At 70.9% G+C, this 56,348-nt stretch carries 54 protein-coding genes (1 of these 54 only partly in view); 24 read left to right on the plus strand and 30 right to left on the minus strand.

The window, feature by feature from the left end; all coding sequences use genetic code 11:
* On the plus strand, window positions 1-731 hold the 3' portion of the coding sequence (locus ABGA98_RS10820) for an ATP-binding cassette domain-containing protein (RefSeq protein WP_347618068.1). It extends 148 nt beyond the left edge of the window; the window shows 731 of its 879 coding nt (coding positions 149-879); its start codon lies beyond the left edge, outside the window; its stop codon occupies window positions 729-731.
* A 30-nt stretch (window positions 732-761) separates the two neighbouring features.
* On the opposite strand, the gene ABGA98_RS10825 is transcribed toward ABGA98_RS10820, so the two are convergent.
* From ABGA98_RS10825 to ABGA98_RS10835, 3 genes are all read right to left on the minus strand, one after another.
* On the minus strand, window positions 762-1,703 hold the full coding sequence (locus tag ABGA98_RS10825; protein ID WP_347618069.1) for an NAD(P)-dependent oxidoreductase: 942 nt from the start codon (window positions 1,701-1,703) through the stop codon (window positions 762-764).
* A 192-nt stretch (window positions 1,704-1,895) separates the two neighbouring features.
* Complete coding sequence (locus tag ABGA98_RS10830; RefSeq protein ID WP_347618070.1) at window positions 1,896-2,372, minus strand: DUF1707 domain-containing protein; 477 nt, start codon at window positions 2,370-2,372, stop codon at window positions 1,896-1,898.
* Window positions 2,373-2,428: 56 nt separating this feature from the next.
* A complete protein-coding gene (locus tag ABGA98_RS10835; RefSeq protein ID WP_347618071.1) occupies window positions 2,429-3,154 on the minus strand; it encodes a PadR family transcriptional regulator in 726 nt (241 codons plus the stop codon).
* A gap of 310 nt (window positions 3,155-3,464) precedes the next feature.
* Here ABGA98_RS10835 and ABGA98_RS10840 point away from each other — a divergent pair, with 310 nt between their 5' ends.
* From ABGA98_RS10840 to ABGA98_RS10850, 3 genes are all read left to right on the plus strand, one after another.
* On the plus strand, window positions 3,465-4,193 hold the full coding sequence (locus ABGA98_RS10840) for a metal-dependent hydrolase (RefSeq protein WP_347618072.1): 729 nt from the start codon (window positions 3,465-3,467) through the stop codon (window positions 4,191-4,193).
* A 409-nt stretch (window positions 4,194-4,602) separates the two neighbouring features.
* The gene (gene acnA / locus ABGA98_RS10845) at window positions 4,603-7,344 is read left to right on the plus strand and encodes an aconitate hydratase AcnA (protein WP_347618073.1); all 2,742 of its coding nucleotides are present in this window, start codon (window positions 4,603-4,605) and stop codon (window positions 7,342-7,344) included.
* Between the two features lie 294 nt (window positions 7,345-7,638).
* On the plus strand, window positions 7,639-8,670 hold the full coding sequence (locus ABGA98_RS10850) for a hypothetical protein (protein ID WP_347618074.1): 1,032 nt from the start codon (window positions 7,639-7,641) through the stop codon (window positions 8,668-8,670).
* Between the two features lie 28 nt (window positions 8,671-8,698).
* Here the strand turns inward: ABGA98_RS10850 and ABGA98_RS10855 are convergent, their stop codons facing one another.
* The 3 genes from ABGA98_RS10855 to ABGA98_RS10865 form a co-directional block, all read right to left on the minus strand.
* Complete coding sequence (locus ABGA98_RS10855; RefSeq protein ID WP_347618075.1) at window positions 8,699-9,430, minus strand: hypothetical protein; 732 nt, start codon at window positions 9,428-9,430, stop codon at window positions 8,699-8,701.
* 324 nt (window positions 9,431-9,754) lie between these two features.
* Window positions 9,755-10,078, minus strand: a complete 324-nt coding sequence (locus tag ABGA98_RS10860) for a type II toxin-antitoxin system PemK/MazF family toxin (protein ID WP_347618076.1) — start codon at window positions 10,076-10,078, stop codon at window positions 9,755-9,757.
* The gene (locus tag ABGA98_RS10865; RefSeq protein ID WP_347618077.1) at window positions 10,050-10,385 is read right to left on the minus strand and encodes a hypothetical protein; all 336 of its coding nucleotides are present in this window, start codon (window positions 10,383-10,385) and stop codon (window positions 10,050-10,052) included. The genes ABGA98_RS10860 and ABGA98_RS10865 overlap by 29 nt, the downstream gene beginning before the upstream one ends.
* A gap of 137 nt (window positions 10,386-10,522) precedes the next feature.
* Here ABGA98_RS10865 and ABGA98_RS10870 point away from each other — a divergent pair, with 137 nt between their 5' ends.
* The gene (locus ABGA98_RS10870; protein WP_347618078.1) at window positions 10,523-11,221 is read left to right on the plus strand and encodes a sulfite exporter TauE/SafE family protein; all 699 of its coding nucleotides are present in this window, start codon (window positions 10,523-10,525) and stop codon (window positions 11,219-11,221) included.
* 200 nt (window positions 11,222-11,421) lie between these two features.
* Here ABGA98_RS10870 and ABGA98_RS10875 read toward each other — a convergent pair whose 3' ends face one another.
* Window positions 11,422-11,967 carry a GrpB family protein gene (locus tag ABGA98_RS10875; RefSeq protein WP_347618079.1) on the minus strand — a complete coding sequence of 182 codons (546 nt, stop codon included), beginning with the start codon at window positions 11,965-11,967 and terminating at the stop codon, window positions 11,422-11,424.
* Window positions 11,968-12,142: 175 nt separating this feature from the next.
* Here ABGA98_RS10875 and ABGA98_RS10880 point away from each other — a divergent pair, with 175 nt between their 5' ends.
* The 4 genes from ABGA98_RS10880 to ABGA98_RS10895 are packed head-to-tail and all read left to right on the plus strand — an operon-like array spanning window position 12,143 to window position 16,574.
* Window positions 12,143-13,255 carry a substrate-binding domain-containing protein gene (locus ABGA98_RS10880; RefSeq protein WP_347618080.1) on the plus strand — a complete coding sequence of 371 codons (1,113 nt, stop codon included), beginning with the start codon at window positions 12,143-12,145 and terminating at the stop codon, window positions 13,253-13,255.
* A 57-nt stretch (window positions 13,256-13,312) separates the two neighbouring features.
* On the plus strand, window positions 13,313-14,077 hold the full coding sequence (locus tag ABGA98_RS10885; protein WP_347618081.1) for an ATP-binding cassette domain-containing protein: 765 nt from the start codon (window positions 13,313-13,315) through the stop codon (window positions 14,075-14,077).
* Complete coding sequence (locus ABGA98_RS10890; RefSeq protein WP_347618082.1) at window positions 14,074-15,336, plus strand: ABC transporter permease; 1,263 nt, start codon at window positions 14,074-14,076, stop codon at window positions 15,334-15,336. The genes ABGA98_RS10885 and ABGA98_RS10890 overlap by 4 nt, the downstream gene beginning before the upstream one ends.
* A 35-nt stretch (window positions 15,337-15,371) precedes the next feature.
* Window positions 15,372-16,574, plus strand: coding sequence for an ROK family transcriptional regulator (locus tag ABGA98_RS10895; protein ID WP_347618083.1), 1,203 nt, complete (start codon window positions 15,372-15,374; stop codon window positions 16,572-16,574).
* A 20-nt stretch (window positions 16,575-16,594) separates the two neighbouring features.
* Here ABGA98_RS10895 and ABGA98_RS10900 read toward each other — a convergent pair whose 3' ends face one another.
* Both ABGA98_RS10900 and ABGA98_RS10905 read right to left on the minus strand, forming a co-directional pair.
* Entirely contained in the window at window positions 16,595-17,317 is a 723-nt protein-coding gene (locus ABGA98_RS10900) for a neutral zinc metallopeptidase (RefSeq protein ID WP_347618084.1), read from the minus strand.
* Between the two features lie 43 nt (window positions 17,318-17,360).
* Entirely contained in the window at window positions 17,361-18,170 is an 810-nt protein-coding gene (locus ABGA98_RS10905) for a neutral zinc metallopeptidase (protein WP_347618085.1), read from the minus strand.
* 210 nt (window positions 18,171-18,380) lie between these two features.
* Between ABGA98_RS10905 and dxs the strand changes: the two genes are divergently transcribed.
* Window positions 18,381-20,285, plus strand: a complete 1,905-nt coding sequence (dxs, locus tag ABGA98_RS10910; RefSeq protein ID WP_347618343.1) for a 1-deoxy-D-xylulose-5-phosphate synthase — start codon at window positions 18,381-18,383, stop codon at window positions 20,283-20,285.
* A 62-nt stretch (window positions 20,286-20,347) separates the two neighbouring features.
* Window positions 20,348-21,820 carry an amino acid permease gene (locus tag ABGA98_RS10915; protein ID WP_347618086.1) on the plus strand — a complete coding sequence of 491 codons (1,473 nt, stop codon included), beginning with the start codon at window positions 20,348-20,350 and terminating at the stop codon, window positions 21,818-21,820.
* 36 nt (window positions 21,821-21,856) lie between these two features.
* On the opposite strand, the gene ABGA98_RS10920 is transcribed toward ABGA98_RS10915, so the two are convergent.
* The 5 genes from ABGA98_RS10920 to ABGA98_RS10940 form a co-directional block, all read right to left on the minus strand.
* On the minus strand, window positions 21,857-22,240 hold the full coding sequence (locus ABGA98_RS10920; RefSeq protein WP_347618087.1) for an SSI family serine proteinase inhibitor: 384 nt from the start codon (window positions 22,238-22,240) through the stop codon (window positions 21,857-21,859).
* 88 nt (window positions 22,241-22,328) lie between these two features.
* Window positions 22,329-24,428 (minus strand): 3-hydroxyacyl-CoA dehydrogenase NAD-binding domain-containing protein, encoded by a 2,100-nt coding sequence (locus ABGA98_RS10925; RefSeq protein WP_347618088.1) that lies wholly within the window; start codon window positions 24,426-24,428, stop codon window positions 22,329-22,331.
* A complete protein-coding gene (locus tag ABGA98_RS10930) occupies window positions 24,425-25,588 on the minus strand; it encodes a thiolase family protein (protein ID WP_347618344.1) in 1,164 nt (387 codons plus the stop codon). The genes ABGA98_RS10925 and ABGA98_RS10930 overlap by 4 nt, the downstream gene beginning before the upstream one ends.
* A 61-nt stretch (window positions 25,589-25,649) precedes the next feature.
* Window positions 25,650-26,390 carry a hypothetical protein gene (locus tag ABGA98_RS10935; protein ID WP_347618089.1) on the minus strand — a complete coding sequence of 247 codons (741 nt, stop codon included), beginning with the start codon at window positions 26,388-26,390 and terminating at the stop codon, window positions 25,650-25,652.
* Between the two features lie 177 nt (window positions 26,391-26,567).
* Window positions 26,568-27,299, minus strand: coding sequence for an SDR family oxidoreductase (locus ABGA98_RS10940; protein ID WP_347618090.1), 732 nt, complete (start codon window positions 27,297-27,299; stop codon window positions 26,568-26,570).
* An 84-nt stretch (window positions 27,300-27,383) separates the two neighbouring features.
* Between ABGA98_RS10940 and ABGA98_RS10945 the strand changes: the two genes are divergently transcribed.
* The 6 genes from ABGA98_RS10945 to ABGA98_RS10970 all read left to right on the plus strand — a co-directional run bounded on the left by ABGA98_RS10945 (window position 27,384) and on the right by ABGA98_RS10970 (window position 34,916).
* Window positions 27,384-27,947: a TetR/AcrR family transcriptional regulator gene (locus tag ABGA98_RS10945; RefSeq protein ID WP_347618091.1), complete on the plus strand. Its 564-nt coding sequence runs from the start codon at window positions 27,384-27,386 to the stop codon at window positions 27,945-27,947.
* 228 nt (window positions 27,948-28,175) lie between these two features.
* Window positions 28,176-29,426 carry a hypothetical protein gene (locus ABGA98_RS10950; RefSeq protein WP_347618092.1) on the plus strand — a complete coding sequence of 417 codons (1,251 nt, stop codon included), beginning with the start codon at window positions 28,176-28,178 and terminating at the stop codon, window positions 29,424-29,426.
* A 117-nt stretch (window positions 29,427-29,543) separates the two neighbouring features.
* A complete protein-coding gene (locus ABGA98_RS10955; RefSeq protein ID WP_347618093.1) occupies window positions 29,544-30,536 on the plus strand; it encodes a LacI family DNA-binding transcriptional regulator in 993 nt (330 codons plus the stop codon).
* Window positions 30,533-31,306 (plus strand): TIM barrel protein, encoded by a 774-nt coding sequence (locus ABGA98_RS10960; RefSeq protein WP_347618094.1) that lies wholly within the window; start codon window positions 30,533-30,535, stop codon window positions 31,304-31,306. Before ABGA98_RS10955 ends, ABGA98_RS10960 begins: the two co-directional genes overlap by 4 nt.
* Window positions 31,307-31,314: 8 nt before the next feature.
* Window positions 31,315-32,235, plus strand: coding sequence for an alkaline phosphatase family protein (locus tag ABGA98_RS10965; RefSeq protein ID WP_347618095.1), 921 nt, complete (start codon window positions 31,315-31,317; stop codon window positions 32,233-32,235).
* A gap of 80 nt (window positions 32,236-32,315) precedes the next feature.
* The gene (locus tag ABGA98_RS10970) at window positions 32,316-34,916 is read left to right on the plus strand and encodes a PEP/pyruvate-binding domain-containing protein (protein WP_347618096.1); all 2,601 of its coding nucleotides are present in this window, start codon (window positions 32,316-32,318) and stop codon (window positions 34,914-34,916) included.
* Window positions 34,917-34,936: 20 nt separating this feature from the next.
* Here ABGA98_RS10970 and ABGA98_RS10975 read toward each other — a convergent pair whose 3' ends face one another.
* The 5 genes from ABGA98_RS10975 to ABGA98_RS10995 form a co-directional block, all read right to left on the minus strand.
* Entirely contained in the window at window positions 34,937-35,872 is a 936-nt protein-coding gene (locus ABGA98_RS10975; protein ID WP_347618097.1) for a sugar phosphate isomerase/epimerase family protein, read from the minus strand.
* On the minus strand, window positions 35,869-37,044 hold the full coding sequence (locus ABGA98_RS10980) for a dihydrodipicolinate synthase family protein (RefSeq protein ID WP_347618098.1): 1,176 nt from the start codon (window positions 37,042-37,044) through the stop codon (window positions 35,869-35,871). The genes ABGA98_RS10975 and ABGA98_RS10980 overlap by 4 nt, the downstream gene beginning before the upstream one ends.
* A complete protein-coding gene (locus ABGA98_RS10985; RefSeq protein WP_347618099.1) occupies window positions 37,041-38,186 on the minus strand; it encodes a Gfo/Idh/MocA family oxidoreductase in 1,146 nt (381 codons plus the stop codon). Before ABGA98_RS10985 ends, ABGA98_RS10980 begins: the two co-directional genes overlap by 4 nt.
* A 133-nt stretch (window positions 38,187-38,319) precedes the next feature.
* Window positions 38,320-39,546 (minus strand): HRDC domain-containing protein, encoded by a 1,227-nt coding sequence (locus ABGA98_RS10990; RefSeq protein WP_347618100.1) that lies wholly within the window; start codon window positions 39,544-39,546, stop codon window positions 38,320-38,322.
* A gap of 111 nt (window positions 39,547-39,657) precedes the next feature.
* On the minus strand, window positions 39,658-40,239 hold the full coding sequence (locus ABGA98_RS10995; protein ID WP_132597519.1) for a DUF3000 domain-containing protein: 582 nt from the start codon (window positions 40,237-40,239) through the stop codon (window positions 39,658-39,660).
* A gap of 742 nt (window positions 40,240-40,981) precedes the next feature.
* Between ABGA98_RS10995 and hemE the strand changes: the two genes are divergently transcribed.
* Window positions 40,982-42,010 carry a uroporphyrinogen decarboxylase gene (gene hemE / locus ABGA98_RS11000; RefSeq protein WP_347618101.1) on the plus strand — a complete coding sequence of 343 codons (1,029 nt, stop codon included), beginning with the start codon at window positions 40,982-40,984 and terminating at the stop codon, window positions 42,008-42,010.
* A gap of 33 nt (window positions 42,011-42,043) precedes the next feature.
* Here the strand turns inward: hemE and ABGA98_RS11005 are convergent, their stop codons facing one another.
* A complete protein-coding gene (locus tag ABGA98_RS11005; RefSeq protein ID WP_347618102.1) occupies window positions 42,044-43,033 on the minus strand; it encodes a DUF4349 domain-containing protein in 990 nt (329 codons plus the stop codon).
* 157 nt (window positions 43,034-43,190) lie between these two features.
* On the opposite strand from ABGA98_RS11005, the gene hemG reads away from it, so the two are divergent.
* The 3 genes from hemG (at window position 43,191) to ABGA98_RS11020 (ending at window position 46,369) form a co-directional block, all read left to right on the plus strand.
* A complete protein-coding gene (hemG, locus tag ABGA98_RS11010; RefSeq protein WP_347618103.1) occupies window positions 43,191-44,594 on the plus strand; it encodes a protoporphyrinogen oxidase in 1,404 nt (467 codons plus the stop codon).
* Window positions 44,591-45,301 carry a hydrogen peroxide-dependent heme synthase gene (gene hemQ, locus ABGA98_RS11015; RefSeq protein ID WP_347618104.1) on the plus strand — a complete coding sequence of 237 codons (711 nt, stop codon included), beginning with the start codon at window positions 44,591-44,593 and terminating at the stop codon, window positions 45,299-45,301. The genes hemG and hemQ overlap by 4 nt, the downstream gene beginning before the upstream one ends.
* A 258-nt stretch (window positions 45,302-45,559) precedes the next feature.
* Window positions 45,560-46,369 (plus strand): hypothetical protein, encoded by an 810-nt coding sequence (locus ABGA98_RS11020; protein ID WP_347618105.1) that lies wholly within the window; start codon window positions 45,560-45,562, stop codon window positions 46,367-46,369.
* A gap of 180 nt (window positions 46,370-46,549) precedes the next feature.
* On the opposite strand, the gene msrB is transcribed toward ABGA98_RS11020, so the two are convergent.
* Together msrB and ABGA98_RS11030 are read right to left on the minus strand one after the other, a co-directional pair.
* Window positions 46,550-46,951 (minus strand): peptide-methionine (R)-S-oxide reductase MsrB, encoded by a 402-nt coding sequence (msrB, locus tag ABGA98_RS11025; RefSeq protein WP_132520334.1) that lies wholly within the window; start codon window positions 46,949-46,951, stop codon window positions 46,550-46,552.
* 362 nt (window positions 46,952-47,313) lie between these two features.
* Window positions 47,314-48,498 carry a transposase gene (locus ABGA98_RS11030; protein ID WP_347618106.1) on the minus strand — a complete coding sequence of 395 codons (1,185 nt, stop codon included), beginning with the start codon at window positions 48,496-48,498 and terminating at the stop codon, window positions 47,314-47,316.
* Between the two features lie 181 nt (window positions 48,499-48,679).
* On the opposite strand from ABGA98_RS11030, the gene ligD reads away from it, so the two are divergent.
* The 3 genes from ligD (at window position 48,680) to ABGA98_RS11045 (ending at window position 50,748) form a co-directional block, all read left to right on the plus strand.
* Window positions 48,680-49,699: a non-homologous end-joining DNA ligase gene (ligD, locus tag ABGA98_RS11035; RefSeq protein ID WP_347618107.1), complete on the plus strand. Its 1,020-nt coding sequence runs from the start codon at window positions 48,680-48,682 to the stop codon at window positions 49,697-49,699.
* 210 nt (window positions 49,700-49,909) lie between these two features.
* Window positions 49,910-50,542, plus strand: coding sequence for a tyrosine-type recombinase/integrase (locus tag ABGA98_RS11040; protein ID WP_347618108.1), 633 nt, complete (start codon window positions 49,910-49,912; stop codon window positions 50,540-50,542).
* On the plus strand, window positions 50,539-50,748 hold the full coding sequence (locus tag ABGA98_RS11045; RefSeq protein ID WP_347618109.1) for a GntR family transcriptional regulator: 210 nt from the start codon (window positions 50,539-50,541) through the stop codon (window positions 50,746-50,748). The genes ABGA98_RS11040 and ABGA98_RS11045 overlap by 4 nt, the downstream gene beginning before the upstream one ends.
* Before the next feature lie 5 nt (window positions 50,749-50,753).
* Here the strand turns inward: ABGA98_RS11045 and ABGA98_RS11050 are convergent, their stop codons facing one another.
* The 8 genes from ABGA98_RS11050 to ABGA98_RS11085 form a co-directional block, all read right to left on the minus strand.
* The gene (locus ABGA98_RS11050; RefSeq protein WP_347618110.1) at window positions 50,754-51,068 is read right to left on the minus strand and encodes an ASCH domain-containing protein; all 315 of its coding nucleotides are present in this window, start codon (window positions 51,066-51,068) and stop codon (window positions 50,754-50,756) included.
* A 76-nt stretch (window positions 51,069-51,144) separates the two neighbouring features.
* On the minus strand, window positions 51,145-52,317 hold the full coding sequence (locus ABGA98_RS11055) for a methyltransferase domain-containing protein (protein WP_347618111.1): 1,173 nt from the start codon (window positions 52,315-52,317) through the stop codon (window positions 51,145-51,147).
* A gap of 4 nt (window positions 52,318-52,321) precedes the next feature.
* A complete protein-coding gene (locus tag ABGA98_RS11060) occupies window positions 52,322-53,254 on the minus strand; it encodes a radical SAM/SPASM domain-containing protein (RefSeq protein WP_347618112.1) in 933 nt (310 codons plus the stop codon).
* Between the two features lie 44 nt (window positions 53,255-53,298).
* The gene (locus ABGA98_RS11065; RefSeq protein ID WP_347618113.1) at window positions 53,299-53,946 is read right to left on the minus strand and encodes a hypothetical protein; all 648 of its coding nucleotides are present in this window, start codon (window positions 53,944-53,946) and stop codon (window positions 53,299-53,301) included.
* Window positions 53,943-54,389, minus strand: a complete 447-nt coding sequence (locus ABGA98_RS11070) for a hypothetical protein (protein ID WP_347618114.1) — start codon at window positions 54,387-54,389, stop codon at window positions 53,943-53,945. The genes ABGA98_RS11065 and ABGA98_RS11070 overlap by 4 nt, the downstream gene beginning before the upstream one ends.
* 57 nt (window positions 54,390-54,446) lie before the next feature.
* Complete coding sequence (locus ABGA98_RS11075) at window positions 54,447-55,289, minus strand: helix-turn-helix transcriptional regulator (protein WP_347618115.1); 843 nt, start codon at window positions 55,287-55,289, stop codon at window positions 54,447-54,449.
* A gap of 2 nt (window positions 55,290-55,291) precedes the next feature.
* Window positions 55,292-55,816, minus strand: a complete 525-nt coding sequence (locus ABGA98_RS11080) for a DUF6879 family protein (RefSeq protein ID WP_347618116.1) — start codon at window positions 55,814-55,816, stop codon at window positions 55,292-55,294.
* Entirely contained in the window at window positions 55,797-56,195 is a 399-nt protein-coding gene (locus ABGA98_RS11085; protein ID WP_347618117.1) for a hypothetical protein, read from the minus strand. Before ABGA98_RS11085 ends, ABGA98_RS11080 begins: the two co-directional genes overlap by 20 nt.
* Window positions 56,196-56,348: the final 153 nt, after the last annotated feature.

The following is a 56,348-nucleotide window of genomic DNA, read 5'->3' on the forward strand; positions in this document are numbered from 1 at the left end:
TCGGCCGGATGATCCTCGGGCTGAACCCGGTCACCCGCGGCTCGATCAGCTTCGACGGGCGGCCCGTCCGGGCGGGCAAGGAGTACTACCGCCACATCCAGGGCATCTTCCAGGACCCGTTCAGCTCGTTCAACCCGGTGTTCAAGGCCGACCGCGTCTACAGCATGATCAAGGAGGCGTACTACCCGGCCGTCCCCCAGGCCGAGTGGGCGGAGCGCGTCGAGGCGGCGCTGCGCGACGTGCGGCTCAACCCCGGCCAGGTGCTCGGCAAATACCCCCACCAGCTCAGCGGCGGCCAGCTGCAGCGCCTGCTCATCGCCCGCGCGCTGCTGCTGGACATCAAGCTGCTGGTCGCCGACGAGATCACCAGCATGCTCGACGCCTCCACGCGTATCGACGTGCTCAACCTGCTGGCCGAGCTGAAGGCCAGAGGGCTGGGCGTGCTCTACATCACCCACGACCTGTCGCTCGGCACCTACCTCGCCGAGCGCACCGTGGTGCTGCGCCGGGGGAGCGTCGTGGAGATGGGGCTGACCGGCCGCGTCTTCGGGGATCCGCTGCACCCGTACACGCGCGAGCTGCTGTCGGCCGTGCCGCGCATGAACCAGGCCTGGGACGACGCCACACCCGTGGACTCCTGCGTCTACCACGAGCGCGGGGCCGCCAGCGCCCTGGTCGAGGCCGAGCCGGGGCACTTCGTGGCGTGCGCCCGGCTGGACACCTGTCCCTAGGAGACTACGCCGAGGAGCGCGGGGCGGCGCTCAGTGCTCGTTGCCCGCGCGCAGCCAGGTGATGTAGTCGGCGGCGGCGCGCTCGGGGTCGTAGGCGGGCGCGTAGCCGGTGTCCTGCCGGAGCCGGGTGATGTCGAGGTGGGTCTGCCCGCCGGTTCCGCCGGTGGGCAGGTCGATCCGGGCGTCGGGGACCACTTTCCTGATCGCGGCGATGACCTCGGCGTTGGACGTCGCGCGCCCGGACGCGACGTTGTAGGTGCGGTGGCCGAGCCGGTCGGCGAGCTGGAGGAGCGCGATGGCGCGGGCGGTGTCCTTCACGTAGCACAGGTCGATCGAGTCCTCCGCGTACGGCGGCGCGGCGAGGGTCGACAGGTCCGGTTCGGTCCCGCGGGCGGCGGCATGGACCAGCTCGGGGGCGGCGAAGAACAGCGCGCCGTGGGGGTCACGGGGTCCCCAGGTGGCCGAGATGCGGTAGTTGACGACCTCGATGCCGGTGGCGCCGGCCAGATGCTCGTTGAGCAGCTCACCGATCTTCTTGAAGGTCGGGATGAGGTGAAAGGACGCCATGGGCAGGGGCATGTCCTCGCGGAGCGCGCCGGTCAGGCCGGAGTAGACGCCGATCGTGCTCGCGACGCCGACGCGCTTCACCCCCCAGTCCTGCGCGGCCTGCATGACGTTGAGCAGGCCGCCGATCGCCTTACGCGTTGCCTCGACGGGCTGACCTGCGCCGGGGGGCCAGGGCATGGACCCGGCGAGGTGCACGATGCCGGTGATCTTGTGGCGTTCGCCGACGTCGAGCAGAGCGGGCAGGTCGGTGATGTCGCCCTGCTCCATCGCCACCTTCGCGCCGGCGAGGTAGGCCGGCAGCTCGGCCCTGCGGCGCTGGAGCAGCACACACTCCTCACCCATGTCGAGGAGCGCTTGAACGGTGTGCGAGCCGATGAAACCGAGACCGCCGGTGACCAAGATCATGCTGAAACTCCCGTCCGAATGCTTCTGGGTCGCGCCGCGCACGCGGGGGAACGCTCACGCCGCGGCGGGCTCCGCACGAAACGGAGCACTGTTCCGAAAGATACGGAGCAGTGTTCCGGTTGTCAACGGGCCGCCGAGTGGCGCCGGCCGCGCACGTGACCGCTCGGACGGGGACGGGAGGCGGGAGGCCGGTCAGCGGCGGTGGTGGAACCGGCGGCGCACCATGCTGACCACCACGGCCGCGACCCACACCACGAGCAGCACCTTGAAGACGCCGAACCCGCCGAAGAACAGCCCGAGCATCATGGCCACGAACAACAGGGGCACGATCGGGTGCGGGCCGCGGTGCCGCCGCCACGGATGGTGGTGGCCCCGGGTGTGGCGCATGTCGCGGTGCGCGCGGCGCATCTCCTGCATCTGCTGTCGATGCGCGTGCATCGCCGCCCGCCGGTCGCCCATGTCGGGCTGCGGCGCCGGCGTGCGGTAGCCGGGGCCGGGGAGGTCGGCCGTGATGCTCGCCAGGTCGCGGGCCGTCTTGGCGGCCAGCGTCCGGTCGAGGCGCTCTTCGAGCTCCTCGTGGGTCAGGCGGCCCTGGGCGAAGTGCTCGCGCAGGGCGGCCATCGTCTGCTCGCGCTCGGCGTCGCCGATGCGGAGATCGTTGCGGTCCATGTGCGGCTCCTCGCTCTCTCCGAACCGGCCATCGCGTGCGCCGGCCATCCGTGGGGTCATTCCTCGCCCGGCTCGTCGTCGGCCAGGATCTGGTACAGCTTGCGCCGGGTCTCCACTAGAGTCTTACGCGCTTCGCGGATCTGCGCGTCGCTGCCGGTCTGCAGAATCTGCATCATGGCGAAGGCCGACTGCCGAGCGATATGCCAGAGATCGGCGGTGTTGTCGTCGATGTCCGGGCGCATCTCGTCCCATGGGGCCCTGACCTCGTCGGCGTGCGTCTCGACGTACGCGCTGCCTTCCTGGGTGAGACGGTAGGCCTTGCGGCCCTCGTGCTCCTCCGAGATCACCAGACCCTCGTCGGTGAGCTGCTGCAACGCCGGATAGACGGCGCCGGGGCTGGGCTTCCAGCCGCCCTCGCTGCGCTCGGCGATCTCCTGGATGATCTGATAGCCGTTGCGCGGCTCCTCGGAGAGCAGGGCCAGGATCGCGGCGCGTACGTCGCCCCGCTTGGCCTTGCGGCCCCTCCCGCCCCAGCCGCGGTGCCCGCCACCCCATGGGCCGCCGGGACCGCCGGGACCGCCCCACGGGCCGCGCCCGAAGTCGAACGGGAATCCGGGTCCGCCTCTCCTGCCGCGGTGGCGGTGCTCGTGCGGGCCGCCGCGATGGTGGTGGCCGCCCATCTGCTCGAACGCGTCGCTCAGGGCTCTGAACGCCTCGCGGGCCGCTCGCTTGTATTCGCGGGCGCCGGGCCAGGGCCCGCCCGCTGCCTGTGCTGAACTCATTTTTCCCCCTATATCGCGATCTGTTCTCGATGCGTCAAAGATATATCGATGAAATGTCGTTCTGCAAGTCACGAAAAGGTGTGATCCAGATCACGAAAAAGTTGCGGAATCCGGGAACAGGTCGGGGGAGGCGCTCGTTGTTCAGAGCAGACGAGGTCGTTCCGCGTCGGCAGGGCTGGGGGGTGCTGTCGCCGCGGAGACGACCTCGTCTGCGTTTGCGGGTGCTTGACGCGACGTCGCGGGCCTTCACGGCCCGGTCGCCCGGCATGCCTCACCGCGCAAAGAACCTCTTTGCCGTACAGTCCGGATCATGATGGGGCACACGCATGCGATGACCGGGGCCATCGCCTGGCTGGGGCTGGCGCCGCCCCTTGCCGCACTGCCGCTGGTGAACGAGTCCACCCGGTTCGTGGAAACCGGGATCATGGCCGCCGCGCTCAGTCCCGCCGAGTTGATCGCCGGCGCCATCATCTGTGCGGGCGCCGCGATGCTGCCCGACCTCGACCATCCCCACGCGACGATCGCGCAGACGTTCGGGCCGGTCACGTGGGCGCTCAGCAAGCTCGTGTCATGGCTCGGCGGCGGCCACCGCGGCGCCACCCACTCGCTCGTCTTCGCCGTGGCCATCGGGTTCGGGGCGCACTGGCTGGCCAACACCTATCCGATCGGGCGCGACGTCATGGTCGTGCTGCTCATCGGCCTGGCGTTGCGCGCCATCGGCGTCGGGATCCCGGGGAACAAACTCGGTTCGATCATGATCAACATCGGCATGACCGCGGGGCTCTTCGCCGTCTTCCTCTCTCTCGAGGTGGGCTACGCCTGGCTCGGGCTGGCCGTGGGGGTCGGAAGTTTCATCCACGTCGTCGGCGACTGCATGACCGAGCGCGGTTGCCCCGTGTTGTGGCCGCTGGGGGCGAAGTTCGTTCTGCCGTGGAAGATCGGCATCAAGACGGGCAGGAAGTTCGAGCAGAAGATCCTCGCGCCGATCCTGTCCGTGGCCATCGTCGGGCTGCTGTACTGGCGCCTGGCGCCCGTTTAACTTGATGTCGAGATACTTTTCCCGATATCTTGATGTCGAGACACCTGTCGCGCGGACACGAATTAGGTTCACCTAACGTGCTTACCCGTTCGCGCGTGCGGCAGGATTTGGGGAGTGAACCCGACGCAGCGAGCGGAGTGGGGGCCCGACGAAGGAGGGACCCCGCGAAGTGAGTGAGGAGGGTGAGCGACTCATGAGCAGGAGTGAACCCGACGCAGCGAGCGGAGTGGGGGCCCGACGAAGGAGGGACCCCGCGAAGTGAGTGAGGAGGGTGAGCGACCCATGAGCAGGAGTGAACCCGACGCAGCGAGCGGAGTGGAGACCCGGCACCACGGGAGCCGCGAAGCGCGTGAGGAGCGGGGAGCCACCCGCAAGCCTGAAAGATGTCTGATGGAGGAGGCGAACCACCGTGTCCGCGAACAGCTTCGGCAGCCGTGACACGCTACGCGTCGGCGACGCGTCATATGAGATCTTCCGGCTGGACGCCGTCGAAGGCGCCGCGCGCCTCCCGTACAGCCTGAAGATCCTGCTGGAAAACCTCCTCCGCACCGAGGACGGCGCCAACATCACCGCCGACCACATCCGGGCGCTCGGAGGATGGGACCCGAAGGCGGCGCCGAGCGTGGAGATCCAGTTCACGCCCGCGCGCGTCATCATGCAGGACTTCACGGGCGTGCCCTGTGTGGTCGACCTGGCCACGATGCGCGAGGCCGTGCGCGACCTCGGCGGCGACCCGGCCAGGATCAACCCGCTCGCGCCCGCCGAGATGGTCATCGACCACTCGGTCATCGTCGACTACTTCGGCCACCCCGACGCCTTCCAGCGCAACGTGGAGCGCGAATACGAGCGCAACCACGAGCGCTACCAGTTCCTGCGCTGGGGCCAGACCGCCTTCGACGAGTTCAAGGTGGTGCCGCCCGGCACCGGCATCGTCCACCAGGTCAACATCGAGCACCTGGCCCGCGTGGTCATGACCCGCTCCGACGGCGACATCAACAGGGCCTACCCCGACACCTGCGTCGGCACCGACTCCCACACCACGATGGAGAACGGCATCGGCGTGCTCGGCTGGGGTGTCGGCGGCATCGAGGCCGAGGCCGCGATGCTCGGCCAGCCGATCTCCATGCTCATCCCGCGCGTGGTCGGCTTCAAGCTCAACGGCAAGCTGCCCGCCGGGGCCACGGCCACCGACCTGGTCCTGACGATCACCGAGATGCTGCGCAAGCACGGCGTGGTGGGCAAGTTCGTCGAGTTCTACGGCGAGGGTGTCGCGTCCGTGCCGCTGGCCGACCGGGCCACGATCGGCAACATGAGCCCCGAGTTCGGCTCCACCTGCGCGATCTTCCCGATCGACGGCCAGACGGTCGACTACCTCCGCCTGACCGGGCGCTCCGAGGAGCAGATCGCCCTCGTCGAGGCGTACGCCAAGGCCCAGGGCCTCTGGCTCGACCCGGCCGCGCCCGAGCCGCAGTTCTCCGAATACATCGAGCTCGACCTCGCCACGGTCGTGCCGTCCATCGCCGGTCCCAAGCGCCCGCAGGACCGCATCGCCCTGTCGGCCGCCAAGCAGACCTGGCGTCACGACGTCGAGAACTACGTGGAGGACGGCGTCGACGAGGCGTCGAAGGAGTCCTTCCCGGCCTCCGACTCGCCCGCCTCCAACTCCACGGCCGACGGCGGGCGGCCGCACAAGCCGGTGCCCGTCACGCTGGCCGACGGCACCTCGTTCGAGATCGACCACGGCATCGTCTCGATCGCCGCGATCACCTCGTGCACCAACACCTCCAACCCGTACGTCATGCTCGGCGCGGCGCTGCTGGCCCGTAACGCCGTGGAGAAGGGCCTGACCCGCAAGCCGTGGGTCAAGACCTCGCTGGCCCCCGGATCGCAGGTCGTCACGGGCTACTTCGAGCGCTCCGGGCTCCAGCCGTACCTTGACAAGATCGGCTTCAACCTCGTCGGCTACGGCTGCACCACCTGCATCGGCAACTCGGGGCCGCTCCTGCCGGAGATCTCCGAGGCCGTCCAGGCCAACGACCTGGCCGTCGCCGCCGTGCTGTCGGGCAACCGCAACTTCGAGGGCCGGATCAACCCCGACGTCAAGATGAACTATCTGGCGTCGCCGCCGCTGGTGGTCGCGTACGCGCTGGCCGGCACCATGGACCTCGACCTCGACACCGAGCCGCTCGGCGTCGGCAGCGACGGCGAGCCGGTCTACCTGCGCGACATCTGGCCGGCGCCGGAGGAGGTCGCGGCCGTGGTCAACTCCTCGATCGGGCGCGACATGTTCGAGCGCGACTACGCCGACGTCTTCAAGGGCGACGACCACTGGCGCTCGCTGCCGATCCCGACCGGCGACACCTTCGAGTGGGACCCTGACTCGACCTACGTCCGCAAGGCCCCCTACTTCGACGGCATGCCGGAGAAGCCGGAGCCGGTGACCGACATCACCGGCGCCCGCGTGCTGGTCAAGGTCGGCGACTCGGTCACCACCGACCACATCTCGCCCGCCGGCTCGATCAAGGTGGGGACCCCGGCCGCCCAATACCTGAAGGCCAACGGGGTCGAGGTGAAGGACTTCAACTCCTACGGCTCGCGTCGTGGCAACCACGAGGTGATGATCAGGGGCACGTTCGCCAACATCCGCCTGCGCAACCAGATCGCCCCCGGCACCGAGGGCGGCTACACCCGCGACTTCACCCAGTCCGACGGCCCGGTGTCGTTCATCTACGACGCCTCGGTCAACTACGCCGCCGCGGGCACGCCGCTGGTGGTGCTGGCGGGCAAGGAGTACGGCTCCGGGTCCTCGCGTGACTGGGCGGCCAAGGGCACGGCGCTGCTGGGCGTCCGCGCGGTCATCGCCGAGTCGTACGAGCGCATCCACCGCTCCAACCTGATCGGCATGGGTGTGCTCCCGCTGCAGTTCCCGGAGGGCGCCTCGGCGGAGGCCCTCGGCCTGACGGGCGAGGAGACGTTCGACATCACGGGCGTCGAGGAGCTCAACAAGGGCGGCATCCCGCAGACGGTGCACGTCAGGGCGGGTGACGTCGAGTTCGACGCGGTGGTGCGCATCGACACGCCCGGCGAGGCCGACTACTACCGGCACGGCGGCATCATGCAGTACGTTCTGCGGTCGTTGCTCGCCAAGTGAACTTCCCGAGCTCCCGTCCGGTCAAGAGCCGGCCGGGAGCGAGGGAGCCCGGCTCGTCGCCGGGGTTGGGCGTGATCCTCACGCGCCCGTTTCGGGGGAACCACCCGACACACTGAGAGCCGTCCGGCGGAACACCCTCCGCCGGACGGCTCCTCGCGTTTCCGGCCCGCGTACCTGCACGAAAGGGGACACGCTCCCCGGAACTACGCGATACGCTCTTTGCGCGTGATCTTGCGGTTGGTCGCAGGCGTGTGCAAGCCTTCAGCCGCTGCCCCCGACGCGACGGAGAAGTTCATGGCCGAGGCACCTGAGGGTCCGCAGACACCTCAACCGATCACCACCGCCGACGTGTGGAACCTCAAGGCGGATCCCGATCTGCTGGACACACTGGCCACCGCGTGGCGGAAGGTGAAGTCCAGGGCGAGCTCCGCCGAGGAAAAGGTCAACTCCGCCGCCCACACCGTGTTCTCCGAGGAGCACTGGACGGGCGACACCGCCACCTCGTTCAACGACTACCGCAAGAAGCTCACCCAGGACGTCGAGCTGTTCGCCAGCCACGCGGAGGGCGTCGCCAACGTGCTGGCCATCACCGCCACCACGCTCCGCGTCCAGCAAGGGCTCCTCGACACCGAGCGCGAGAAGCTCAACGGCGTGCCCTCCACCGCCGGCGCCGACGGGCAGCTGACGTTCCGGCCGCGCGACTCCGAGCAGGCCGGCCTGGTCTCCGGCGCGATCAGCGCGGCCAGGGAGATCCGCGGGCGGGTGAACGACGTGCTCGACGAGAAGCGCGAAGACCTCGAGTTCTATCAGGTGCAGCTCGACGCGATAGCCGAGCAGTGGCGGCCACGTTCGGTCCGCCTCATCAACCTCAACGTCGGCCAGGGTGCGGGCAACGCACCCGGTGACGCAGGCGGCACCGACTCCGACGAGCTCGACGACATCGCCCAGGTGATCGCCGACGAGAACGCCGACATCGCCACCCTGCAGGAGGTCTTCGAGGTCGACATGGGCTCGCTGGAACGCGAGCTCGAGGAGCGCACCGGCGACGAGTGGCAGCTCACGTTCGGGGAGGCGAGCAGCAAATACCAGGCCAGCGACGACTGGCCGATCCTCGGCGACCGCCCCTTCTCCCCGTTCGGCAACGCCGTCCTGGTGCGCGAGGGCGACGACATCCAGGCGACCGGCGACACCGAGAACATCAAGCTCGACGTCGACGGCGGCAGCATCACCCTGCCGGGTAACGGTCCCGGCGAGGGCAACGCCGAGATCGAGGACGGCGAGGGCCGTTCGGCCGCCGTGGCGGAGGTCGAGATCCAGCCGAGGTGAGCGCCGGCCTGGTGGCCCGCCCGGCGGGTCACCAGTTGGGCAACTCCACGTCGGCGCCCTGGCCGCCCGTGTGATCGGAGGTGCCGTTGTCCGTCAGGGTGGGCGGCTCGTTGATCGGCAGCGCGGGCGAGCTGATGACGTGATCGATCGGCTTGTCACCCACCGGCGAGGTGCCGACGGGCTCTCCCTCGTCGTTCACGCCCCGCGAATACACCGAGTAGCCCTCGTCCCGGAAAGTCTCGATCGCCGCGCCGGAACCCGTGCCCTGGTGGTTCTCGCCGTCGAGGGTCGGGGCGTTGAGGTCGGCGCCCAGCAGCGACGGCCCGCGGTTCATGGCCTCGTGCAGGGTGTCGATCTGGCCGGTGCGTACGTAGTCGTCATATTCGTGCAGGCCGTGGCTGTGGACGTGGGCGCTGTAGACGTCGAAACCCTTGGCGGCGTCGGCGAAGAGCCGGTCGGCGATGTCGTCGTCGAGCGTCTCGAACGCGGTGACGACCCTGCCCAGCCTGGTCTCGTCGGAGTCGAGCACGCCGATGAGCACCTCGGACAGGCCGTCGGCCGACGCCACGAGGTTGGCGAGCGCGGACCCGACCGGGGCGGCGTTGTCCGTGTCGCCGAACGCGTTGGAGCCAGGGACCATGGGCACGGGCACGTAGGGGACCGCGTCGGGGCTCTCCGACAGGGCCCTGCGGCCCTTCTCCACTTCTTCGCGCGCCTTGCCGACCTCCCTGGCCAGCTCCCTGACGCGGCTGAATCGCATACTTGCCTCGTCGCCCATGAACGCCAGCGTAGACGAAGGATCACCGAGTTGGTGACCGGTTGTCCCTTTCACCCTGAGCCCGCCGCCGAGGGCGTCTGGGACAGGATGACACGGCCGGCCGGTCCGCCTTCTTCGGGAACGGGCTGCGTACGGGCGCCGCCTGCGCGGGCGGGGCGTTCAGGCAGACGGACGCCGGGACAGCGGCGAGGGTCAGGACACGCGTCAACGGGAGGGATCGCACGATCGCCAGCTTATTGATCTGCAAAGTGTGACACGATGAGAGAGCCACCCGGCGAAGCTCTTTTTCGCCGGGCGGTGAATCTTCTAAATCATGTCATTGATCCAGTCTGTGACTTCGCGCACGACCTCGTCAGGAGCGATGCCAATCCGCATCGTGAACCGCTGCGGTGACACACTGCGGACGTGTTCGACCATGGCCCAGCTGGGCTTCTCCAGGCCGGTGCCGTCACGACTGATGGGGATGTGGTTGTCCCATCCCCGCTCGGTGGTGGTCAGCGGCACAATGATTTTGACTGCGGTCGCGGCGTTGAATCCATCGTTGCTGACGACCAGCACAGGGCGACGGTAGCCCTGTTCGCGACCGGTCGGTTCGCCCAGGTCAGCGAGCCAGATCTCGCCCTGGATCACCCTCATCTCTCTCCTCGGGGAATGTGATGAGCCCCTCCCACTCCGGCGCGATGCGGGTGGAGCGTGGTCGTGGGCCTTGGACCAGCTCGGATTCAGCGAGATAGTCGGCCCAGGCTTGCGGGTCCTCTCGTTTGGTCTGCTCTATCTGCTCCGCGACGCGCTGCCAGCGGTATTTCTTCTCCATCTCCCGGATGGCCTGGTCGATGATCGCGGTCATGGGTTCACCTGCCTTCTTTGCGAGTGCGGCGATCCTGTCTCGGGTTCTGACGCTGACGCGAATAGTCGTTGCCTTCGGCTTCATGGCCATACTCCTGACACTACGTCGGCGTCTGCGGGCAAGACTACATCTCGACAATCACTCTGACATCAGGAATGGCAACAGAGAGTAAAGATGGTTGACTCTTCTGCGTGACTGATACGGCGTTTCTGCTGTTTGTTGGGGGCTTGGCGGTTTTTGCGGGCGCCATCGTGCAGGGTGGGGTGGGGTTCGGGCTGGGACTGGTGGCGGTGCCCGTGCTGACGATGATCGAGCCCGGCCTGATGCCGGGCGCCATCCAGGTGGTCAACCTGGCGATGCCGCTGTTCACGCTGGCCGTCGAATGGCGGCGGGTGGAGTGGCGCGGAGTGGGGTTCGCGCTGCTGGGCAGGGTGCCGGGCAGTGTCATCGGCGCATTCATTATTGTCTACATATCCATATACGACAGGAGCGTCTTCGTGGCGGTCATGGTGGTGATCGCCGTGCTGCTGACCGCCAGGGCGATGAACGTGCCGCGCACCGGCGTGACGCTCACCTCCGCCGGGTTCGTGTCCGGTGTCACCGGCACCGCCACGGGCATCGGCGGGCCGCCCATCGCGCTGGTGTACCAGAGCGCCAAGGGCCCGCAGATCAGGGCGACGCTCGCGATGTTCTTCTGCCTGAGCGCGCTGCAGTCGCTGGCGATCCTGGCACTGGTGGGCGAGTTGCCCGCGCGGGCCCTGGCGACGGGCGCGGCACTGGTCGTGCCCATGGTGCTCGGGTTCCTGGCGTCAGGGCCGCTGCGACGCTACCTCGACGGAGGCAGGGCGCGGATGGCCGTGCTGATGGTGGCGACCGCCTCGGCGCTGGCCCTGATCGTCCAGAACGTCGTCATCAACCCACCGTGACGGCGCAGGGGCTTCCGCGCTGCTCTCGCCGGGACGCCGGCGTGCCCAGACCTCACCGGCACGCCTCGGACGCCGGCGGTCGGCTCAGGTCCCGCTCGTGCGCCGAGGGCACTGCCGGGCGGCGCAGGTGTCGCTCGGGGCGGGGACGCCGGCGGTCGGCTTGGGCGTCGCTCATGCGCCAGGACGCCCCGGCCGGCGGGTTACGCGTCGCTCGGGCCGGGGTGCCAGCCGGTGCGCTGGGCCCAGGCGTTGGCGCGGCGCACGATGTCCCACACGTACGGCTCCTTGGCCGCGACGTACTCCTGCCGCGCGTCGCGGAACCGGTCGGCGCACCGCCGTTTCGCCTCGGCGAACGCGGCCGCGGCCTCGGGGTGTGCGCGCAGGTAGTCGCGGAACAGCAGCGGCAGTTGCTGGGAGAAGCTGCCGTGCTCGCGCACGTGGACGTGGGTCCTGCGATGTCCTGGCGTCTCGCGGAAGTAACGTTTGGTCAGCTCCGGATTGCCCGCCCGGTGGACCAGCCCGATCCGCTCCAGCGGGCCCTTGTACGCCTCCAGCGGTTCGAACGAGCGCACCGCGATCTGCACGTCGAGCACGGGCTTGGCGGCCAGGCCGGGCACCGACGTCGACCCGATGTGGTCGATCCGCACCGCGACGGAGCCGAGCGCGCCGCGCATCGTCCGGCCGAGCGCGGCGAAGGCCGCGGCCCAGCCCGGGTCGTGGTCGACGATCTCGACCGGATCTGCCATGTCCCGATCGTCGCCGATCCCCACCCGGCGCGCCACCGTCGTCTTCCGCGTTTCCTGATTGTTACCAGAAACAACAAACTACCGCGCTACTGGGTCTTCCAAAGCAGGCGATCCCGGAATACGTTGCCGCAAACAACATTCATCCGGGCCCCTCCGGAAGAAAGGACCCTGCACCATGCGCAAGGGGATCCTCAGCCTGACCGCCGCGGCAGCCGCGCTCGCTCTCGGTCTCACCGCCTGCGGGGGCGAAAGCGGTCAGACCACGTCGACGACGGCCTCCGCCACCGCCTCAGCGGCGCCGGCGGGCAAGATCGGCGTCATCCTGCCGGACAGCAAGTCCTCGGCCCGGTGGGAGACGGCGGACCGCAAGTACCTCGAAGAGGCGTTCAAGGCCGCCGGCGTCCAGTACGACATCCAGAACGCCCAGAACGACAAGACGGCGTTCCAGACCATCGCCGACCAGATGATCACCAACGGCGCCACCGTCCTGATGATCGTCAATCTGGACAGCGGCACCGGCAAGACGGTCATCGACAAGGCCAGGTCGCAGGGCGTGGCCACCATCGACTACGACCGGCTGACGCTCGGCGGCGGCGCCGCGTACTACGTCAGCTTCGACAACACCAAAGTGGGCCAGCTCCAGGGCGAGGGCCTGGCCAAGTGCCTGACCGACAAGAAGGCGGACAAGCCGATCGTCGCCTACCTCAACGGCTCGCCGACGGACAACAACGCCACCCTGTTCAAGGCCGGGTACGACGGGGTGCTCAAGCCCAAGTTCGACGCCGGCGAGTACGTCAAGGGGCCGGAGCAGTCGGTGCCCGACTGGGACAACACCCAGGCCGGGACGATCTTCGAGCAGATGCTGACCCAGCAGCCCAAGATCGCCGGGGTGCTGGCCGCCAACGACGGCCTCGGCAACGCCGCCATCACCGTGCTGAAGAAGAACAACCTCAACGGCAAGGTGCCGGTCACCGGCCAGGACGCCACCGTCCAGGGCCTGCAGAACATCCTCGCCGGCGACCAGTGCATGACCGTCTACAAGGCCGTCAAGAAGGAGGCCGACGCCGCGGCCAAGCTCGCGGTGGCGCTGGCCAAGGGTGAGAAGCCCACGGCGAGCAGCAGCGTCAAGGACCCGGAGAGCGGCCAGGACGTGCCCGCCGAGCTCATGGAGCCGCAGGCCATCTACTTCGACAACGTCAAGGACGTGGTGGCCGACGGCTTCGTGACCAAGGAGGAGCTGTGCACGGGTGACTTCGCCGAGAAGTGCACCGAGGCAGGAATCGAATAAGAACAAGGGGTACGGCCCGCGCCACGAGCGCGGCCGTGCCCTCCCTTAGGGAGCCCCATGACCCCCCTCCTTGAAGTGCGCGGGATAGACAAGAGCTTCGGCCCGGTGAAGGTCCTGCACAAGGTCGAGCTCTCGGCGTACGCCGGCGAGGTCACGGCGCTGGTGGGCGACAACGGCGCCGGCAAGTCGACGCTCGTCAAGTGCGTCGGCGGCATCTACCCGATCGACGACGGCGAGATCCACTTCGACGGCCGCCCGGTCCAGGTCCACAGCCCGCGCGACGCGGGCGAGCTGGGCATCGAGATCGTGTACCAGGACCTCGCCCTGTGCGACAACCTCGACATCGTCCAGAACATGTTCCTCGGCAGGGAGCGCAGGCGCGGCCCTCTGCTCGACGAGGACAGCATGGAGGAACTGGCCGAGCGCACCCTCAGCAGCCTGTCCGTGCGCACGGTGAAGTCCATCAGGCAGCAGGTCTCCAGCCTGTCCGGCGGGCAGCGGCAGACCGTGGCCATCGCCAAGGCCGTGCTGTGGAACAGCAAGGTCGTCATCCTCGACGAGCCGACCGCGGCCCTGGGCGTGGCCCAGACCGCGCAGGTGCTCGAACTGGTGCGCAGGCTGGCCGACACCGGGCTGGCCGTCGTGCTCATCTCGCACAACATGAACGACGTGTTCGCCGTCTCCGACCGGATCGCGGCGCTCTACCTCGGCAGGATGGCCGCGCAGGTCAAGACCGCCGACGTGACGCACGCGCAGGTCGTCGAACTGATCACCTCCGGCCGCAGCGGCGATCTCGGCCTCAAGAACGGGGTCACGCCATGAACAAGGTCAAGGAACTACCCGGCGAGGCGATCGTCGCGGCGTCGCAGTCACCGTCGATCGGCAGCAGTTTCCTCGCCTACGTCCAGCGGGTGCGCGGCGGCGACATGGGCGCGCTGCCGGCCGTGCTCGGCCTGGTGGCGCTCTGCGCGGTCTTCGCGGTCGCGCGGCCCTCGTTCGTCACCGCGATCAACTTCGCCAACCTGTTCACCCAGGGCGCCGCGATCACGCTGATCGCGATGGGGCTGGTGTTCGTGCTGCTGCTCGGTGAGATCGACCTGTCGGCCGGTTTCGCCAGCGGTGTGTGCGCGGCGGTGCTCGCCGTCACGCTGACCAGCGCGGGCCTGCCCTGGTACGTGTGCGTGGCGGCCGCCATCGTCACCGGCGTGCTCATCGGCACGGTGCTCGGCACCCTGGTCGCCAAGGTGGGCATACCGTCGTTCGTGGTGACGCTGGCGGCGTTCCTCGCCTTCCAGGGCCTGGTCCTGGTCCTGGTCGACGAGGGCACGAACATCTCCATCAGGGACAGCGTGATCGTCGCCATCGCGAACAGGAACCTGCCGCCGTGGCTGGGCTGGGCGCTCTACGCGTTCTGCGTGGCGGTCTTCGCGGGCGTGCAGCTCAGGCGGGCCAGGACCCGCGCCAAGCGCGGCCTGACCGCCGACCCGATGTCGTTGATCGCGTTCCGGGTGGGCATGCTGGCGCTGTTCGCCGGGCTCGCGGTCTTCGCGCTCAACCTGGAGCGCAGCCGCAACCCCGAGCTCGTCTCGCTCACGGGCGTGCCGATCGTGGTGCCGCTCATCCTGGTGTTGCTGGTCGTCTGGACCGTGGTGCTGCGCCGCACCGCGTTCGGCCGGCACCTGTACGCGGTCGGCGGCAACGCCGAGGCCGCGAGGAGAGCGGGCATCCCGGTCGACCGGCTCAAGATCAGTGCCTTCGTGATCTGCTCCTCGATGGCGGCGATCGGCGGGATCGTGGCCGCGTCCAGGGCCAGCTCCGTCGACCCGAACACGGGCGGCAGCTCCGTCCTGCTGTACGCCGTCGGCGCGGCCGTCATCGGCGGCACGAGCCTGTTCGGAGGCAAGGGCAGGGTGCTGGACGCCGTGATGGGCGGCGCCGTGGTGGCCGTGATCGAGAACGGCATGGGCCTGATGGGGTATGGAGCGAGTGTGAAATACCTGGTCACCGGGTCCGTCCTGCTGCTCGCCGCGGGTGTCGACGCCATGGCGCGCAAGCGGGCGGCCGCCGCTGGTTTAAGGTGATCAGCGACTCGCAGCCCCTGAAGGAACCCCAGACCATGCGTGCCGGACCCTCTCAAGAGGACATCAGACGCCACAACCTCGGCGCGCTGCTCCGGCATGTTCATCTGGGCGGGCCGATCTCGCGCGCCGAACTCACCTCGAGGATGGGGCTCAACCGGAGCACCATCATGGCTCTGACCTCCGACCTCACCGCCGCGGGGCTGGTACGCGAGGAGCTGCCGCGCGAGACGGGCCGTGCCGGGCGGCCCTCGCTCGTGGTGCGGCCCGAGTCGGCGCGGGTCTACGTGTTCGCCTTCGACGTGGGCCCCGACCGGCTCGCGGCGGCCCGCGTCGGGCTGGGCGGGGTGATCCTCGACCGCAGGGAGGTTCCGCGGGACCGCGGCCGGTTCAAGCTGGACGAGCTGGCCGCGACGTTGTCCGGGTTCGCCCGGCAGATGCGGCGCAAGACCAGGGCCGACACCGTGTGCGTCGGCGCGGCGGCGGCCGTGTCGGGCGGCGTGCGCAAGGCCGACGGCGTGGTCACGTTCGGCCCCAACCTCATGGACGGGGAGGTGCCGTTCGGCGAGGAGCTGGGCCGCAGACTGGGCCTGGGGCTGCCCGTCAGCGTGGGCAACGACGCCAACCTGGCCGCCCTCGCCGAGCACAGCCGCGGGGTCGGCGTCGCCGTCAAGGACCTCATCTACCTCCACGGCGACGTCGGCATCGGCGGCGGGATCATCGCGGGCGGCCACCTGTTGGGCGGCCACGACGGCTATGGCGGGGAGGTCGGCCACATGGTCGTCAACCCGGGCGGCCGCGCCTGCGGCTGCGGCTCCAGCGGTTGCCTGGAGGCGGAGGTGGGAGAGCGGGCGCTGCTGGAGTCGGCCGGCCGGTTCGGCGCGCAGCAGGGCAGGGACGCGGTCAGGGCCGTGGTGGACGCCGCCGACCGGGGTGACATCGGGGCGCAGGAGGGCCTGAAGCGGGTCGGCGAATGGCTCGGGCTCGGCGTCGCGAACCTGGTGAACATCTTCAACCCGGAAATGGTGATCTTCGGCGGGATGTTGCGGGAGATCTATCTCGGTTCGGCGGCGCAGGTGCGCACGCAGCTCACGCTGCACGCGATGGCGCCGCAGCGTGATCGGCTGCGGCTGCGCACGTCGGCCCTGGGCGACGCCGCCACCCTGGTGGGGGCGGCCGAGCTCGCCTTCGCCCACGTCCTGTCCGACCCGCTGGAGGTGCTGGCCCGCGCCAACGCCTGAGGACCGCCGCGGCCGAAGGGTCAGGTGACCTGGGAGTCGCCCGCCGTCCAGGTGTCGCAGAAGCCGGTCGCCCCGCCGCGGAAGCCGCGGTCCTGCCAGAGCGCCAGGTTGCCTGGCTTGCCGTGGGTCGTGCTCTCGTCCGCTCCGCTCACCGCCTCGGTCCACGTCTCCCACTCGATGCCGGGGTCGATCGAGTCCAGCGCGGCGCTGTAGAAGACACCCGCGTAACATTCGGCCTGCATCTCCAGCCGGTGGCTCAGCAGGGTCCGCGCGCGCGCCGAGGCCCGCTGGTAGAGCGCTTCGTGCGCGCCGAGCACGCCGGTCAGCTGCTGCACGTGGTGTCCCCACTCGTGGGCGATGGAGTGGGCGATGTTCATCCTGAACGGGTCACGCAGCTCGTGCCGCATGATCCGGACGGCGATCGTCCGCTGCTCGGGGCAGTACTGCGCGCCGTTACCGGTGATCTTGCCGCACACCGAGTCGGTTCCCGTCGTGATCGTGACCCGGGGCGAGGTGTAGGCCAGGCCGGCCACGGCGAACGTGACGGCCCAGAACCGGTCGGCGCAGTCGGCCATCGCGCGGTGGAACGACCTGAGCGAGGCCACGCTGCCCGGCCGGATCGCCGGGACGTCGCACTCCAGCGGCATGACCGTTCCGCTCATCTCGCCGGAGAGCCCGGCGTGCGCGCTGCGTTGCGCCGCGCGGGCGGGGCTCGGAAGGAGCAGGCCCGCGACCATGCACATGGTTACCGCTAAGTGGGATACGCGCACGATGCCGGATCATAGATCATCGTACGTTACGTGACGCGGAGGCCCAGGTGTTGCACGCGCCGGGCGTGCCGCGTTCGAACCCGCGTGACATCCAGGCCGCCTGCGTGGGCCCTCTGCCGTGGTCGTTCTGGGGCCAGCCCTTGGCGCCGTTCTTCCTGAACCACTCCACGGTGTAGGCCCAGTCGGCGTCGGAGACCAGGTCCGAGCCCCGCATGGTGCTCATGAAGGCGGCGGAGAAACACTCCGCCTGGAGCTCGGACTTGCGCGAGAGCTGCAGCCGCCCGGCCTTGCCCGCCAGGGTCCTGGCCGTCCAGTAGTAGGTCCAGATGCCGGAGATCTGCTGGACGTGGTGGCCGTACTCGTGGGCGATCAACCGGGTGATCCCGAGCGGGAACGGGTTGCGCAGCTGGTCCTTGCTGATCATCAGGTACATGGTGCGGTCGGTGGAGCAGTAGACGCCGTCGGCGCCGGCGTTCCACACCCCGCAGGGCGTCTTGACTTTCCGAGTGATGATGCGCAGACGCGGTTTGGTGAAGGTCATCTCCGCCTTGCGGAACTGCGCGCTCCACACCCGGTTCAGGCACGCGGTCACGCGGGTCAGAAAGCGCCGGTACGCGGTGATGCTCCTGGCAGGCAGGGTGCCGGGGCGGCAGTTCACGTCGGTGAGCCGCCCGGTCCTGTAGAGCGGATTTCGTGTCGCCGTCGCCCGGTCGAGGTCGGGTGCCCCGCCCTCCCGGCCCGAAGCCCGGGACGGTGGGGCGGCCAGCTGCTGGGCCCCGTTGCGTAACCCGTCCTCCGACATGGTCACGTCCACCAGAACGAGCACCAGACCTGCTGCTGCCAGGGCAAGAGCGAGCGTGGCCGCCGCAAGTGCTGTGAGTTTAGTTTTGGGGACGGAGTTCATAGGTACCGAAAGAGTAGGTCAAGATCGGATATACCGGGGTGGGTTTGACTCGATGGAGTCAGTGAGGCGTCCGCGAACTACACTCGGGGAATCGGCGGACAAGAGCAGAGGGGAGTCGGATCCGTGAGCGGGTTGCTGGGCTCGGTAAAGGGACCGCAGGACGTCAAACGGCTCACTGTGGAGGAGTTGCCGCGGCTCGCGGGGGAGATCCGTGACCTGCTCGTCGACTCGTGCGCGAAGTACGGCGGCCACCTCGGCCCCAACCTCGGCGTGGTCGAGCTGACCATCGCCGTGCACCGGGTCTTCGACTCGCCGGACGACCCCGTCGTCTGGGACACCGGCCACCAGGCGTACGTGCACAAGCTCCTCACCGGCCGCGCGTCCGGGTTCGACGCCCTCAAGCAGGAGGGCGGCCTGTCGGGCTATCCGAGCCGGGCCGAGTCCGACCACGACTTCGTCGAGAACTCCCACGCCTCGACCGCGCTGTCCTACGCCGACGGCCTGGCCAAGGCGTTCAAGCTGCGCGGCGAGCGCGACCGCACGGTCGTCGCGGTGATCGGCGACGGCGCCCTGACCGGCGGCATGGCCTGGGAGGCGCTCAACAACATCGCCGCCGCCAAGGACCTGCCCGTCGTCATCGTGGTCAACGACAACGGCCGCTCCTACTCGCCCACCATCGGCGGCCTGGCCTCCCACCTGTCCTCGCTGCGCGTCAACCGCCACTACGAGGACGTGCTCGAATACGTCAAAGACAAGATCGGCAACGTTCCCGTCCTCTACGACGCGCTCCACGGCTTCAAGAAGGGCGTCAAGGACGTCATCGCGCCGCAGGTGATGTTCGAGGACCTCGGCCTGAAATACGTCGGGCCCATCGACGGCCACGACGAGCAGGCCATGGAGGCCGCCCTGCGCAAGGCCCGCGGCTTCCGCGGCCCCGTCATCGTGCACGCGCTCACCCAGAAGGGCCGCGGTTACGCGCCCGCGGAAGACCACGACGAGGACCAGTTCCACTCGCCCGGCGCCTTCGACCGGCTCACCGGCGCGGAGAAGCCCAAGGGCCGCATCTGGACCAACGTGTTCAGCGAGGAGCTCGTCCGGCTCGGCAAGGAGCGCGACGACCTGGTCGCGATCACCGCGGCCATGCTCCACCCGACGGGCCTCAACGCGTTCGCCGAGGCCTACCCCGACCGCATCTACGACGTCGGCATCGCCGAGCAGCACGCGCTCACCAGCGCCGCCGGGCTCGCCCTCGGCGGCATGCACCCGGTGGTGGCCGTCTACGCCACCTTCCTCAACCGCGCGTTCGACCAGCTCCTCATGGACGTCGCCCTGCACCGGCTCCCGGTCACCGTCGTGCTCGACCGGGCGGGCGTCACGGGCGACGACGGCGCCAGCCACAACGGCATGTGGGACCTGTCCATCCTCCAGGTGGTGCCCGGGCTCAGGGTCGCGGTGCCGCGCGACGGCGACCGGCTGACCGAACTGCTGCGCGAGGCCGTGGAGGTCTCCGACGGCCCGACCGTGCTGCGTTTCCCCAAGGGTCCGGTCGCCGAGGCGCTCGACGCGGTGGGCCGGCTGGGCGAGATGGACGTGCTGCGCGCCCCGAAGGGCGACCCGGAGGGCGAGCCCGCGGCCGAGCCCGACGTGCTGCTGGTCGGCGTGGGCCCGATGGCGCAGGTCTGCATGGACGCGGCGGTCCTGCTCGACGCCCAGGGCATCGCGACGACCGTGGTCGACCCCCGCTGGGTCAAGCCTCTCGACGAGGCGCTCGTCCCCGCGGCGAAGGAACACAAACTGGTGGCCGTCGTCGAGGACAACGGCCGGGTGGGCGCCGTGGGCGACGCCGTGGCCCGGCTCCTGCGCGACGCCGACGTCGACGTGCCCGTCCGCACCTTCGGCATCCCGCAGGAGTTCCTCGACCACGCCAAGCGGGCCGCCATCCTCGGCCGGATCGGCCTCACCGGTCAGGACCTCGCCCGCCAGATCACCGAGGCGGTCGCCAAACGCGCCCAGGCCGCCGAGCCCGCCCGCCACTGAGCACCTCGGGGGCTGACCTCGGCGGCGCATGACAGCCGAGGGTGTGGGAAGGATCGCTGAGCGTGGACATCTTTCGCACGAAGAGCGTCGAGCAGTCGATCCGCGACACCGAAGCCCCCGAGCACCAGTTGCGCAAGCGCCTGACCGCCACGGACCTGACGGTCTTCGGCATCGGCGTGATCGTCGGTACGGGGATCTTCGTGCTCACGGGACAGGTCGCCAAGGAACTGGCCGGCCCGGCGGTGGCGATCTCCTTCGTCGTCGCCGCCGTCGTGTGCACCCTGGCGGCGTTGTGCTACGCCGAGTTCGCCTCCACGATCCCGGTGGCCGGCTCCGCCTACACCTTCTCCTTCGCCACCCTGGGGGAGTTCCCCGCCTGGGTGATCGGCTGGGATCTGGTCCTGGAGCTGGCGCTGGCCGCCGCCGTGGTGTCGGTGGGCTGGTCGGGCTATTTCGCCTCGATGCTGGCGTCCGCCGGCCTCGAGCTGCCCGCCACGATCGCCGGTGACGACCCCGTGGTCAACGTTCCCGCCGTCGTCATCGTCGCCGTCCTCACGACGGTCCTGGCGGTCGGCATCAAGCTGTCCTCGCGGGTCAACCTCATCCTCGTGATCACCAAGGTCGGCGTGGTGCTGCTGGTCATCGTGGCCGGGCTGTTCTTCATCAACGGGGCCAACTACACGCCGTTCATCCCCGACCCGGTGCCCACGCCGCGCGTGGAAGGGCTGAAGGCGCCGCTCATCCAGGTGCTGTTCGGCATCACGCCGGTCGCGTTCGGCGTGATCGGCATCTTCTCGGCCGCGGCGATCGTGTTCTTCGCGTTCATCGGCTTCGACATCGTGGCCACCGCCGCGGAGGAGACCGTCACGCCGCAGCGCGACATGCCGCGCGGCATCATCGGCTCGCTGGCGATCTGCACGATCCTGTACGTCGCCGTCTCCCTCGTCGTCGTCGGCATGCAGCGCTACAGCGAGCTGAGCACGTCGGCGCCGCTGTCGGACGCCTTCATCGCGGTCGGCCACCCCTGGCTGGCCGGGATCATCAGCGTGGGCGCGCTGGCCGGCCTGACGACCGTGGTCCTCGTGCTGCTGCTGGGCCAGACCCGGGTGCTCTTCGCGATGTGCCGCGACGGGCTGCTGCCGCGATCGATGGCCAAGGTCGATCCGCGGTTCGGCACGCCGGTCCGGCTCACGATCCTCATCGGGCTGGTGACGATGGCGCTGGCCGGGTTCGTGTCGTTCGGCGAGCTGGCCGAGCTGGTGAACATCGGCACGCTCTTCGCGTTCGTCGTGGTGTCGATCGGCGTGATAGTGCTCAGGCGCACCAGGCCCGACCTGCCGCGGGCCTTCAAGGCGCCGCTGGTGCCGGTCCTGCCGATCCTGTCGGTGCTGTCCTGCGTCTACCTGATGCTCAACCTGCCGGTGCAGACGTGGCTGCGGTTCGTCGTCTGGATGCTCATCGGCATCGTGCTCTACTTCGCCTACGGCTACTGGCACAGCAGGACGGCGATGCCCTGGCAGAAGCGCGGCCGCTGAGCGGGGGGTGGGGCGCGGGCCACCCCCATGCCGGGGTCAGAGCGCGGCCACGGCCCCGGTCGCGGCCTTGGCCTGGCAGCCGTTGGGGTAGACCTTCCCCCACTTCACCGTCTTGCCGTACCACCGGCCGACGACCGCGATCACGTGCGGCTGGAACTCCTTCGTGCACGCCGCGTTGGGCGAGACGTTGAGCTTGGCCGGGTCGCCCCCGACCCGGCGCAGCTGGCGGCAGGCCGTGCGGGCGTCGGGGTGGGAGCCCCCGGTGGGCGCGCAGTGGAGCCAGGCGGTCTTCGTGGCTCCGCCCTTGACCGAATTGACGATCTTGAGCTGCACCTTGGGGTCGCGCGCCGCCACGGCGGGGGACGACACGCCCGCCAGGAGGGCTCCGCAGAGCGCGATGGTGCCGGCTGCTCTCATCATGCTTACTCTCCGTTCGTAGGACGGCACCAAACGCTACGGCGGAGGAGAGCCCGGCGCGCGGAGGCCCGCCGAGCGGGCCCCCGCAAAATCACGCGTGAGCTCTCGCGGGCATCGAGGCCACGCCCGGGGCGAGGAAGGGGGGTTGCGCTATGCCGGACCTGTCCAGATACGGCGTGATGCCGCCCAGATGGAACGGCCAGCCGGCGCCGAGGATCATGCACAGGTCGATGTCCTGGGCCGCCGCGACGACGCCCTCGTCCAGCATGATCCGGATCTCCTCGGCCAGCGCCGCCAGCACCCGCTCGCGCACCTGCTCGGCGGTCGACGCCTGGGAGCCGCCCGCGAAGAACGCCACCGCCTCCTCGTCGAGCGCGAGGTCCGGCAGGTAGACGCCCGGCTTGCCGGCGGCGACCAGCTCGGCCAGGTTCGCCGAGACGCCGAACCGCTCGGGAAACGCCTCGTGCAGCGTCTCCGCCACGTGCAGGCCGACGGCGGGCCCGACCAGCTGCAGCAGCGCGAACGGGGTCATCGGCAGGCCCAGCCCGTCGAGCGCGTGCTCGGCCGTCTCCAGCGGCGTGCCCTCGTCCACGGCCGCCACGACCTCGCCCATGAAGCGGGTCAGCAGCCGGTTGACCACGAACGCCGGAGCGTCCTTGACGAGCACCGACGACTTCTTCAGCGTCCTGCCCACCGCGAACGCCGTGGCCAGCGTGGCGTCGTCAGTGGCGGCGCCCCTGACGATCTCCAGCAGCGGCATGACCGCGACCGGGTTGAAGAAGTGGAACCCCACCAGCCGCTCGGGGCGCGTGAGGTCGGCGCCCATCGCGGTCAGCGACAGCGATGAGGTGTTGGTGGCCAGCACGCATTCGGCCGAGACCACCGCCTCCACCTCGGCGAGGACCTGCTTCTTGACCGCCAGGTCCTCGAAGACCGCCTCGATCACGAAGTCGGCGTCGGCGAAGGCGTCCTTGGCCGGCGAGCCGGTGACCAGCGACGTGAGCCGGTTGGCCTGGTCCTGCGAGACGCGGCCCCTGGCCAGCAGCTTGCCGATCTCGTCCCGGACGTACGCCACGCCCTTGTCGAGCCTGGCCTGGTCGAGGTCGGTCAGCACGACCGGCACCTCGAGCCGGCGGGCGAACAGCAGCGCCATCTGCGAGGCCATCAGCCCCGCGCCGACGATGCCGACCTTGGTGACCTTGCGGGCCAGGGAGGGGTCCGGCGCGCCCGCCGGCTGCTTGGCGCGCCGCTGCACCAGGTCGAACGCGTAGAGCCCGGCCCGCAGCTCGTCACCCGTCAGCAGGTCGGCCAGCGCCTCGTCCTCGGCGGCGAACCCCTCGTCGCGGGTGGCCGTGCGGGCCCGCGCGATCAGGTCGAGCGCCCGGTAGGGGGCGGGGGAGGCGCCGCGCAGCTTCATGTCGACCAGGAACCGCGCGTCGCCGACCGCCTTGTCCCAGCCGTCGTGCTCGGGCCGCTCCACGACCACCTCGCCGTTGATGACCCGGGCGGCCCAGCGCAGTGACTCCTCCAGGAAGTCGGCGGGCTCGAACATGGCGTCGGCGACGCCCAGCTCGTACGCCTCCTTGCCCCTGGTCAGGCGGTTCTGCGCCAGCGGGTTCTCGATGATCAGCCTGACCGCGTTCGCCGGGCCGATCAGGCGGGGCAGCAGTTGCGTGCCGCCCCAGCCGGGCACCAGGCCGAGGAAACACTCCGGCAGCGCCACCGCGGTCACGCCCGAGGAGATCGTCCGGTACGTGCAGTGCAGCGCGACCTCCAGCCCTCCGCCCATGGCAGCGCCGTTCACGAACGCGAACGACGGGATCGGCAGCTCGCCGAGCCGGCGGAACACGTGGTGGCCGAGCGCGGCGACGGCCAGCGCCTCCTCGCGGGTGGCCAGCGCCGCCGCGCCCTTCAGGTCGGCGCCGACGGCGAAGATGAACGGCTTGCCCGTCACGCCCACCGCGGCCAGGTCGGTGCGCTCGGCGATCTCCGACAGGGCGCCGTTCAGCGCGAACAGCCCGTGCGGGCCGAACGTGTTCGGCCTGGTGTGGTCGAAACCGTTGTCCAGGGTGATCAGCGCCATGGTGCCCGCGCCGCCGGGCAGGCGCACGTCGCGTACCAGTGCCTTGGTGACGACCTCGTCGGCGGCGCGCTCGCTCAGCAGCGCACGCCAGTTCTCCAGCTCGCTCATGCCAGGTTCTCCCAGATCACAGTGCCGCCCATGCCCAGGCCGACGCACATCGTGGTGATGCCGTAACGGACGTCAGGACGTTCGCCGAACTGCCGCGCGAGCTGCGTCATCAGCCGCACGCCCGAGGAAGCCAGCGGGTGGCCGTAGGCGATGGCGCCGCCGTAGGGGTTCACGCGGGGGTCGTCGTCGGCGATGCCGAAGTGCTCGAGGAACGCCAGCACCTGCACGGCGAACGCCTCGTTGATCTCGAACAGCCCGATGTCGGAGATGTCCAGGCCGGCCAGGCGCAGCGCCCGCTCCGTGGACGGGATCGGCCCCACGCCCATGACCTCGGGGTCCACGCCCGCGAACGCGTACGACACGAGCCGCATCTTCGGCGCCAGCCCCAGCTCGTCCGCGGCCTCCCTGGCGGCCACGACGCAGCCGGTGGCGCCGTCGTTGATGCCGGAGGAGTTGCCCGCCGTGACGTTGCCGTGCGGACGGAACGGCGTCCTGAGCGTGCTCAGGCCCTCCATGGTCGTGCCCGGCCTCGGCGCCTCGTCCTCGGCCGCCAGGCCCCAGCCCTGCTCCGCCGTCCTGATCGCGGCCGGCACCAGGTCGGGCTGGATCTTGCCGTCGGCGTAGGCCTTGGCCGCCCGCTCCTGCGACAACACCGCGTACGCGTCGGCGCGCTCCTTGGTGATCGACGGATAGCGGTCGTGCAGGTTCTCCGCGGTCATGCCCATCACCAGGGCGCTCGGGTCGACCAGCTTCTCCGACAGGAAGCGCGGGTTCGGGTCGACGCCCTCGCCCATCGGGTGGCGGCCCATGTGCTCGACGCCGCCGGCGATGGCGACGTCGTACGCGCCGAACGCGATGCCGCCCGCGACCGTGGTGACCGCGGTCATCGCGCCCGCGCACATGCGGTCGATCGCGTAGCCGGGCACGGTCTTAGGCAGCCCCGCCAGCACCGCCGCCGAGCGGCCGATGGTCAGGCCCTGGTCGCCGATCTGCGTGGTCGCGGCGATGGCGACCTCGTCGACGCGCTCGGGCGGCAGGCCGGGGTTGCGCCTGATGAGCTCGCGGATGACGCGGACGACCAGGTCGTCGGCGCGGGTCTCCGCGTACAGCCCCTTCGGCCCCGACCGGCCGAAGGGTGTGCGCACGCCGTCGACGAACACGACGTCACGAGAGGAAGGCACGGATTCGCTCCTCGTTGGCTGAATGGGTTCCGCGCCTATGCTACTCGTCGGTAACTACTCCGAGGACGAGCGCGGCGGTCAGCAGCGCGTACACCGCCGCCGTCGCCGGCTCCCAGAGGTGGGCGCGGGCCGCGAGCAGGGCGGCCACCGCCACGGCCGCACCCGCCCAGAGCACGCCCGTCCGGAGCGCTGCCGCGCGCCGGCGCGTGCCCTGGCCCGGATCCCACGGATCGCCGGGGGAGGCGCCCGATCGCCTGGCGCGCGCCAGCAGCCCCAGCGCGTCACGGGCCCACCACAGCAGGAACAGCACTCCCGCCCCGCAACTCGTCACCGCCAGCGCCTCGACCGCCCAGCTCAGGTCGTCGGCGACGGCGTACAGGGCGGCCTGGTCGAAGAAGGCCGGAGTGGTGCCGCCGAGGAGCAGTGTCACGGCCCAGCCCGCGGCGACGGCGAGCCGGCTGAACGGTCGTGTCCGGCCGGAGCGGGCGGCGCCGTACAGCTCGCGCTCGCGCCACCGGACCAGGCGGGCCTGCACGCCCCAGGCGTACTGGGTGGCGGTCATCGCGGGCAGCGCCGCCGCGAGGGCCACCAGGGACAACACCGCGAGCGGCACCGTCTGCTCCCTGGTCGGCGCCCGGTCGGCGAGCAACTGCGCGGTGGTCAGCACCGCGATCGAGGCGGACAGCGCGACGAAGGCGCGGTGGCGGGCGGCCCTGGCGCGGGCCCGCAGCCCGGTCACCTGCTCGGCGCCTGGAGGGGGCGCCATCTCGGTCAACAGCATGACCGTCATGATGGCGTCACCCGGCGTAGCGACGCCTGTGATTCGCGTCAATCAAAGCATCCTGAGGGGACCGTCGCCTTCAGGTGATGGGTGAATCGGGAGCGGAGGAGTCACTGGATGGAGCCCTCGCTGCTGCCGTCGGCACGGTCGGGGCTCCGGGGGCGAGCCGCTGCCGCGTCAGGCCGTGACGCCGGCGTCCACGGGGATGGCGGCGCCCGTGATGGTACGCCCGCCGTCCCCGGCGAGGTGGGCGACGGTGGCGGCGATGTCGTCGGGCGAGCAGTACACGCCGAGCGCCGTGTAGCCGCGTTCCGCGTCGGCCTCCGGGCTGTCCGCGGGGTTCATCTCGGTGTCGGTGGAGCCGGGCTGCACGACGTTGGCGGTGATGCCGCGCGGGCCGAGGTCTCTGGCCAGGCCCTTGACGAGCCCGGCCAGCGCGGACTTGCTCATGGCGTACGCCGTCCAGCCCGCGTACGGCACCCGCTCGGCCAGGCTGCTGCCGATGAAGACGATGCGGCCGCCGTCCGGCAGGCGCCGGGCCGCCGCCTGCGCCAGCACGAACGACGCGCGCGTGTGCACGGCCAGCACCTCGTCCACCTGGGCGAGCGTCACCTCCTCCAGCGGCCCGTACGGTGCGATGCCGGCGCTGCCCACCACCACGTCGAGCCGGCCCAGCTCGCGCACCGTCCGCTCGACCGCCTCGACCAGCTCCCGAGGGTCGGCGGCCTCGGCGCGCAGGGCGAGCCCGCGCACGCCGGCCGCCTCGACCTCCTTGAGCACGGCGGAGGCCCGGTCGCTCGCGCTTCGGTAGGTGACGGCGACGTCGAAGCCGTCGCCGGCCAGGCGGCGCGCGATGGCTGCGCCGATGCCCCTGCTGCCGCCGGTGACGAGGGCGACCTTGTGTTCCATGACTTCTCCTTCAAGTGGAATGCGTTCCGCTTGAGACAGTAAGCGGAATGGATTCCGGATGCAAGCGGTGCAAGGATGGCGATCGTGAGACGCGAGCGCAGTGACGCGGCCCGCAACCGCGCGAAGATCCTCTCCGCGGCTGAGCGCATCGTGGCCACGCACGGGGTGGAGGGCCTGTCCATGGCGGAGGTGGCGGCGGCGGCCGGAGTGGGCGTCGGCACGCTTTACCGGCGCTTCGGTGACCGGTCAGGGCTCGCGTACGCGCTCATCGACCGGCGGGAGAAGGCGTTCCAGGCGGCGTTCCTCGAGGGCCCGCCGCCGCTCGGTCCAGGGGCCGAGCCGGCCGAGCGCGTCAGGGCGTTCCTGCGGGCACTGGCAGAGCGGACGGTCGAGCAGCTCGACCTGCTGCTCATGGCCGAGACGGCGAGCCCGCTGGCCCGCTTCGGCGGCGCGTACGACGCCTACCACGGCCATCTGGTCATGCTGATCGGCCGGATGCGTCCGGAGGCCGAGGCCTACGGTCTGGCCGACGCGCTGCTGGCGCCGCTGTCCGCCGAGTTGCTCGCCCACCGGCTCAGGAGGTGCGGGGTGAGCGTCGAGCGGATCACGTCGGCGCTCGACGATCTGGTGTCCGGTCTGGTGCGCTGACGCGCTCCCTGGAGTGGTTGTCCGCCCGTGCGCGGACCGGTCGGCACAGCTCTGGGACGCACGTTACAGAGCGTGTTTCTAGCGAAACATGTGAAATTTCCGGACAAGTGGTGGTCGTGTCTGCTAGGAAAGGGCGGGTCGTATTCGTATGAGAGAGGTTCCATCGTGGCGCGCGACGAGAACGACAGGCCATACGAGGATGGGCAGGGTAGGCCGTTAAACCCGGAGATGACGGGTGATGTGCTGTCCCCGCGGTGGAGCACTGAAGACACCGACGAGCAACCCGCCATCCAGGTGGTCGGCAATGAGACCTACATCCTTCCGCTGGAAAAGGGTGCCGAGCCCCAGCTGATAGAGCGGCGTGACGTCCTTGACGACCCCGGTCATCACGACGTGCTCGGCGGGACGACCTCGGCGTACGACGCCGGCGGCTCGCATGACGTGCTCGACGGCGGGAGCGGCCCGCGTGACGTGCTGGGCGGCGACCCCCATGACGTGCTGGGCGGCGGGAACGACTCCCACCGTGACGTGTTGAGCGGTTCCGGCGGGCACGAGTTCGGCGGGTCCAGTGGTGGGCCCAGTGGTGGGCACGAGTTCGGTGGCCCGAGCGGTGCCCATGATTTCGGCGGCCCGAGCGGCCCGCATGATTTCGGCGGTCCGAGCGGGCCGCACGACTTCGGCGGGCCCAGTGGCCCGCACGAGGTGCTGCACGAGAGCGGCGGCTCCCGTCACGCCGACGACGAGTCCCCGTACCTCCCGCTCGACCGGGGTTACGAGACGGACGACCGCGACGACGACCAGCCCAAGCGCGGCTTCCTCGGCTCCGGCTGGACCGACGAATCCGGCGGCGAGAGGCGTTCCTCCCGTGGTGGTGACGATGACGCCGGCGGCGGCGAGGGCGAGGTGCGGCACCGCACCCGGGTCCTGCTGGTGGCGGCCGCCGCGGTGGTGCTGGTCGGCGTCGGTGTGGGCTGGATGGTCACCGGTACGTCCTCCGACGACCCGTGCGCCGGCGGCAGGTGCGCCAGCGCCGGCGAGGTGACCGCCCCCTCCGACTCGGCCGTCCCCTCGGAGGAGGAGCAGGTGCCGGTGGAGGAGGAGACCGACACCGAGCCCTCCGACCCGGCCGCCGACGAGCCCACCGAGTCGGAGCCGGCGCGGCCGGACCGTCAGCAGGGGCAGACCCGGCCCACGCGTGAGCCGGAGAGCCGCCCGTCGCCCACGCGCGACATCGGCGACCCGACCACCAAGGCCAGCCCGAGGAACACCCGGTCCCCGCAGGATCAGATGCGGGACACCGACACCTCGAGCGAGACGCGGGTGAACAGGGAGCCGAGGAGCACCAGCCAGGAGTCGCAGGACCAGCCTCCCGCGACGCAGCAGCAGCCGACGCAGCCGACGCAGGCCCCGGTGCCCGAGCCCGAGCCGACCCAGGAGGAGCGGAAGGGGCTGCTCGACATCCTGTTCCCCTGGGCGTAGGGCCCCGGGCGCAGGACAGACCACTCTCCGGGTGGGCCGCCGGCCGCGGTCCACCCGTAGGATGCGGATCCAGGTCCTGGTCTGGCAGACTTGGAAACCGCTTTCCTGGGAGGTCTCGTGGTCACGCTTGAAGACGTCGCCAAGCAGGCGGGCGTCTCCCTGGCGACCGCCTCGCGGGTGCTCAACGGCAGCACCCGCCAGGTCGGCGCGGCCCTGCGGGCGCGGGTCGAGCAGGCCGCCGACGAGCTGGGCTACCGAGCCAACATCGCGGCCCAGACGCTGGCCCGCGGCGCGAGCAACGTGATCGGCATCGTCGTCCACGACCTGACCGACCCCTATTTCGCGGCACTGGCCGACGGTGCCATGCGGGCGGCGGCCACCGAAGGCCTGCTCGTCATGGTGGGCACCACGCACCGCGACCCCGAGCAGGAGATCGCCTACGTGGCGACGCTCAACGCCCAGCGTGTCAGGGCGGTCCTGCTCGTCGGCTCGCGCGTGGCCGACCCGGCCGTCACCGGGCGCCTGCGCGACGAGCTGGCCCGATACCAGGCGGGCGGCGGGCGGGCGGCCTGCGTGGGCCAGGACCTGCTCGGCGTCGACACGGTCGCGCCGGCCAACCGGCAGGGCGCGGCCGAGCTGGCCCGGGCCCTGGCCGATCTGGGGCACACGCGGTTCGCGGTGCTGGCAGGGCCGCCGCACCTGGTGACGGCGGCCGACCGCTGCGCCGGGTTCGTCGAGGCGCTGGAGGAGCTGGGGCTGCCCGCGCCGCAGGTGATCCACGGGCCGTTCGACCGCGACGGCGGCTACGCCGCGGCCTCGCAGGCAGGCGACGTGACCTGCGTGTTCGCGGTCAACGACGTGATGGCGGTCGGGGCGCTCGCGGCCTATCGAGAGCGTGGTGTCCGGGTGCCCGACGACGTCTCGGTGGCCGGGTTCGACGACATCGTCACGCTGCGTGATCATGTGCCCGCTCTGACGACCGTGCGCCTGCCGCTGAAGGACATGGGGGCCCGGGCGCTGGAGCTGGCGCTGGGTGAAGGAGATCCGGTCGTGGTCGAGCAGGTCGCGGGCGAGGTCGTGCTGCGGGAGAGCGTGCGGAGGATGACGTGAGGCTGGCGGTCAGCACGCTGGGCATGCCCGGCGAGGGGCTCGACAGGGCGATCGAGATCGCGGCCGGAGGTGGCTGCCAGGGGCTCGAGTTGCGCCTGCACCCCGAGACCGGCGTGCACGCCGGTCTCGGCGCCGCGGAGCGGCGGTCGGTGCGGGAGCGGGTGGAGCGGGCGGGCCTGGAGATTTCGGCCCTTGCTGGCTATGTCGGTGTTTGTGAGCCGGGGCCGGACGAACCTGTCGTCGCGGCGCTCCTCGCCGACCTGCGGCTCGCCGCCGACCTGGGCGCTCCGGGCGTGCGGGTCTTCCCTCGTGGCGACGATCCGGCCGTCGGCGCCCGCAGGCTCAAAGCGGTCTCCGGTACGGCCGGAGCCCTCGGCTGCCGCGTTCTCGTCGAGACGCACGACGACATGGCCACCGGCGCCGCCGTGGCCGCCCTGCTCGCCGAGGCGGGCTGCCCCGAGACCACCGGGGCGCTGTGGGACCTGCTGCACCCCTGGCGCAACGGCGAGCCGCCGGCCGACTCGCTCGCCGCGTTCGGGCCCCACCTGGCGTACGTCCAGGTCAAGGACGCGGTCTCGGCCCGCGACACCACGCCGGTGCCCTTGTGGACCGGCTCTGTGCCGCTCGACGAGGCGGGCGGGCTGCTGCGCGGCGCGGGCTACGGCGGCTGGGTGTCGCTGGAGTGGGAGCGTGCGTGGTATCCGCAGGTCGCTCCGGTCGAGCAGATCCTGCCGGGCGCGGCCGACTGGGTGCGACGTTTCACCGCTTAGATAGGGGGATGTCCCCTTCTCAGAACAAAGTGCTTGTCGTCGGGATGGACGGCCTGCGCTTCGACCGGCTCCAGGCCGTGGGCGCGCCGGTGCTGGCCGAGCTGATGGCCTCCGGCGCGTACGGCACCAGCATGCTCCCCTACGGTGAGGCCGGCACGCCGCGTACGGAGTCGCCCGGCGAGGTCGTGCCCAAGGCATCCGAGCCGGCGGCCGGCGGCCGGGTGATCAGGTCGCGTACGGACTCGGGGCCCGGCTGGTCGTCGATCGCCACCGGGGCCTGGCCCGACAAGCACGGCGTCGTAGACAACAGCTTCACTGCACCCCAGTTCCAGAAATTTCCGGACTTCCTGTCCCGTGCGAAGAAGGCCCGCCCCGAGCTGAACACCGCGGCCTTCTTCTCCTGGGCGGCGCTCGCCGAGCACGGCGCGTTCGGCCCGGCCGTCGACCACCGGTTCGTGCTCGACGGCTACGCGATCGGCTGGGCCGAGGCCGACAGGCAGGTGGCCGCCGCGGCCGAGCGGCACCTGTCGGAGACCGACCCGGACGCCGTGTTCGTCTACCTCGGCGACACCGACGAGGTGGCCCACGACCTCGGCCCGCACTGTCCCGAGTACACCGCCGCCCTCCAGTCCCAGGACGCCTACCTGGGGCGCCTGCTCGACACCGTCCGCGCCCGGCCCTCGTACGCGCGCGAGCGCTGGACCGTGCTCATCACCACTGACCACGGTCACGTGGACGAGGGCGGTCACGGCGGCGTCTCGGAGGAGGAGCGCACGGTGTTCGTGATCGCCAACCGTCTGGGGGAGCGCCTCGCCCGTCGTTCCCTGGCCGGTCCCCGGCTGGTCGACGTGGCTCCCACGGTGCTCGCCTCGCTCGGGTTGGCCGTCGATTCCGCGTGGAACCTGGACGGTGCGCCGCTGGGACTGTGATGTCTTTCATCAGGTGTTGAATTTCTGCCGGGAAAGCGTGACACTCATGTGCAGGACGCCGAAGGGCAGGGATGAAGCTGATGAACACGGCACCGGACTTCTCCGAGATCGACGCGGGAATGCTCGCCGAAGTAGGCGGAAAGGCCGCCAACCTCGGCGAGCTGACCAGGGCGGGGCTGCCCGTACCACCCGGCTGGGTGCTGACCACGCAGGCCTACCGCCAGGTCGCCGAGGGCCTGGAGACGAGCGGCGACGGGCTCGCCGAGCGCGCCAGGCGCCACCTGCTGCGGGCCCCGGTGCCGGACGCCGTGCGCGAGACGATCGTGAAGGCGTACGCCGCGCTCGGCGACGACGTGCCGGTGGCCGTGCGCTCCTCCGCCACGGCCGAGGACCTGCCGTTCGCCAGCTTCGCCGGACAGCAGGACACCTTCCTCAACGTGGTGGGCGCGGACGCGGTGGTCGACGCCGTACGCCGCTGCTGGGCCTCGCTCTGGACCGACCGCGCCGTCGCCTACCGCGAGTCGAACGGCATCGACCACGCCGTCGTGCGGCTCGCGGTGGTCGTCCAGACCATGGTGGACGCGCGGGTGTCGGGTGTCATGTTCACCGCCAACCCGGTGACGGGCCGGCGGCGCGAGGCCGTCATCGACGCGGCCCCCGGGCTCGGCGAGGCCGTCGTCTCCGGCGCCGTGAACCCCGACCGCTTCGTCGTTCACGGGGGCGAGATCCTCGACCGCCACGCGGGCGACAAGCTGCTGGCCGTCCGCGCGCTGCCCGGGGGCGGCACCGAACGCGTCGAGACCGCCGGCGACGCGCCGGACGGAGAGCCGGGGCAAGAACTCTGCCTGACCGACGCCGAGGTGCTCGCCCTGGCCGAGCTCGGCACGCGCGTCGAGGACCACTACGGCGCCCCCCAGGACACCGAGTGGGCCATCGACCACGACGGCGGGCTTTTCCTCACCCAGGCGCGCCCGATCACCACGCTCTACCCGCTGCCGGACAACCCCAGGCCGGGGCTGCGGGCGTACTTCTCCTTCAACGTCGCCCAGGGCGTCATGGGGCCGATCACGCCCATGGGACGGTCGGCACTCAAGCTGGTCGCCTCGGGAGCGGCCGGGCTGTTCGGCTACGGTCCCGCAGACCCTCTCGACGGCCCTCCCGCGATGACCGAGTCGGGGCAGCGCTTGTGGATGGACGTCACCACCGCCGTACGCAGCAAGGCCGGCCGCGCCATCCTGCCGCGCATGTTGCAGCTCGGGGAGGCGCGCTCAGGATCGGTCATCGAACAGCTGGTGACGGATCCCCGGCTGTCGCTGACGCACACCTCCCGCCGCCCGGTGATCCGCGGCCTGCGCCGCTTCGCCCGCCGCATCCACGCCCCCTCGCGGGCGCTGCTCGCGCTGACCAGGCCGGGCAGGACCCTGGCGTACGCCGCCCGCGTGGGCGAGGTGATCGACCGGCGCCTGCCGCTGCCGTCGGAGGCCACCCCGGAGCAGCGCCTCGACCACGCCCAGCGTGTGCTCTCCCGCGCGTTCCCCCTCATCGTCTCGATCATGCCGATCGCGATCACGGGCTACGGCTCGTTCGCGTTGTCGTCCAGGCTCTCCGGCGTGCCGATCGGCGACATGCAGGACGTCCTGCGCAGCGTTCCGCACAACCCGACCACGGAGATGGACCTGGAACTGTGGGACCTGTCCACCCGCGTCGAGCCCGAGCCGTTCGTGACGGAGCCGGTGGAGGAACTGGTCCGCCGCTACCGTGCGGGCACGCTCCCGCCCATCGCCCATCGGGAGATCACCAGATTTCTGCACGCGTACGGCCATCGCGGCGTCGCCGAGATCGACCTCGGCGTCCCCCGCTGGTCGGAGGAGCCCGCGCACATCCTCGGCGTGATCGCCAACTACCTGCGCATGGACGGCGACACCGCCCTCGCGCCCGCCGCCCTGTTCGCCAAGGGCGCGCGGGAGGCGCAGGCGGAGATCGCCCGGGTGGCCGCCGAGGCCGGACGCAAGGGCCGGTGGCGGGCCGCCGTGGTGCGGTTCGCGCTCGGGCGCACGCGGATGTACGCGGGGCTGCGCGAGCTGCCCAAGTTCTACGTCGTCAAGATCCTCGCCGGGGTGCGGCGGAGCCTGCTGCAGGTGGGGGAGCACCTGGTCGGCCTCGGAGTGCTGGACGCGGCGCGGGACGTGTTCTTCCTCGACCTGAGAGAGGCCAGGGCCGCTCTGGGCGGCGGCGACCTGCGCGGGCTCGTGGCGGAGCGGCGGGAGGCGTACGAACGGGAGTCGCGCCGCAGGCACGTGCCCAGGGTCCTGCTGTCCGACGGCACCGAACCTGAGGCGCTCGCCACCTCTGCCGCTGCCTCCGGCGCGCTGACCGGCACGCCCGCTTCGGCCGGCACCGTCACGGGCGTGGCGAGGGTGGTGATGGACCCGGTCGGCGCGCACCTGGAGCCGGGCGAGATCCTGGTCTGCCCCTCGACGGACCCCGGCTGGACACCGCTGTTCCTGACGGCGAGCGGGCTCGTCATGGAGATGGGCGGCTCGATGTCGCACGGCGCGGTGGTGGCCAGGGAGTACGGCATCCCGGCCGTCGTCGGCGTCGCCGACGCCACCCACCGCGTCACCACCGGCCAGAAGATCACCGTGAACGGCGCCGCGGGCACGGTCACCCTGCCGACCTGACGGAGGCCGTCCGCGCGCCGTCACGCGCCGGCAGGAAGCACCACGTCCTCGTAGCGGGCCTTCATCGTGGACACCACCTCGTCGGGGTCCGCGGCCCAGATGTCGGCGTTGAAGATCTCCACCTCGACGTCGCCGGTGTATCCGGCGGCCAGGACGGCCCGCGTGATCGGCGGGAAGCCGATCACGCCGTCGCCCATCATGCCCCGCCCGAGCAGCACGTCCGGGGGCAGCGGGTGCAGGTAGTCGCACACCTGGTACGACGCGATCCTGCGGCCCGCGCGGGCGATGTCCTCGAACAACCTCGGGTCCCACCAGACGTGGAAGGTGTCCACCACCACGCCCACCTGCTCCTCCGGGTGGGCCAGGCTCAGGTCGAGCGCCTGACCGAGAGTGGACAGGACGGCCCGGTCGGGACAGTAGACGGGGTGGAGGGGCTCGAGAGCCAGCTTGACCCCCCGCTCCCCGGCGTAGGGGGCCAGCTCCGCCAGCGCCTCGGCCACCCGCTCCCGCGCCCCGGCCAGATCCCGTGAGAACCCGCCCGCCGCGACACCGCCGTAACTTCCGCCGCCCGCCGCCGCACCGCGCCCGCCCGCGGGGCCGGCCGGCAGCGGCTCGCCCGGTGCCACCCCGGGCAGGCCGCCCACCACCATCACCAGGCAGGCCGCCCCCAGCTCCGCCGCCTCGTCGATGGCCCGCCGGTTGTCGTCGAGCGCGCGGGCGAAGGCGCGGCGGCCCTCGTCGCCCGGCAGCCCGCCCGCCGTCATGAAGCCGCCCCGGCACAACGACGACACGCGCAGCCCGGCCGCCCGCACCAGCTTCACGCTCTCCGCGAGCCCCTGCTCGGCGACGTTCTCCCGCCACAGCCCGACAGCTTCCAGGCCGTGCCGCACGCATCCGTCCACGGCCTCGGCCACGGTCCAGCGCTGCGTCGTGCGCTGGTTGAGTGAGAGGCTCACAGCCCGTTCACCGCCAGCAGCGCCTTCATGCGGCGCACGGCCAGCTCCTGGTCGGCCAGCAGCCCGGCCTGGTCGGCCAGACGGAACACCTCCGACAGGTGGAGCAGCGAGCGGGCCGACTGGGCGCCGTTCACCATGGCGAACGCGTCCTGGTGACCGTTCAGCCAGGCCAGGAAGACGATGCCGGTCTTGTAGTGGTACGTCGGCGTCTCGAAGATCTTCCTGGACAGGGGGACGGTCGGGGCCAGGATCTCGTCGTACGACGCCAGCAGCCGGTCGCGGCCCGCGCCGTCGCCGGCGGCCGAGTGCTCGACGGCCGCGTCGAGCGCCTGCAGCGCGGCAGCCGCCGCCGGGGCGATGGCGTCGAAGATGCCGAGCAGCGCGTGCGAGCCCGACCTGATCAGCGACGGGTAGTTGAAGTCGTCGCCGGTGTAGAGCTTGACCCCGCCGGGGAGCGCGGCGCGCAGCCCCACCTCGTGCTCCTCGTCCAGCAGCGACACCTTCACCCCGTCCACCATGGGCGCGTGGGCGTGGACGAGCTCCAGGAACGACTCGGTCGCCGCCGCCACGTCAGGGGCGCCCCAGTAGCCGGCCAGGTGCGGGTCGAACATCTCGCCCAGCCAGTGCAGGATCACCGGCCGGTCCACCAGGCCGAACAGCTTGCCGTACACCTGGTGGTAGTCCTTGGGGCCGGTCGCGGCCTTCGCGAGCTGGCGGGAGGCCATGATGATCACGCCGGCGCCGGCGGACTGCACGGTCTCGATCTGCTCGGCGTACGCGGCCGTGATCGTGTTGAGGTCGGCGGCCTGGGGCGCGTGGTCGGTGCCCGCGCCGCAGGACACCAGCGTCGCGGGGTCGCCGACCGTACGCGCCTCGGCCGCGCTGCGCCGGATGAGCTCCTTGGTCGCGGCCCAGTCCAGGCCCATGTTGCGCTGGGCGGTGTCCATGGCGTCCGCGACGCGCAGGCCGTACGACCACAGGTGGCGGCGGAAACGCAGGGTGGCGTCCCAGTCGACGGCCGCGGGGGAGCCGGGCGTGTTGTCGCCCAGCGGGTCGGCCACCACGTGTGCGGCGGCGTACACGATGCGGCTGCCGGCCGGGGCGTCCGGCACCGGCCAGGCCGTGGGCTCGCTCAGGGTGTACGCCCCGATGCCGGGCAGGTCGATCCTCACGGCTGCGGCACCTCGATCCTGCGGCCCTCGGCGTTGGAACGCAGCCCCAGCTCGGCGAGTTGCACGCCGCGGGCGCCCGAGGCGAAGTCGTTGGGGAAGGGCGCGTCCTCCACCACGTGCCGGACGAACGCCTCCCACTGGACCTTGAACCCGTTGTCGAACTCGGCGTTGTCCGGCACCTCCTGCCAGCCGTCGCGGAAGCGCGCCGTGGCCGGCAGGTCGGGGTTCCAGACGGGCTTGGGGGTGGCGGAGCGGTGCTGCACGCGGCAGTTGCGCAGGCCCGCCACGGCGCTGCCGTGCGTGCCGTCCACCTGGAACTCCACCAGTTCGTCCCGGTTCACCCGGACTGCCCACGAGGAGTTGATCTGCGCGATGATGCCGCCTTCAAGCTCGAAGATCCCGTACGCGGCGTCGTCCGCGGTGGCCTGGTACGCGGTGCCCTGCTCGTCCACGCGGGCGGGGACGTGCGTCACCGCCCTGGCGTAGACCGACTGGACCCTGCCGAACAGGTTCTCCATGACGTAGTGCCAGTGCGGGAACATGTCGAGCACGATGCCGCCGCCGTCCTCGGCCCGGTAGTTCCACGACGGCCGCTGCGCTTCCTGCCAGTCGCCCTCGAACACCCAGTAGCCGAACTCGCCGCGCACCGACAGGATCCGGCCGAAGAAGCCGCCGTCGATCAGCCGCTTCAGCTTGAGCAGGCCGGGGAGGAACAGCTTGTCCTGCACGACGCCGTTCTTGACGCCCTTGGCCGCGGCGGCCTCGGCCAGCGCGACCGCCTCCTGCGTGGACTCGGCCGTCGGCTTCTCCGCGTAGATGTGCTTGCCCGCCTCGATGGCCTTGAGCACGGATTTGACGCGGGCGCTGGTGACCTGGGCGTCGAAGTAAATGAGGTTGCCGTCGTCGGCGAGGGCCGCGTCCAGTTCCGTAGTGAAATTCGAAATGTCGTGCTTAGTAGCAATATCTGCAAGTTTGTCGGTATTACGTCCGACCAGGATGGGCTTGAGCTTGACCTTTCCGCCGTCCGAGAGCGTGACCCCGCCCTGCTCGTTGATGGCCAGAACGGAACGGACCAAGTGCTGGCGATAGCCCATTCGTCCGGTGACGCCGTTCATCACGACGCCTATGGTGCGCACGCTCATGAAGATCCCTTCAGGACAAACGGTGGAAAGCGCTTTCCCGAACCGTACGGCCGTGCGGCCCAGGGCGTCAAGTGGCGCGGGGCCTCAGGAGGCCCGGAGGCCGGGCGGCGGCCCCGCGCTGAGGCCGCCGTGCTCAGCGCTGGCCGCGCGGCTCCAGCCTGGCCAGCGCCTTGGCGATGGGGTGGGCGGCGAGCGACAGCTGCCACTCGCGAGCCCCGAGCTCGCGCAGCCGCGCGGTCACGCTCTCGTCGGTGATCTCGGCCGGCGGCTCCCAGGTCAGTCGGCGGACGGCGTCGGGCTGCAGCACGTTCTCCGTCGGCATGTGGAACTCATCGGCCAGCGCGGACACCACCGCCCGCGCCGCCGCCAGGCGCTTGGCGGCGGCCGGATCGCGGTCGGCCCACCGGTTGGGCGGTGGCGGCCCGTCGCCGGGCGTGCTCGGCTGGGGGAGCTGGCTGTCGGGCAGCGCGCGGGCCCTCGCCACCGCGGCGAGCCAGTCGCTCATGTGCCGTCGCGCGCTTCGCCCGGTGAATGCCGAAATTTCGGTCAATGCCTTCTTGGTACGGGGCCCTTCGAGCGCCGCGGTGACGATCGCGGCATCGGGCAGCACCCTGCCGGGCGCCAGGTCGGCCTCCCGCGCGATGCGATCGCGCATGGTCCACAACTCGCGCACGATGGCCAGCGCGCGTACGTTGCGCACCTTGTGGATGCCCGAGGTGCGGCGCCACGGGTCGGACCGCGGCACCGGCGGCGGGGTGTTGAGCACGGCGGCGAACTCCTCGCGCGCCCACTCCAGCTTCCCGCTCTCCACCAGCTGCTCATGCAGCACGTCGCGGAGCTCGACCAGCACCTCCACGTCGAGCGCGGCGTAGCGCAGCCAGTCTTCCGGCAACGGCCTGGTGGACCAGTCGGCCGCCGAGTGACCCTTCTCCAGCCGCAGCCCGAGCACGGTCTCGACCATCGTGCCGAGGCCCACACGCTCGTAGCCGAGCAGCCGCCCGGCCAGCTCGGTGTCGAACATCTCCCGCGGCCTGAACCCCAGCTCCATGAGGCAGGGCAGGTCCTGGGAGGCGGCGTGCAGCACGATCTCCGCGTCGGCCAAGGCCTGGTCGAGGGCGGACAGATCGGGGCAGCCGACCGGGTCGATCAGCGCGGAGCCTGCGCCGGCCCTGCGCAGTTGCACCAGGTAGGCGCGGTTGCCGTAGCGGTAGCCGGAGGCCCGCTCGGCGTCGACGGCGACGGGGCCGTCTCCCGCGGCGAACCGCGCCACGACCGTGGCCAGCCCGGCCGCGTCCGCGATGACCGGCGGGATGCCCTCGCGGGGTTCGAGCAGCGGCTCGACTGTGCGTTCTTCTGTCATTCGACCTTTTCCGTGGCTACTCCGACCCACAGCCGGAGAGGAAACGCATTCCAGCGTAGCGAGGCAGGGAAACGTGGCGCGTACCCGGGCGGATCGGCGTCGGAGTACGCATCACGTCTGGTCGTCATGTCGGCGGGGCAGCGCGGCCACGTCGGGCGGGAGCGGCGGGATCCCCGCCGCCAGGCACATCAGGTCGCACCAGGCGGCGACATGGCCCGAGAGATCCTCCTGGGCGGGAGACCAGGACGCCCGCAGCTCGAGCTCGGTCGTGACCGGGTCGTCGGCCTTGTTGCCGAACCCCTCGGACACGGCTCTCGTCACCGTGCCGCCGGCGGCGGAATAGCCGGCCTGGTGAGCGTCGAGGGCCTCGGTCAACCAGCTCCAGGCCACGGGCCCGAGCAGCGGATCGGAGGTGATCTCGGGCTCCATGTCGGCCCTGACGTAGGCGACCAGGCGGAACGGGCCCTCCCAGCCGCGCTGGCCGTCGGGGTCGTAGAGGAGGATCAGCCGGCCGACCGCGAGCTCGTCGTCGTCGCGGTAGACGGAGGCGCCGATGGCGGCGGAATAGGGGGCCAGCCGCTGCGGCGCGGGCAGGTCCTCGAGCTCGATCTCCGGCCGGACCTCGGACAAGCGCAGACTCTCCGCCGCACGGGTGAACTCGGCGGGAGGCGGTGGCTGGTCACCGAGTGTCATAGCCGAAGCGTAGGTCGAAGACGGACGGAAGGGGACCACGGGGGTGCTCATCTTTGGTGATCAAGCCGCTGCCGTAACAAGCTGGCGAACGGGCCGGGTGGACTCGGCGGAGCCGAGAAGGATCGCGTGGCCGCACTCGGCGCAGGCCCACTCCGGGCACTCGCCCTGCTCGTGCCCGTCGGCGCACGGAGGCTGCTCGAACGGGCGCACACCGGCACAGGACGGGCAACACTCACTGCGGCGCTCTGGGAAACTCCACAACGCGGGCATCGCACGAGTCATCGAAGCGGGGCCTTTCTTCGGGTTGTGGCTCCGACGTTGGCACGAGCCGCTGACAATTCCCCGCAACGCGCTCGGCGTGTCCCGAAAGTGGTCGCTGAATCGATGCCGCGCGGTTGCTTGACGAACATTTGGCTCAGTCGAGACCGGCTCTCTGGGCGGGCATGGGGTGTGTTCGACCCGTGTCGGACGCCGACGCCGAGCAGACCGGTAAACCTTCATCCGGCTATCTGATCATGATTTGCTAGGTCCAATGGATGTTTTTCCCGACACGGCCGCTTCGTGTCGCCGCGAAATCCGTCACCGGACACAGTTTCCGCCTCCATCGCCCGGCACGGATCCGCTTCCGCCACCGCACACCTGTCCGCCTCCGTCCCATGACACGGATCCGCAAGCGGCCATGGCCCGCCGCAGGATGCCGTCCGCTGGCGGGACCGGCGCCCCGGCGTGGCACGCTTGTGGGGTGAACCTCGCCGACTCAGCGTTCCTGCGTGCCTGCCGCCGCCAGCCCGTCCCGCACACCCCGGTCTGGTACATGCGCCAGGCCGGGCGCTCGTTGCCTGAATACCTCAAGGTCCGCGAGGGCGTGCCCATGCTCACCGCGTGCGCCACGCCCGAGCTGATCGTCGAGATCACCATGCAGCCGGTCCGCCGCTACGGCGTGGACGCGGCCATCTTCTTCAGCGACATCGTCGTCCCCCTCAAGGCCATCGGCATCGACCTCGACATCAAGCCGGGCGTCGGCCCGGTCGTGGCCGACCCGATCCGCGACGCCAAGGGCCTCGACGCGCTGCGCCCGCTGGAGCCCGGCGACGTGCCGTACGTCACCGAGGCCGTCCAGGCGCTCACCGGAGAGCTGGGCGGCACGCCGCTGATCGGCTTCGCGGGCGCGCCGTTCACGCTCGGCTCCTACCTGATCGAGGGCGGCCCGTCGAAGAACCACGACAAGACCAAGGCCATGATGTACGGCGCGCCCGAGCTGTGGCACGCCCTCATGGAACGCCTGTCCGTCATCGTCCTGGAACACCTGCGCATCCAGGTCGCGGCCGGCGCCTCGGCCGTGCAGCTCTTCGACTCCTGGGTGGGGGCGGTGGCGCCGGACGACTACCGCGAGTTCGTCCTGCCCCACACCCGGCGCATCCTCGAAGGCGTCCAGGACGTGCCGCGCATCCACTTCGGCGTGGGCACGGGCGAGCTGCTGGGCGTGCTGGGCGAGGCGGGGGCCGACGTCGTGGGGGTCGACTGGCGGGTGCCGCTCGACGAGGCGGCCCGCCGGGTCGGCCCCGGCAAGGCACTGCAGGGCAACCTCGACCCGGCCATCCTGCTGGCGCCGTGGGACGTGGCCGAACGCAGGGCCCGCGACGTGCTGCGGCGCGGCCGGGCGGCCGAGGGGCACGTCTTCAACCTCGGCCACGGCGTCCTGCCCTCGACCGACCCCGACCAGCTCAAGCGCCTGACCGACCTCGTCCACGAAGCCGGCGCGTCGACCTGACCCCTGGCCTGCGGTGCGGCGGGGTGCCGGTGCTCAGACGGTTGTGGGGCCCGGGCCGCCCGGTTTCCGGCCCGGGGGAGCAGACACGACAAGGGAACGCGCGGCGCGGTCACGGCGTACCAGATAGATCACCAGGACGAGGAGCGGCAGCGAGACGACCGCCCACGGCAGCACCGCGCCGAGCATCGTGAGCGCCACCTTCACGAACGACACCAGCGCGCCCCACCCGGCCTCCAGCCCGCCGAGGAAACCCGCCGGCTCCTCGTCGGGGTCGGCCACCGCGGCCACCGGCCCCACCAGATGGAGCGTCAACGTCGCCATCGCGACCTGCGCGGCCAGCTCCTTCTGCTGGGCCTGCAGCGACTCCAGGTCCGCCTCGCGATCGGAGATCTCCCGCTCGACCTGCAGCACCTGGCCGATCGTGTCGGCCTTCTTCAGCAGCGTACGCAGCGACTCCAGCGACTGCTCCGCCGACTTGAGCCGGCTCTCCACGTCGGCCACCTGGAGCGTGACGTCCTGGGTGCCCTGGTGCATGGACAGCTGCCGGCCCAGGTCCCTGCCGAACCGGCCGGCCACCTCGGCGTACTTCGCCGGCGGGATCTTGAACTCCAGTACGGCCGAGTCCTCGGTGGCGCTGGCCGAGTTGCTCTCCTCCCTGGACAGGTGGCCGCCGGCCGCCGTGACGATCTGCTTGGCCTGCTGCGCGGCGGTGGAGACCCGCTCAGCGCGTACGGTCATGCTCCCGGTGTAGATGACCTGCCGCTCCTGCCGGGTCACCTTGACGCCGGAGACGACGCCGTCCCCGCCGCCCCCGTCCGCCTTCGCGCGGGGCTGCCCGGTGGACCGCGCCTCGGCCCTGGGCCGCCGGGCGTCGTACTGCTCCGGCTGCGCCCGGGTGGAGTCCATGGCCGGCGCGACGGTCCCCGACTCGCCGGCCGGCAGGATGCCGCCGCCGGCGCAGCCTCCCAGGAACGTGACGGCGCAGGCCGCCGATAACGCGATGCCGTACCGCATTCGTCTCATGCCCCTATGACGGCTTCCGGATCACCCCGGTTTGACGGCGGAAATCACGGTCCTGTATCGAGCCCGCCTCCACTGCGTGGAGGCGGGCTCGGTCAGGTGGGCGACGCGGGCGACCCGGGCGGGTGGGCGACATTGTGAGGCGGTAGCGTCGGGAGGCGTGGAAGGGAATCGGGCGCACGTGGTGGTGGTCGGCGGCGGAATCTCCGGTTTGGCCGCCGCGTGGCACCTCCGCCAGGGCGCGGGCGAGCGGGTGAAGGTGACGGTCCTCGAGGGTTCACCGCGCATCGGCGGCAAGCTGTACGCCTCGGAGGTCGCCGGGGTGAGCGTCGACGCCGGAGCGGAGGCCATGCTGGCCCGCCGGCCCGAGGGCGCCGAGCTGGCCAGGGCGGTCGGGCTCGGGGAGGAGCTGGTGTTCCCCGGCACGGCGCGCTCGGCCGTCTACACCAGGGGCACGCTCCGTCACCTGCCGAAGGGCCAGGTCATGGGCGTGCCGTCCGACCTGACCGAGCTGGCGAGGTCCGGCATCGTCTCGCCCGGCGGGCTGCTGCGCGTGCCGCTCGACCAGCTCCTGCCGCCCACCCTGGTGCGCACCGACGTGTCGGTGGCCGCCTACATCCGCGCCAGGATGGGTTCGGAAATCGTGGAGCGGCTGGTCGAGCCGCTGCTCGGCGGCGTCTACGCGGGCCGTTCCGACATGTTGTCGCTGGAGGCCACGATGCCGCGCGTGGCGGCCGTGGCACGCTCCGAGCGCTCGCTGCTGTCCGCGACCCGGCAGCTCGTCGAGGACGCGCCGAAGGACGCGGGGCCCGTTTTCACCTCGCTCAAGAACGGCGTCGGCGGCCTGCCCGAGGCCGTCGCCAAGGCGTCCGGCGCCGACGTCAGGACCGGCGTGACCGCCCGCGAGCTGCACAGGACCGAGCACGGCTGGCGGCTCGTGACGGGCCCCGTGCCGAGGCCCGAGACCATCGAGGCGGACGCGGTGATCGTGGCCGTGCCGGGGCCCGCCGCGAGCCGGCTGCTCAAGGACGAGGCGCCCAAGGCGGCGACCGAGCTGGCCAGGATCGACTACGCCAGCATGGCCGTCGTCACGCTCGCCTACCCGGTCGACGCCTTTCCCGAGCCGCCCGCCGTCAGCGGCTATCTGGTGCCGCCCGTGGAGGGCCGGCCGGTCAAGGCGGTCACGTTCAGCTCGGTGAAGTGGCCTCACCTGGCCAGAGACCTGGTGATCCTGCGCTGCTCGATCGGCAGGATCGGCGAGGAGCACCTGCTCCACCGCGAGGACACCGAGCTGGTGTCGCTGGCCATGGCCGAGATGGGCGAGGTGATGGGCGTGCGCGGGCTGCCCGTGGACAGCCGGGTGACGCGCTGGGGCGGGGCGCTGCCGCAGTACAACGTGGGCCACCTCGACCGGGTGGCCAAGGTGCGTTCCGCGGTGGCCGGGCAGCCAGGGCTGGCCGTGTGCGGCGCGGCCTACGACGGCATCGGCATCCCCGCGTGCATCAGCGCCGCGCGTACGGCGGCCTCCCAGATTCTGGACCACCTGTCCCTACGAGGAGAATGAACACCATGACAGAGGGCGCCGCGCGGCTCAAGGCCCGCGATCTCAACCAGGTGATCCGTTACACGATGTGGTCGGTCTTCCAGACGACCGGGCCGTGCCCGAGCGACCGCGACGGCCTTGCGCGGGAGGTCACCGAGCTGCTCGACCAGGCAGCCGGGAAGGACGTTGTGACCAGGGGGGTCTACGACGTCGCGGGGTTCAGGGCCGACGCCGACTACATGTTCTGGTGGCACGCGCCCACGCCCGAGGACCTCCAGGACGTCTACGCCCGGTTCCGCCGCACCGCGCTGGGCCGGCACAGCAGGCCTGTATGGTCGGCGATGGCGCTGCACCGGCCCGCCGAGTTCAACAAGTCGCACGTCCCGGCCTTCCTCGCCGAGGAGGAGCCGCGCGCCTACGTGAGCGTCTACCCGTTCGTCCGCTCCTACGAGTGGTATCTCCTCGAAGACTCCGAGCGCCGGGCGATGCTGGCCGAGCACGGCAGGATGGCGCGCGACTACCCCGACGTGCGGGCCAACACGGTGGCGTGCTTCTCGCTCAACGACTACGAGTGGATGCTGGCGTTCGAGGCCGACGAGCTGCACAGGATCGTCGACCTGATGCGGACGCTGCGCGGCGCGCAGGCCCGCCGGCACACCCGGGTCGAGATCCCGTTCTACACCGGTGCCCGCAAGCCGGTGCAGGAGATCGTCGCCGCCCTCCCCTGACGCGCGCCGCCGTCCCGCCGCAAAAGATCAAGAACCGAGTTGGCGATCCAACGGTTTTGATCGGCCCGCCTTGTCACAATCAGGGAAATCCCTAGTTCGTCGGGCGTGCGCGGGGGCGGCACGTTCCAACCGCGGGCCCCGTACGGGTCCGGGCAGGGAGGCGGGGTGGACGAGCCGGGCAGGCCCGGCCGGCGCGCGACCGGTCGTCATACGGCGGGTCGTCATGCGGCTGGTCGTCATGCGGCTGGTCGTCAGGCGGTGGGGCGCGCGCGGCGGGTTCGAGGGCGGGCGGCGGACCGCAGGTGGGGGCTGCGCGGCCGGCGAGGGCTGCGCGGCCGGCGCCGCAGGCGCGGGCTGCTGACGGGTGCGATCGCGCTGGCCGGGGCCGCGGCGGTGCTCGGCGTCAACGGGACCATCGGCGGCGTGCTGACCCCCGCCACCACCGCCGGGCGTCCCGCCGCGCCGACCCTGCCCAGCAGCGGCGCGCGCGAGAACGGCTCGCCGGCGCTGCCCGGCGGAGCCGGCGCGGAGGCGAAGGCGGACGCGGGTGCGCAGGCCAGTGCACGGGAGGTACGCAGGCCCGCGCCGCCCGAGGCCACCGGCGGCGGGCCGGCGCCGGAGGCCGGCGCCACCGGCGCGAGACCTGAGGCCGAGCCCGGGCTGGTGCCGGGCACGACCGACCCGGATGACCTGCTGGCGGGCGGTCCAGACCCCGGTGACGTCGCCGGTTACCGGGCCGACGGCCCATCACGGCACACGGACCGCGAGGCGGCGGAGTTCTTCCGTACGCGCTGGAGGGCCGGCGACAAGGCACTGAAGCGGCTCAAGGACATCCGCACGGTCGGCGGATATCTGCGGATCTACACGGATCTGCCGGAGTCCGCCGGCAACTCCGCCGCCGCACTGACGCTCTGCAAACGCGGCCTCGACTACCTGCGCGCCCGCGGGGTGGCCCATCCCGTGGTCTTCGTGCAGGCGGAATTCGGAGAGAACGGCAACCCGGTGCTGGCCAACATCCTGGGGCCGTCCGACACCAGCTGCCGGGTCACGCATCCGGCGCCGGGCTGAGCGGGCGCGGTCCAGCGCCGGTCTAGCGCACGCGCACCCGCGTCCTGGCGCACCGCTCGCACCGCTGCGTCACCACGCGTCCTATGGTCTCGATCGTCACCCAGCGGTGGCGAAGATGGACAAGACGCACACGATTCTCCTACCCGGTGTAGGCGATCGGCACGCACTGTCGTTATGCGATCACCCCTTGGGTTCAAGGGTAAGGGAGATCGAGTTGATGCAGTACCGATCATCGGTCGGAGTCGCATAGCCCTCGCCGTGGAACACGTGCCCCAGGTGCGAGTCGCACCGGGCGCAGCGCACCTCCGTACGCACCATCCCGAGGCTGCGGTCCTCGATGAGCTTCACCGCCTCGGAGCCGGACGGTTCGAAGAAGCTCGGCCAGCCGCAGTGCGACTCGAACTTCGTGTCGGACCGGAAGAGCTCGGCGCCGCAGGCGCGGCACGAGTAGACCCCTTCGGTCTTGGTGTCGACGTACTCCCCCGTGAACGGGCGCTCGGTGCCGGCCTCCCTGAGAACCTGGTACTCCTCGGGGGACAACTGGGCCCGCCACTCGGCCTCGCTCTTGACGACCTTGTCCATGTCTCCAGAGTACGACTTCCGGCAAAAAGAGATCTCCGCCGGGGAAGCATCCTTTCTGGTGCGAATTCGCGTCTTTGTCGGCAAGGGGGTGTTCATCGCCTCCTGCCAAGGGGTGAGATCGTTCGCGGATCCCGCCGAGCGGCACAGCCCACGCCCGTGCTGGCGCCGCCGGGGGATCGCCACGGCCGGCCGGGTGGCGCGCCAGCGCCCGGAACGGCGGCGGACGGTCTGGCGGCCCGTCCCGTCGAGCCCTCGGTCCCGCCACCGAGGAGGCTCCGGGACGGGCCCACCCCGCCTTGTCGGAGGAGGGGAGTAGGTTCTGTGGCGTGACTCCTCCGCTCCGTGATGGAAGCGGCTTTTCGCTAAGCCGCTTGCGCAGCCTGGCGAAGGGCAAGCCCTGCCCTCACGATGTTGACCGCCGCGTTCACGTCGGCGTGCGCGGCATGCCCGCACGCCGTACAGGCGAACCCGGCCTGGGTGACGCGGTTGTCCTTCGCGTTGTGCTCGCAGCGGGCGCAGGTGCGGGAGGTGCCGGCGGGGTTCACCGCGATCAGCTTGCGACCGGCGCTTTCAGCCTTGTGCGCGAGGATCGTCAGGAACACCCCCCAGCCCGCGTCCAGGATGCTCCGGTTGAGGCCGGACTTGGCGGCGACATTCCGGCCGGGGGCTTCAGTCGTGCCGGACGCCGAGCGGGTCATGTTCGTGATCCGCAGGTCCTCGTGCACGATCACGTCATAGGCGCGGACCAGGGCGAGCGCGGCCTTGTGGGCGCCGTCCAGACGTTGCCTGCGCACCTTGGCGTGCAGCGCGGCCACGCGGGCCACCGCCTTACGCCGCCGCTTGGAGCCCCGTTCCTTGCGGGCCAGAGCCCGCTGCGCGGCGGCCAGCCGGTCAGCGGACGCGGCCAGGTGGCGGGGGTTGCTCAGATGCTGTCCGTCGCTGGTCGTGACGAGCGACGCCACGCCCATGTCGATCCCCGCGACCGCGCCGGTGACGGGCAGCGATTCGGCGGGCACGTCGTCGCACGACAGGACCACGAACCAGCGGCAGCCCTCGCGCTTGACGCTGATCGTCTTCACCTGGCCGCGCACGGTCCGGTGCCGGTGGACGCGGACGTGCCCGACACCCTGGAGGCGCACGTAGGTGGCGGTGGGGTGGCCGGGCTGGGAGTCCCACCGGCAGCCGTCGCCGTCCTTCGGCCACTCGACCGTGTCGAACCGGCCGCGCCCCTTGAAACGCGGGAAGCCCGGGGTGCGACCCTCGCGGACCCGCTTGAAGAACGCGCGAAACGCCTTGTCGAGCCGTCGCAGGGTGGCCTGCTGGGAGGAGAACGACCAACGCCCCTGCCCGTCCGGGTCATCGGCGCGGATGTGTTTCAGCTCGGCCGACTGCTCGCCGTACCGGACACTCACCCCCGCCCTGGCATAGGCGGTACGGCGGTGCTCCAGAGCGGCGTTGTACAGCGTGCGGTGATCCTCCAGACACGCCGCCAGCGCCGCCGCCTGCCGGGCCGTGGGGCGCAGCAGGAATCTGAACGACCTGCGCACACCCCACCCCCCCATCACGTTCGGTAATGACACCACCACGATATCGGCTGGCGCCGACAAAACCAGGAAGGACATCCGTGATGCGCAGATGTGACAGGTCAGGGCACGATCGGGCCTTGACGGCCCTCCCGCTCCCGATTCCCCCGTCGCCTCAAGACGACGGTCCCCTCGGGAGACTCTGATGGCATCGCCGTACATAGAACTCGAGGTGGGGGAGCGGACCGTCAAGGTCACCAACCCCGACAAGGTCTATTTTCCTGGGATCGGCGCCACCAAGCGGGAGCTGGTGGAATATTACGTGAGCGTCGGGGAGGGAGCGCTGCGGGCGCTCAAAGACCGGCCCACCAACCTGAAGCGCCACCCCGACGGCGTGCAGACCGACGCCATCTACCAGAAGCGCATGCCGCCCCGGCATCCAGACTGGCTCCAGCCGGTGACGGTGACGTTCCCGAGCGGGCGCACGGCGCAGTCGCTGCGGGTCACCGAGGTGGCCGCCATCGCCTACTGCGCCAACCTCGGCACCATCGACTTCCACCCGTGGCAGGTGCGCGCCACCGACACCGAACACCCCGACGAGCTGCGCATCGACCTCGACCCGCAGCCCGGGCTGGAGTTCGATGCGGCACGCAAGGCCGCGCTCCTCACCCGCGAGGTGCTGGCCGACCTGGGGATGGACGGGTTCGTCAAGACGTCGGGCAACCGCGGCGCCCACATCGCCGTGCGCATCGAGCCGCGCTGGGACTTCATCCAGGTGCGCCACGCCGGCATCGCCCTGGCCAGGGCCGTGGAGGAGCGTGATCCCGGCCTGGTAACCACAGCGTGGTGGAAGGAGGAGCGCGGCGAGCGGGTGTTCATCGACTACAACCAGAACGCAAGAGACCGCACGGTGGCCAGCGCCTACTCCGTCAGGGCCAAGCCGCACGCGCCCGTCTCGACGCCGCTCACCTGGGACGAGCTGGCCGACGCCGACCCGCGCGACTTCGACATCCGCACGGTGCCCGCCCGCTTCGCCGAGCTGGGCGACGTGCACGCGGCCATCGACGACCGCGCCTACTCCCTCGCGCCCCTGCTCGACCTCTACGCCCAGGACGACCGCGGCGACATGCCCTACCCGCCCAACTACCCCAAGATGCCCGGCGAGCCGATGCGGGTTCAACCCAGTCGAGCTAGGGCTATGACAAGGGAAAACAGGTCAAGCTAAACGGCGAACAAGGCCGACCGGACGATCACGATCTATCTGCAGTCCATCCGGTTCTTTCGCGAGTGGCTCCGTGAGCAGGGCAGGCCGGAGACGACCGAGTCGCTCACCAAGGGCGCCATCTCCGCCTGGCTCGCCGATCTCGCCGAGCGACAAGCCCCGAGCACAGCGCTCACCCGCTTTCGCGGGATGCGCAGGTTCACCCGCTGGGCCGTGAACGATGAGGCCATCAACGCGGATCCGATGGCAAACATCGAGAAGTCGACGGTACCCGACAAGCCGGTCCCCGTCATCGGCGACGCCGAGATCGCGAAGCTGCTCAAGGAGTGCGATGGCAAGACCTTCGAGGAGCGCCGGAACGAGGCGATCATCCGAGTGCTGTTCGACTGCGGCCTGCGCATCTCCGAACTGGCCGGCCTCGATGTTCCGGACATCGACATGGACCATGAGGTCGTCCACATCATGGGCAAGGGCCGCCGCCCTCGCTCGGTGCCCTACAGTGCCAAGACGGCCCGCGCCCTCGACCGGTACGCCCGGGTGCGACGTCAGCACCGGCACGCCCGCGAGGACCGGTGGTGGCTGGGCCAGCGCGGCGGCTTGTCCACTTGGGGGATCGACAACATCCTGCGCGTCCTGGCGGAGCGGGCCGGCCTGGACGACATCCACGCGCACCGGTTCAGGCACACCTTCGCCCACGACTGGCTCGCCAACGGCGGCCAGGAGCGCGACCTGATGCGGCTGGCCGGCTGGCGCACGGACACCACGCTCGGCGTGTACGGCACGTCGGCGGCGACTGAGCGGGCGCACAATGCCGCCCGAAAGCTCAAGCGCGGAGACCGGCTGTGACCCAGAGCCTGCGCGAGCTGATCGCCGAGCTTGACGAGCTGTCCGCCGACGAGCGGGCGGACCGGCTGGGATGGCCTGGCGAGGTCCAGCTGGAGGACGAGTTCGGCGTCGCCCGCGACACGCTGCGCAAGGCCGTGCAGGTCTTCAAGGCCGAGGGCCTGGTCGAGACCGTGACCGGCATGGGCGTCTACGTCGTCCAGAGGTAAGGCAGTTAGACACGCTCGATCTCGATAGCGAGGACGCCGAGCGCTTCCTTCTCTGGCGGGTAGATGCGTCGGATGTCGGCGAGCTGCTGCGCCCGGGGCGAGGTGGGGTTCACCCGCTCAGGGCCTTCGGTGTCGAGCAGCTCCTCGAAGCTGCTGTAGACCGCCACCCTCTTGATCCGGGTCAGGCACTCCTCCTTTCCGCACAGGAACCGAGTGTGCTGACCGGCGGCGAGGTTGCGCAGGTTCGGGTACTGGACCCGTACCTCGATCGTCTTGCGCCCGGTGGCGACTAGATCGAAGTACTGGCGGTAGAGGTTCATCTCGCGGGCGGGGGGCGCGACGGCGGATATGGGACGAGCTCCTTGGCGGTGTACGGGCGGTGGAGTTGCTAGGGAGTCACGGCGGTGACTTAGGCAGCCATACGTGCTGCCCGGCCGGCGTGACGAACAACCGATAGGCGTCGCAGCCTGGCCGCCCCGATCGGAGCCAGTCCATGTAGGCCGCCTCCAGCGAGTCCCACAGGGCGCGGCCGCCGCCCTGGGTGACGTGGACGTCCGCCTCGCCGGGCCGGGCGGTGACGAGCGCCCAGCCGTCGCCGCGCCGGTCCCGCAGGCGCATCACCCACGCTCCTCCGTCGCCGTCGTCTTCCCAGCCGTCAGTGGTGATGGCGAGGTGCGGCGAGTGGGCGGCGAGGGCGAGCGCGAACCCGCGGTGCATGGCGGCCGACGGGGTTCGCGGGTCGAGGCGCGTCGTCGATTTGGAACCGCGGTCGCCGTACGGTGGCCAGGCCGGGCGCCGCTGCGAGCGCAGCATCATGTACCCGCAGCCGCCCACGAATGTGCCGACGGCGGTGCCGTCGTCGAGGACGTCGAGCCGGAGCTGGTAGCCCCACTGGCCGGGCATCGGCATCCACGGCAAGACGATCAAGCAGCCCGGTCGGGTCTGCTCGACCCATGCGTACGGGATGTCGCGGACGCCGCAGGTGACGTGCACCCGGTCGTATGGCGCTCCATCGGGAGCGCCGAGCGCGCCGTCGCCGACGAGTACGGTCGGCGCGAACCCGGCTTCCTTGAGGCTTGCGCTGGCCGCCGCCGCCACGGACTCGTCGACCTCGATCGTGGTCACCTGGTCGTCGCCGAGCCGCCACGCCAGCATGGCGGCCGTCCACCCGGTGCCGGTGCCGACCTCCAGCACACGGTGATGGGGAGCGAGGTCCAGCAGGTGCAGAAACTCGGCGGCCACATGCGGGCAGGAGATCGACGACGTGGGCGGCGCAGACTCATCCCCGATGTCGGCGTGGCCGTCGCCGCGCTGCGTGATGATCGCCGTGTTGGAGTAGACGGCGTCCCACCAGGCGGCGGGCTCGCGGTCGCGGTCGACCAGCCCGCCGGGCCGATCGTCCTGCGGATCCACCCACACCCGCGGCGGGACGAACAGGTGGCGAGGCACCTCGGGCAGGCCAGCCAGCCAGCACGCGGCGTCGGGGTCGTCGGGCAGCCAGACGCCGGCGCCGGTCAGGTAGTCGGCCAGGGCGCGGACGCGTCCGGCGATCCAGTGGTCGCTCGTCATGCGGTCACCTCGGCTTGCAGGATACGTCGGGCCGGCACGGCGTTTTCGGCTTACAGGACTGGTTCGGGTTGCAGTTCTTCTGCGGCATGCATCCGTCGCCGCCGCCGGGCGCGTTGACTCCGGGGTTGCAGCCGGGCGTGCATTGCGGTTCGCACGGCGGCTTGCAGGCGTGCGGAAGTGCGGGCCGGATGTCGGTGGCGGCCAGGGCGCGCACGCCGGCGGCCAGTTCGGCGAGCGGCTTCGTAGCCAGGTTGCCGGCGCTCATCCACCGGGACAGCGGGCAGGGGGTGACGCTGCCGTCGGGCAGGATGGCGGCGATGCCGTCGCCACAGTTCCCGCACAGTTCGGAGGCGTCGCAGGCGCGCTGGGCAGGCCTGCCCAGCAGCCGCATCCGGTCGATGCTGACGTTGGTGGCGCCGAGCTCGGCGAGGTCCGCCTCCGCTTCTGCGATGCGCTGACCGTCGCCGAGGTCGATGATGCCGACCCGCAACGGTATGCCCTTGGCGGCGGCTTGGGCGATGTTGGCGCGGGTGTGGCGCAGTGTGTTGCGGCCGGTGATCTTCTGGTGCTGGCCGGGGTCGTCGGTGTAGTAGGAGGTGGCGAGCCGGACGCCGGGTCGCGCGAACAGCTCCCACAGGGCGGGGGTGACGTGTACGAGGTGCGAGTACACCTCGACCTCGATGCCGAGGGAGAGGGCGTGCGTGACCAGGCCGGGCAGCCCGACGTACAGGGTGGGCTCGCCACCGATGAACTGGATCATGGACGTGCCGAGCTCTTCCGCCTGGTCGATCGCGGCGATCCAGTCGCTGTAGCTCATGCTGCCGTGTGTGCCGCCGGGCCCGGAGTCGGCGTAGCAGTGCGTGCACTCCAGTTGGCACTTTCCGGTGATCTCCAGCCACATGAAGCCGAGTGCGGGTTCAGGGGGTGCGAGGGTCATGGGTCGTAACCTTTCGTTGACAAGGGTTGGGGAGCCTGCAGTGCTCAGGGTTCTGAGATGGCCAGGGCGTCCGGCCTGCAGCGCTTCGCGGGCGACGCTGGCCGCAGGTCGCCGAGCAGCACGACGAGTTGCTTCGCCAGCGCGTACTCGAGGTCGTGGAACGCCTCCAGCGGCAGCTCCAGCGTCTGGCCGATGACCAGCCGGCGTCCGGCCGGCCTGAAGGTGTCGGCCACGACCGCGTACGGCTCGGCGGCGGCCGCGGTGTAGATGTGCGACGACTGCCGTAGGCGTGGGCACATCCGCGTCGCCGCCGGGATGCACTCGCGGCAGGTGGGCGGAGCGTTCGTGAACGGCTCGTCGAGGGCCGTCGTCGGCGGCAGGTCGACCAACACCCACCAGATCCGGCCGTCGTCGTCCACAGCCGACCGGCCGCACACCTGGCACAGCAGGTGCAGCATGCAGCGGCGCTGCCGTGCGGTGTTGACCAGCTTCCACTGGGGCTGTCCTGCCCGGGTGGTGCCGTGCCGGTGCCACAGCACGCCGAACATCCAGTCCTGGGCGACCGCGTCGGCGTAGGAGAGGCGGAACCCGTCGGTGGCCTCAGCGTGTGGCGCCAGGGCGAGCTGGTATTCGACGTCTTCGCCGTCGTACGCGGTGACGTACGGCACCTGATGGCGGACCGCGGTTGTCACGCCGAGTCTCCCGTCCGGAACGAGGGCTTGGCGGAGTGGGCCCACGTCCACGCGGGGCGCTTGAATGCGGCGGCACGTCCCGTTGCTGCCAGGCTCGGGACGTGCCGCCGCTGCCGCGCGACCCGATCGCACGGCGACGCGACGGCGGACGCCTGGGAACGGTCGTCGCCGCCGCGCCGGTCTGGGGTGTTCATGCGGACCGCCAGGCGGCCAATGCGCTCACGTGGCGCGTCGACGTACACCAGGTGACGGAGGTCCGGCGCGGTGACGGTCTCGCCGCTCTCGTGGATGGCCCGCCAGGAGCCGTCAGGCAGCTGCTTGACGTCGCGGAACTCGGGGATCTCGACGGCCGGCCGACACCCGGTCACGGTGTCGGGGCCGACCGGCCTGCACGTGGCGCCCAGCGCGGGCGATGCGGGGGATGCGGACCCGTGACTGTCCATGTCCTGGACGGTAAAGCCGGTGTGCGAGCAAACCCAAGGAGTTTGCTCGGGTTTGCTTCAAACGAGTTCGGCGAGGGCTCCGGTGATGAGCTGGCGGGCCTGCTCGCCATGCACGGCCGACCGCTGGAGCAGCCCGAACGCGCGGCTGTACATGGCGACCTCGTGCGGCTCGGCGACCGTCAGCTCCGCCGAGTACGTCTCCAGCATGACCAGGCGGTCGTCGAAGGCGACGAACATGTTGCCGGGCCAGATCTCGTAGGCGGCGCGGAGCGGGATGATGCCGAGGCTGAGCCGCGGCAGGGACATGACGGCCAGGAGGCGGTCGAGCTGGCCGCGCATCACGCTTGGGCCGCCGATGTTGGTGTAGAGCGCCTGCTCGCCGAGGATGACCGTGAACCGGCGATCCCCGCGGTACAGGTACTGCTGGCGTTCCATGCGGGCCGCGACCCCGGCTTCGATGTCGTCGTCGGGCACGTTGCCGAGGTAGTCGACGAGCTGACGGAGGAGCGCCTCGGCGTACTCGGCGGTCTGAAGGGTGCCCCAGATGATGTTCGGGTTGTAGGCGCGGACGGTGTGCGCCTGCTCGTAGAGGTCGATGGATCGACGCTGCCGGTGCCGTGTTCCGGCACGGAGGGCGCGGCGCCACTCCATCCACAGGCTTTCGATGTTGCGCGCGGCGGCGGTCAGGTCATCGAGGGCGTCATCGCGCCGGCAGTGGTGCAGCCACGTGCGGACGTCGGCCTCGGTAGCGGCCTGCTTCCCGTGCTCGATCTTGCTGATCTTGGAGAGCTGCCAGCCGGTCAAGGCGGCGAGGGCCCGGCCGGTGTGCCCCGCCTGCCGGCGGATCTCCCGCAGCCGGGTGCCGAGCGCCTCGCGCGCTCGCTGTGCTTCGATGGACACGGTCAGGTCAGCTTGTACTCGTCGTGAGGTGTGGCCAGCGGCCATAGCAGGTCGCGCACCGCGGCGCACTGCGCCACCACGGCCGGGTCGGTGACGATCTCGGTGCCGAGCACGCGGCCATCATGGTCGAACCGGCCGACCGCCAGCAACCGATCATCGAACAGCCACCAGTCGTCGCCGTTCGCCGGCAAGTCGAACGGGGGCAGCTGGTGGCGCGGCAGCCAGCGGATGTCCTCGCCGGCGGCCAGCGTCAGCGGGGTGAGGGCGTGCTCCCACCGGATGTAGTCGGTGGCCGGCTCGGTGACGACGCGTACCCGCCGGACCGTGCGCCCGCCGGCGGTGGCGGCGCGCACCCTGGCCAGCCATGGCTGGAGCCACGCCAGGTCGCTGGGGTCGCCGCGCTGCCACTGCGCGAACGGCCCGTCCTCGCCGGGCACGCCGTAGTGATCGCGAAGCTCCAGATGGAAGGCGTCGCGCTCGAAGTCGCTGAACAGCTCGTCGCGCTGGTCAGGCGTGATGAGCTCCATCAGCCTCCTCCTGCAGCAGTGCGGCGATGTCGGCCCGCGACACCTCGACGCAGCTCTCGTGCTCGGGCATCGCCATGCAGGCGAGCGTGCCGGGGTCGGTGACGCGAGTGCCCTGGATGAGGCAGGTCCGGCGGTCGGTGACGTGGACGATGGGCGGGGCCCAGCTCGTCACCACGCCGGGCAGGCCGTCCTTGGCGAGGTGGTCGAACAGGTTGAACGGGATCTCCACGACGTCCTGGCCGTCGCCGAGCTCGACCTTGGCCAGCAGCTCGGGATCGGTGACGATCCAGCCCTGGATGATGTAGGTGCCGTGGTCGGTGGCGTAGAGGGTGGGGGAGTCGCCGCCTACGGAGTTTGCGTCCTTGCCGAGGAATCGCATGCCGAGCTCCTAGGTTTGCTTGGGATTGCTCGCAAACGCGATCGTGCGCCTGAGAAGGCTCTGCGTCAAGGGGCGGCCGGCGTGGACCGCACGGCCGGACGTGGACGCCTGGGAGCGTCGGGACTGTCCAGCCGTGCGGCGCCTACATATCCC

The sequence above is a fragment of the Nonomuraea sp. B1E8 genome (assembly GCF_039871515.1).
Lineage (GTDB): Bacteria > Actinomycetota > Actinomycetes > Streptosporangiales > Streptosporangiaceae > Nonomuraea.

Bases quoted from the DNA above. Each gene is read 5' to 3' on its own strand.
- ABGA98_RS10825 (WP_347618069.1), bottom strand. From the start codon at position 1,703: ATGATCTTGGTCACCGGCGGTCTCGGTTTCATCGGCTCGCACACCGTT.
- ABGA98_RS10830 (WP_347618070.1), bottom strand. From the start codon at position 2,372: ATGGACCGCAACGATCTCCGCATCGGCGACGCCGAGCGCGAGCAGACG.
- ABGA98_RS10835 (WP_347618071.1), bottom strand. From the start codon at position 3,154: ATGAGTTCAGCACAGGCAGCGGGCGGGCCCTGGCCCGGCGCCCGCGAA.
- ABGA98_RS10840 (WP_347618072.1), top strand. From the start codon at position 3,465: ATGATGGGGCACACGCATGCGATGACCGGGGCCATCGCCTGGCTGGGG.
- ABGA98_RS10850 (WP_347618074.1), top strand. From the start codon at position 7,639: ATGGCCGAGGCACCTGAGGGTCCGCAGACACCTCAACCGATCACCACC.
- ABGA98_RS10855 (WP_347618075.1), bottom strand. From the start codon at position 9,430: ATGCGATTCAGCCGCGTCAGGGAGCTGGCCAGGGAGGTCGGCAAGGCG.
- ABGA98_RS10865 (WP_347618077.1), bottom strand. From the start codon at position 10,385: ATGGCCATGAAGCCGAAGGCAACGACTATTCGCGTCAGCGTCAGAACC.
- ABGA98_RS10875 (WP_347618079.1), bottom strand. From the start codon at position 11,967: ATGGCAGATCCGGTCGAGATCGTCGACCACGACCCGGGCTGGGCCGCG.
- ABGA98_RS10880 (WP_347618080.1), top strand. From the start codon at position 12,143: ATGCGCAAGGGGATCCTCAGCCTGACCGCCGCGGCAGCCGCGCTCGCT.
- ABGA98_RS10885 (WP_347618081.1), top strand. From the start codon at position 13,313: ATGACCCCCCTCCTTGAAGTGCGCGGGATAGACAAGAGCTTCGGCCCG.
- ABGA98_RS10890 (WP_347618082.1), top strand. From the start codon at position 14,074: ATGAACAAGGTCAAGGAACTACCCGGCGAGGCGATCGTCGCGGCGTCG.
- ABGA98_RS10895 (WP_347618083.1), top strand. From the start codon at position 15,372: ATGCGTGCCGGACCCTCTCAAGAGGACATCAGACGCCACAACCTCGGC.
- ABGA98_RS10900 (WP_347618084.1), bottom strand. From the start codon at position 17,317: ATGTGCATGGTCGCGGGCCTGCTCCTTCCGAGCCCCGCCCGCGCGGCG.
- ABGA98_RS10920 (WP_347618087.1), bottom strand. From the start codon at position 22,240: ATGATGAGAGCAGCCGGCACCATCGCGCTCTGCGGAGCCCTCCTGGCG.
- ABGA98_RS10925 (WP_347618088.1), bottom strand. From the start codon at position 24,428: ATGAGCGAGCTGGAGAACTGGCGTGCGCTGCTGAGCGAGCGCGCCGCC.
- ABGA98_RS10935 (WP_347618089.1), bottom strand. From the start codon at position 26,390: ATGCTGTTGACCGAGATGGCGCCCCCTCCAGGCGCCGAGCAGGTGACC.
- ABGA98_RS10940 (WP_347618090.1), bottom strand. From the start codon at position 27,299: ATGGAACACAAGGTCGCCCTCGTCACCGGCGGCAGCAGGGGCATCGGC.
- ABGA98_RS10950 (WP_347618092.1), top strand. From the start codon at position 28,176: ATGACGGGTGATGTGCTGTCCCCGCGGTGGAGCACTGAAGACACCGAC.
- ABGA98_RS10965 (WP_347618095.1), top strand. From the start codon at position 31,315: ATGTCCCCTTCTCAGAACAAAGTGCTTGTCGTCGGGATGGACGGCCTG.
- ABGA98_RS10970 (WP_347618096.1), top strand. From the start codon at position 32,316: ATGAACACGGCACCGGACTTCTCCGAGATCGACGCGGGAATGCTCGCC.
- ABGA98_RS10985 (WP_347618099.1), bottom strand. From the start codon at position 38,186: ATGAGCGTGCGCACCATAGGCGTCGTGATGAACGGCGTCACCGGACGA.
- ABGA98_RS10990 (WP_347618100.1), bottom strand. From the start codon at position 39,546: ATGACAGAAGAACGCACAGTCGAGCCGCTGCTCGAACCCCGCGAGGGC.
- ABGA98_RS10995 (WP_132597519.1), bottom strand. From the start codon at position 40,239: ATGACACTCGGTGACCAGCCACCGCCTCCCGCCGAGTTCACCCGTGCG.
- ABGA98_RS11005 (WP_347618102.1), bottom strand. From the start codon at position 43,033: ATGAGACGAATGCGGTACGGCATCGCGTTATCGGCGGCCTGCGCCGTC.
- hemQ (WP_347618104.1), top strand. From the start codon at position 44,591: ATGAACACCATGACAGAGGGCGCCGCGCGGCTCAAGGCCCGCGATCTC.
- msrB (WP_132520334.1), bottom strand. From the start codon at position 46,951: ATGGACAAGGTCGTCAAGAGCGAGGCCGAGTGGCGGGCCCAGTTGTCC.
- ligD (WP_347618107.1), top strand. From the start codon at position 48,680: ATGGCATCGCCGTACATAGAACTCGAGGTGGGGGAGCGGACCGTCAAG.
- ABGA98_RS11050 (WP_347618110.1), bottom strand. From the start codon at position 51,068: ATGAACCTCTACCGCCAGTACTTCGATCTAGTCGCCACCGGGCGCAAG.
- ABGA98_RS11055 (WP_347618111.1), bottom strand. From the start codon at position 52,317: ATGACGAGCGACCACTGGATCGCCGGACGCGTCCGCGCCCTGGCCGAC.
- ABGA98_RS11060 (WP_347618112.1), bottom strand. From the start codon at position 53,254: ATGACCCTCGCACCCCCTGAACCCGCACTCGGCTTCATGTGGCTGGAG.
- ABGA98_RS11070 (WP_347618114.1), bottom strand. From the start codon at position 54,389: ATGGACAGTCACGGGTCCGCATCCCCCGCATCGCCCGCGCTGGGCGCC.
- ABGA98_RS11080 (WP_347618116.1), bottom strand. From the start codon at position 55,816: ATGGAGCTCATCACGCCTGACCAGCGCGACGAGCTGTTCAGCGACTTC.
- ABGA98_RS11085 (WP_347618117.1), bottom strand. From the start codon at position 56,195: ATGCGATTCCTCGGCAAGGACGCAAACTCCGTAGGCGGCGACTCCCCC.